This is a genomic window from Micromonospora sp. NPDC005413 (assembly GCF_040606435.1).
Lineage (GTDB): Bacteria > Actinomycetota > Actinomycetes > Mycobacteriales > Micromonosporaceae > Micromonospora.
On the sequence record NZ_JBEXEV010000020.1, the window covers coordinates 1 to 56,818 of the forward strand.

The 56,818-nt window shown below is 72.1% G+C and carries 53 protein-coding genes and 1 riboswitch (1 of these 54 cut by a window edge); of the genes, 11 read left to right on the forward strand and 42 right to left on the reverse strand.

The genetic code is table 11. The features are described 5' to 3' along the window. Window positions 1-547 precede the first annotated feature (547 nt). The gene (gene tyrS, locus ABZS37_RS20510; RefSeq protein ID WP_355171256.1) at window positions 548-1,840 is read right to left on the reverse strand and encodes a tyrosine--tRNA ligase; all 1,293 of its coding nucleotides are present in this window, start codon (window positions 1,838-1,840) and stop codon (window positions 548-550) included. 107 nt (window positions 1,841-1,947) lie between these two features. Here tyrS and ABZS37_RS20515 point away from each other — a divergent pair, with 107 nt between their 5' ends. After that, on the forward strand, window positions 1,948-2,331 hold the full coding sequence (locus tag ABZS37_RS20515) for a PaaI family thioesterase (RefSeq protein ID WP_355171258.1): 384 nt from the start codon (window positions 1,948-1,950) through the stop codon (window positions 2,329-2,331). 18 nt (window positions 2,332-2,349) lie between these two features. Here ABZS37_RS20515 and ABZS37_RS20520 read toward each other — a convergent pair whose 3' ends face one another. From ABZS37_RS20520 to ABZS37_RS20530, 3 genes are all read right to left on the reverse strand, one after another. Continuing rightward, the gene (locus ABZS37_RS20520) at window positions 2,350-3,693 is read right to left on the reverse strand and encodes a hemolysin family protein (RefSeq protein ID WP_355171121.1); all 1,344 of its coding nucleotides are present in this window, start codon (window positions 3,691-3,693) and stop codon (window positions 2,350-2,352) included. Window positions 3,694-3,819: 126 nt separating this feature from the next. After that, window positions 3,820-4,461, reverse strand: a complete 642-nt coding sequence (locus ABZS37_RS20525) for a hypothetical protein (protein ID WP_355171123.1) — start codon at window positions 4,459-4,461, stop codon at window positions 3,820-3,822. A 9-nt stretch (window positions 4,462-4,470) separates the two neighbouring features. Continuing rightward, entirely contained in the window at window positions 4,471-4,971 is a 501-nt protein-coding gene (locus ABZS37_RS20530; protein WP_355171125.1) for a GNAT family N-acetyltransferase, read from the reverse strand. A 225-nt stretch (window positions 4,972-5,196) separates the two neighbouring features. Between ABZS37_RS20530 and ABZS37_RS20535 the strand changes: the two genes are divergently transcribed. The 3 genes from ABZS37_RS20535 (at window position 5,197) to ABZS37_RS20545 (ending at window position 9,773) form a co-directional block, all read left to right on the forward strand. After that, the gene (locus ABZS37_RS20535; protein WP_355171127.1) at window positions 5,197-7,767 is read left to right on the forward strand and encodes a cation-transporting P-type ATPase; all 2,571 of its coding nucleotides are present in this window, start codon (window positions 5,197-5,199) and stop codon (window positions 7,765-7,767) included. Between the two features lie 102 nt (window positions 7,768-7,869). Beyond that, window positions 7,870-8,760, forward strand: a complete 891-nt coding sequence (locus tag ABZS37_RS20540; RefSeq protein WP_355171129.1) for a universal stress protein — start codon at window positions 7,870-7,872, stop codon at window positions 8,758-8,760. A gap of 134 nt (window positions 8,761-8,894) precedes the next feature. After that, window positions 8,895-9,773, forward strand: coding sequence for a universal stress protein (locus ABZS37_RS20545; RefSeq protein WP_355171131.1), 879 nt, complete (start codon window positions 8,895-8,897; stop codon window positions 9,771-9,773). Here the strand turns inward: ABZS37_RS20545 and ABZS37_RS20550 are convergent. From ABZS37_RS20550 to ABZS37_RS20570, 5 genes are all read right to left on the reverse strand, one after another. Beyond that, complete coding sequence (locus ABZS37_RS20550) at window positions 9,766-10,401, reverse strand: FMN reductase (protein WP_355171132.1); 636 nt, start codon at window positions 10,399-10,401, stop codon at window positions 9,766-9,768. The two genes, ABZS37_RS20545 and ABZS37_RS20550, sit on opposite strands and share 8 nt — an antisense overlap. Then, window positions 10,398-11,537 (reverse strand): LLM class flavin-dependent oxidoreductase, encoded by a 1,140-nt coding sequence (locus ABZS37_RS20555; RefSeq protein ID WP_355171134.1) that lies wholly within the window; start codon window positions 11,535-11,537, stop codon window positions 10,398-10,400. Before ABZS37_RS20555 ends, ABZS37_RS20550 begins: the two co-directional genes overlap by 4 nt. 376 nt (window positions 11,538-11,913) lie before the next feature. Then, the gene (locus tag ABZS37_RS20560) at window positions 11,914-12,189 is read right to left on the reverse strand and encodes a ubiquitin-like small modifier protein 1 (protein ID WP_355171136.1); all 276 of its coding nucleotides are present in this window, start codon (window positions 12,187-12,189) and stop codon (window positions 11,914-11,916) included. A gap of 2 nt (window positions 12,190-12,191) precedes the next feature. Beyond that, window positions 12,192-13,277 (reverse strand): exo-alpha-sialidase, encoded by a 1,086-nt coding sequence (locus ABZS37_RS20565; protein ID WP_355171138.1) that lies wholly within the window; start codon window positions 13,275-13,277, stop codon window positions 12,192-12,194. 82 nt (window positions 13,278-13,359) lie between these two features. Next, on the reverse strand, window positions 13,360-14,001 hold the full coding sequence (locus tag ABZS37_RS20570; RefSeq protein WP_355171140.1) for a DNA-3-methyladenine glycosylase: 642 nt from the start codon (window positions 13,999-14,001) through the stop codon (window positions 13,360-13,362). Window positions 14,002-14,100: 99 nt separating this feature from the next. Here ABZS37_RS20570 and ABZS37_RS20575 point away from each other — a divergent pair, with 99 nt between their 5' ends. Both ABZS37_RS20575 and ABZS37_RS20580 read left to right on the forward strand, forming a co-directional pair. Next, entirely contained in the window at window positions 14,101-14,526 is a 426-nt protein-coding gene (locus ABZS37_RS20575) for a DNA-binding protein (RefSeq protein ID WP_355171142.1), read from the forward strand. 113 nt (window positions 14,527-14,639) lie between these two features. Beyond that, a complete protein-coding gene (locus tag ABZS37_RS20580; RefSeq protein ID WP_354993629.1) occupies window positions 14,640-14,993 on the forward strand; it encodes an MmcQ/YjbR family DNA-binding protein in 354 nt (117 codons plus the stop codon). 43 nt (window positions 14,994-15,036) lie between these two features. Here the strand turns inward: ABZS37_RS20580 and argH are convergent, their stop codons facing one another. The 20 genes from argH to ABZS37_RS20680 all read right to left on the reverse strand — a co-directional run bounded on the left by argH (window position 15,037) and on the right by ABZS37_RS20680 (window position 38,271). Continuing rightward, window positions 15,037-16,500 carry an argininosuccinate lyase gene (gene argH, locus ABZS37_RS20585; protein WP_355171260.1) on the reverse strand — a complete coding sequence of 488 codons (1,464 nt, stop codon included), beginning with the start codon at window positions 16,498-16,500 and terminating at the stop codon, window positions 15,037-15,039. Between the two features lie 8 nt (window positions 16,501-16,508). Then, window positions 16,509-17,720 carry an argininosuccinate synthase gene (locus ABZS37_RS20590; protein ID WP_355171144.1) on the reverse strand — a complete coding sequence of 404 codons (1,212 nt, stop codon included), beginning with the start codon at window positions 17,718-17,720 and terminating at the stop codon, window positions 16,509-16,511. After that, window positions 17,717-18,232: an arginine repressor gene (locus tag ABZS37_RS20595; protein ID WP_354993631.1), complete on the reverse strand. Its 516-nt coding sequence runs from the start codon at window positions 18,230-18,232 to the stop codon at window positions 17,717-17,719. Before ABZS37_RS20595 ends, ABZS37_RS20590 begins: the two co-directional genes overlap by 4 nt. Continuing rightward, on the reverse strand, window positions 18,229-19,167 hold the full coding sequence (gene argF / locus ABZS37_RS20600) for an ornithine carbamoyltransferase (RefSeq protein WP_355171146.1): 939 nt from the start codon (window positions 19,165-19,167) through the stop codon (window positions 18,229-18,231). The genes ABZS37_RS20595 and argF overlap by 4 nt, the downstream gene beginning before the upstream one ends. After that, the gene (locus ABZS37_RS20605) at window positions 19,164-20,405 is read right to left on the reverse strand and encodes an acetylornithine transaminase (protein ID WP_355171148.1); all 1,242 of its coding nucleotides are present in this window, start codon (window positions 20,403-20,405) and stop codon (window positions 19,164-19,166) included. Before ABZS37_RS20605 ends, argF begins: the two co-directional genes overlap by 4 nt. Next, a complete protein-coding gene (gene argB, locus ABZS37_RS20610) occupies window positions 20,402-21,289 on the reverse strand; it encodes an acetylglutamate kinase (RefSeq protein ID WP_355171150.1) in 888 nt (295 codons plus the stop codon). Before argB ends, ABZS37_RS20605 begins: the two co-directional genes overlap by 4 nt. 55 nt (window positions 21,290-21,344) lie before the next feature. After that, complete coding sequence (argJ, locus tag ABZS37_RS20615) at window positions 21,345-22,517, reverse strand: bifunctional glutamate N-acetyltransferase/amino-acid acetyltransferase ArgJ (protein ID WP_355171152.1); 1,173 nt, start codon at window positions 22,515-22,517, stop codon at window positions 21,345-21,347. Next, window positions 22,514-23,515, reverse strand: a complete 1,002-nt coding sequence (argC, locus tag ABZS37_RS20620; RefSeq protein ID WP_355171154.1) for an N-acetyl-gamma-glutamyl-phosphate reductase — start codon at window positions 23,513-23,515, stop codon at window positions 22,514-22,516. The genes argJ and argC overlap by 4 nt, the downstream gene beginning before the upstream one ends. Before the next feature lie 30 nt (window positions 23,516-23,545). Continuing rightward, entirely contained in the window at window positions 23,546-26,530 is a 2,985-nt protein-coding gene (locus ABZS37_RS20625; RefSeq protein ID WP_355171156.1) for a hypothetical protein, read from the reverse strand. Then, on the reverse strand, window positions 26,527-28,635 hold the full coding sequence (locus tag ABZS37_RS20630; protein WP_355171158.1) for an NB-ARC domain-containing protein: 2,109 nt from the start codon (window positions 28,633-28,635) through the stop codon (window positions 26,527-26,529). The genes ABZS37_RS20625 and ABZS37_RS20630 overlap by 4 nt, the downstream gene beginning before the upstream one ends. A gap of 16 nt (window positions 28,636-28,651) precedes the next feature. Continuing rightward, window positions 28,652-28,978 (reverse strand): hypothetical protein, encoded by a 327-nt coding sequence (locus ABZS37_RS20635; RefSeq protein ID WP_355171160.1) that lies wholly within the window; start codon window positions 28,976-28,978, stop codon window positions 28,652-28,654. Window positions 28,979-29,248: 270 nt separating this feature from the next. Further along, entirely contained in the window at window positions 29,249-31,795 is a 2,547-nt protein-coding gene (gene pheT, locus ABZS37_RS20640; protein WP_355171162.1) for a phenylalanine--tRNA ligase subunit beta, read from the reverse strand. 40 nt (window positions 31,796-31,835) lie between these two features. Then, a complete protein-coding gene (gene pheS / locus ABZS37_RS20645; protein WP_355171164.1) occupies window positions 31,836-32,903 on the reverse strand; it encodes a phenylalanine--tRNA ligase subunit alpha in 1,068 nt (355 codons plus the stop codon). Window positions 32,904-33,123: 220 nt separating this feature from the next. After that, window positions 33,124-33,921 (reverse strand): RNA methyltransferase, encoded by a 798-nt coding sequence (locus ABZS37_RS20650; RefSeq protein ID WP_355171262.1) that lies wholly within the window; start codon window positions 33,919-33,921, stop codon window positions 33,124-33,126. 83 nt (window positions 33,922-34,004) lie between these two features. Beyond that, complete coding sequence (gene rplT / locus ABZS37_RS20655) at window positions 34,005-34,397, reverse strand: 50S ribosomal protein L20 (RefSeq protein ID WP_088947486.1); 393 nt, start codon at window positions 34,395-34,397, stop codon at window positions 34,005-34,007. A gap of 32 nt (window positions 34,398-34,429) precedes the next feature. Further along, a complete protein-coding gene (gene rpmI, locus ABZS37_RS20660; RefSeq protein ID WP_007458415.1) occupies window positions 34,430-34,624 on the reverse strand; it encodes a 50S ribosomal protein L35 in 195 nt (64 codons plus the stop codon). A gap of 19 nt (window positions 34,625-34,643) precedes the next feature. Next, window positions 34,644-35,294: a translation initiation factor IF-3 gene (gene infC / locus ABZS37_RS20665; RefSeq protein WP_355171166.1), complete on the reverse strand. Its 651-nt coding sequence runs from the start codon at window positions 35,292-35,294 to the stop codon at window positions 34,644-34,646. 762 nt (window positions 35,295-36,056) lie between these two features. After that, window positions 36,057-36,530, reverse strand: a complete 474-nt coding sequence (locus tag ABZS37_RS20670; RefSeq protein ID WP_355171168.1) for a PH domain-containing protein — start codon at window positions 36,528-36,530, stop codon at window positions 36,057-36,059. A gap of 565 nt (window positions 36,531-37,095) precedes the next feature. Beyond that, entirely contained in the window at window positions 37,096-37,941 is an 846-nt protein-coding gene (hisG, locus tag ABZS37_RS20675) for an ATP phosphoribosyltransferase (protein ID WP_354993645.1), read from the reverse strand. 48 nt (window positions 37,942-37,989) lie between these two features. Then, the gene (locus tag ABZS37_RS20680; protein WP_355171264.1) at window positions 37,990-38,271 is read right to left on the reverse strand and encodes a phosphoribosyl-ATP diphosphatase; all 282 of its coding nucleotides are present in this window, start codon (window positions 38,269-38,271) and stop codon (window positions 37,990-37,992) included. Between the two features lie 115 nt (window positions 38,272-38,386). On the opposite strand from ABZS37_RS20680, the gene ABZS37_RS20685 reads away from it, so the two are divergent. The 3 genes from ABZS37_RS20685 to ABZS37_RS20695 are packed head-to-tail and all read left to right on the forward strand — an operon-like array spanning window position 38,387 to window position 40,838. Further along, window positions 38,387-39,250, forward strand: a complete 864-nt coding sequence (locus tag ABZS37_RS20685) for an ABC transporter substrate-binding protein (RefSeq protein ID WP_355171170.1) — start codon at window positions 38,387-38,389, stop codon at window positions 39,248-39,250. Continuing rightward, window positions 39,247-40,092, forward strand: a complete 846-nt coding sequence (locus ABZS37_RS20690) for an amino acid ABC transporter permease (RefSeq protein WP_355171172.1) — start codon at window positions 39,247-39,249, stop codon at window positions 40,090-40,092. Before ABZS37_RS20685 ends, ABZS37_RS20690 begins: the two co-directional genes overlap by 4 nt. 2 nt (window positions 40,093-40,094) lie before the next feature. Next, a complete protein-coding gene (locus tag ABZS37_RS20695) occupies window positions 40,095-40,838 on the forward strand; it encodes an amino acid ABC transporter ATP-binding protein (RefSeq protein WP_355171266.1) in 744 nt (247 codons plus the stop codon). A gap of 58 nt (window positions 40,839-40,896) precedes the next feature. Here ABZS37_RS20695 and ribH read toward each other — a convergent pair whose 3' ends face one another. The 7 genes from ribH to rpe form a co-directional block, all read right to left on the reverse strand. Beyond that, a complete protein-coding gene (gene ribH / locus ABZS37_RS20700; RefSeq protein WP_355171268.1) occupies window positions 40,897-41,394 on the reverse strand; it encodes a 6,7-dimethyl-8-ribityllumazine synthase in 498 nt (165 codons plus the stop codon). 2 nt (window positions 41,395-41,396) lie between these two features. Then, on the reverse strand, window positions 41,397-42,662 hold the full coding sequence (locus tag ABZS37_RS20705; RefSeq protein WP_355171174.1) for a bifunctional 3,4-dihydroxy-2-butanone-4-phosphate synthase/GTP cyclohydrolase II: 1,266 nt from the start codon (window positions 42,660-42,662) through the stop codon (window positions 41,397-41,399). Between the two features lie 151 nt (window positions 42,663-42,813). Then, window positions 42,814-43,500: a nicotinamide riboside transporter PnuC gene (gene pnuC, locus ABZS37_RS20710; RefSeq protein WP_355171176.1), complete on the reverse strand. Its 687-nt coding sequence runs from the start codon at window positions 43,498-43,500 to the stop codon at window positions 42,814-42,816. After that, complete coding sequence (locus ABZS37_RS20715) at window positions 43,500-44,144, reverse strand: riboflavin synthase (RefSeq protein ID WP_355171178.1); 645 nt, start codon at window positions 44,142-44,144, stop codon at window positions 43,500-43,502. Before ABZS37_RS20715 ends, pnuC begins: the two co-directional genes overlap by 1 nt. A 1-nt stretch (window position 44,145) precedes the next feature. Further along, the gene (gene ribD, locus ABZS37_RS20720) at window positions 44,146-45,207 is read right to left on the reverse strand and encodes a bifunctional diaminohydroxyphosphoribosylaminopyrimidine deaminase/5-amino-6-(5-phosphoribosylamino)uracil reductase RibD (RefSeq protein ID WP_355171180.1); all 1,062 of its coding nucleotides are present in this window, start codon (window positions 45,205-45,207) and stop codon (window positions 44,146-44,148) included. A 166-nt stretch (window positions 45,208-45,373) separates the two neighbouring features. Continuing rightward, window positions 45,374-45,544: riboswitch (FMN riboswitch) on the reverse strand. A 78-nt stretch (window positions 45,545-45,622) separates the two neighbouring features. Beyond that, the gene (locus ABZS37_RS20725) at window positions 45,623-46,696 is read right to left on the reverse strand and encodes a response regulator (protein WP_355171270.1); all 1,074 of its coding nucleotides are present in this window, start codon (window positions 46,694-46,696) and stop codon (window positions 45,623-45,625) included. After that, entirely contained in the window at window positions 46,581-47,261 is a 681-nt protein-coding gene (gene rpe / locus ABZS37_RS20730; RefSeq protein ID WP_355171182.1) for a ribulose-phosphate 3-epimerase, read from the reverse strand. The genes ABZS37_RS20725 and rpe overlap by 116 nt, the downstream gene beginning before the upstream one ends. Before the next feature lie 254 nt (window positions 47,262-47,515). On the opposite strand from rpe, the gene ABZS37_RS20735 reads away from it, so the two are divergent. Both ABZS37_RS20735 and ABZS37_RS20740 read left to right on the forward strand, forming a co-directional pair. Further along, complete coding sequence (locus ABZS37_RS20735; protein ID WP_355171184.1) at window positions 47,516-48,406, forward strand: septum formation family protein; 891 nt, start codon at window positions 47,516-47,518, stop codon at window positions 48,404-48,406. Window positions 48,407-48,489: 83 nt separating this feature from the next. Next, a complete protein-coding gene (locus ABZS37_RS20740) occupies window positions 48,490-49,380 on the forward strand; it encodes a septum formation family protein (protein WP_355171272.1) in 891 nt (296 codons plus the stop codon). Between the two features lie 48 nt (window positions 49,381-49,428). Here ABZS37_RS20740 and ABZS37_RS20745 read toward each other — a convergent pair whose 3' ends face one another. The 6 genes from ABZS37_RS20745 to ABZS37_RS20770 all read right to left on the reverse strand — a co-directional run. Further along, entirely contained in the window at window positions 49,429-50,907 is a 1,479-nt protein-coding gene (locus ABZS37_RS20745) for a transcription antitermination factor NusB (protein WP_355171274.1), read from the reverse strand. After that, on the reverse strand, window positions 50,862-51,788 hold the full coding sequence (gene fmt, locus ABZS37_RS20750) for a methionyl-tRNA formyltransferase (RefSeq protein WP_355171186.1): 927 nt from the start codon (window positions 51,786-51,788) through the stop codon (window positions 50,862-50,864). The genes ABZS37_RS20745 and fmt overlap by 46 nt, the downstream gene beginning before the upstream one ends. Before the next feature lie 5 nt (window positions 51,789-51,793). Beyond that, entirely contained in the window at window positions 51,794-52,351 is a 558-nt protein-coding gene (def, locus tag ABZS37_RS20755) for a peptide deformylase (RefSeq protein WP_354993655.1), read from the reverse strand. A 45-nt stretch (window positions 52,352-52,396) separates the two neighbouring features. Next, window positions 52,397-53,665, reverse strand: coding sequence for a cytochrome P450 (locus tag ABZS37_RS20760; protein WP_355171188.1), 1,269 nt, complete (start codon window positions 53,663-53,665; stop codon window positions 52,397-52,399). A gap of 134 nt (window positions 53,666-53,799) precedes the next feature. Then, on the reverse strand, window positions 53,800-54,780 hold the full coding sequence (locus ABZS37_RS20765; protein ID WP_355171190.1) for an AAA family ATPase: 981 nt from the start codon (window positions 54,778-54,780) through the stop codon (window positions 53,800-53,802). Between the two features lie 258 nt (window positions 54,781-55,038). After that, on the reverse strand, window positions 55,039-56,818 hold the 3' portion of the coding sequence (locus tag ABZS37_RS20770) for a primosomal protein N' (protein ID WP_355171192.1). The gene runs 140 nt beyond the window's last position; 1,780 of the gene's 1,920 nt are visible here — the last part of the coding sequence; its start codon lies off the right edge, out of view; its stop codon occupies window positions 55,039-55,041.

Here is a 56,818-nt window from a genome sequence, read left to right on the forward strand (position 1 = left end):
TAATTGGCACTGGCTTTTAAAGCACCCTGTTGAGTTCTCAAAGAACAACCACACACCGACCAAAGCCCCACCTCAGTGGAACCCCAACTCGGGGCTTTTCGTACCGCGTCCCTGGCCTCTACCAGCGCCAGGCACTTTTACTACGTTACCCGCTGGTTTCCGCCGTGTCAAACCGAAGTTTCGCGGTTCGTCATGCTTCATCCAGTCATGCGGGCACCATGTCTCGACCGGCTTGCGCCGCTCTCGTCACGGATTCGGCAGGCCGGCCGTCGCGGTTTCCCGCGACCCGCCCGGTGCCCTGCCGGTTGGTAACCTTACCCGGTCGGTTTCGCCGCACCAAATCCGCCTCGCGGCGTTTCTGGCGGCACCTCCCGGTCCGTGATCGGTGGGCATGCCCGCCCGACCCCGAGGCCGTTGACCTGCGCTCCGGCCGTTTGGGCTTTCGCCTGTTTCGTCCGTTCCGCGCTGGCAGAGAGAAAGTTACGCGTCCGGCGGGATGATCGTCAACTCCGCCGGACGCGTCCCCCGTCACATCGTCGACGGACGGCTATTCCCCCAGCTCAACGCCCGCGAACGAGCGCTTGCCGCGCCGCAGCACCAGGTATCGCCCGTGCAGCAGCTCGGCCGGCGACACCCCGGCGTCCACTTCGGTCACCCTGTTGTTGTTGACGTAGGCGCCACCCTCGGCGATCACCCGGCGGGCCTCCTTGAGGCCACTGACCAGCCCGGAATCCCGGAGCAGACCCGCCACATCCGGCAATTCGCCGGAGAGGCGCACCAGACCGGCTTCGGTCAGCGCCGCGCGCAGTGTCTCCGGGGCCAGGTCGTCCAGCGACCCCCGCCCGAAGAGCGCCTGGCTGGCGGCGATCGCCTGTCGGGTTTCCTCGGGGCCGTGCACCAGGCTGGTCAGCTCCTCGGCGAGCGCCCGCTGCGCCAAGCGGGCCGCCGGCCGCTCGGCGGTCGCCTTCGCCAGCTCCTCCAACTCGTCGCGCGTGCGGAAGCTGAAGTAGCGCAGGTAGCGGTCGACCTCCCGGTCATCCACGTTGACCCAGAACTGGTAGAACGCGTACGGGCTGGTCAACGCCGGGTCGAGCCAGACAGCGCCGCCTTCGGTCTTGCCGAACTTCGTGCCGTCGGCCTTGGTGACGAGCGGCGTGGTGAACGCCTGCACCGGCCCCGCGCCACGTCGACGGACGTAGTCGACGCCGGCGGTGATGTTGCCCCACTGGTCGGACCCGCCGAACTGAAGCTGGCAGCCGTAGCGGCGGTGCAGCTCGAAGAAGTCGTTGGCCTGCAGCAGCTGGTAGCTGAACTCGGTGAAGCTGATGCCCGTCTCGAGCCGGGCCCGCACCACCTCCCGCGCGAGCATCTTGTTGACCGGGAAGTGCTTGCCCACGTCGCGGAGGAACTCGACGACCGACATCTCGCCGGTCCAGTCCAGGTTGTTGACCAACTGCGCCGCGTTCTCGCCCGTGTACGAGACGAAGGGCGCTAGCTGGTCACGGATCCCCGCGACCCAGCCGGCGATCACCTCGGGCGGGTTGAGCGTCCGCTCGGCGCTCTCCTTCGGGTCACCGATCTGGCCGGTCGCCCCGCCGACCAGCAGCAACGGGCGATGGCCGGCGAGTTGCAGCCGGCGGGCCGTGATGACCTGCATGAGCGAGCCGACGTGCAGGCTCGGCGCGGTGGGGTCGAAGCCCACGTAGAAGGTGGCGGCACCCCCACCGTCGAGCAGCTCGCGCAGCTCGTCGAGGCCGGTCGAGTCCTGGATCAGGCCACGCCAGAGCAGATCGTCGGTCAGGGAGGCCCGCCCGGGGGGCGGGAGGCTGCTGTCGGTCACGGTCACCGATTCTCCCCCATCACCGGCACCGACCCGTACCGGGTTTCGCGCAACCCGCCCCGGTTACGCTTGCGCCCTTGTTGATCGAGGAGGGGTTCGCCGTGGAGATGCCCGACATGACAGGTGGGTTCGTCGCCCTGCTCGGCCTGAAGTTCGAGGAGGCGAGCGCCGACCGGGTGGTCATCAGCTGGCAGGTTCGACCAGAGCTGCACCAGCCGTTTGGCATCCAGCACGGCGGGGTGTACTGCTCGGTCGTGGAGACCGCGGCCAGCGTCGGCGGATCGCTGTGGCTGGCCGACCGGGGCACGGTCGTCGGGGTGTCGAATCAGACCGACTTCCTGCGGGCAGTGCGCGATGGCGAGCTGCGGGCGGTCGGTACGCCGGTGCACCGGGGACGCAGCCAGCAGCTCTGGCAGGTGGAGATCACCGACGCCGATGAGCGGCTGGTCGCCCGTGGTCAGGTCCGGCTGCAGAACCTCTCCCGCGACTGAGCGGCCGCTCCCGGCAGGTCAGCTGCGGGCCTCATCCAGCACCGGCTCGGTGTCCGCGTCGGTATCAGCGTCGGCGCTGACGGCGTCTTCGTCGGGAACCCGGCTGAGCCGTACCTCGGAGATGGCCCGGTGGTCGACGTTGGCCACCACCAGCACCCAGCCGTCCAGGGTGATGTCCTCCCCGGCGACGGTGGGGATGTGCCCAAGGTGGGTCAGGACCAGCCCGGCGACCGTGGTGTAGTCACCGGCCGGCCGCGACGGCAGCTCAACGCCGACGTTCGGTAGGTCGTGCACCGGGAAGGTGCCGGGCAGCAGAAGCGCGCCGTCCGGTTCGCGGCGCACCGAGTATCCGTCCCGGTCGGTCTCGTCGTAGATCTCCCCGACGATTTCCTCCAGGATGTCCTCCAGCGTCACGATGCCGTCGACGGCGCCGCGCTCGTCCACGACCAGGGCGATGTGTTGGCGCTCGGCCTTGAACTGGCGCAGCGCGTCCACCACGGGCAGTGAGTCGGGCAGCAGCATCGGCGGTCGGGCGATGTCGTCGACCGGGCGGTCGTCGGGCACCCCCACCAGATCACGCAGGTGGATCACCCCGGCGGTGTCGTCCAGGCCGCCGTGGCGCACCACCGGCGCACGGGAGTGCCCGGTGGCGGCCAGCACCAGCCGCGCGGCCTCCGCGGTGGTCCCGCTGTCGAGCGTGAAGACCTGCAACCGGGGTACGAGGACAGCCCGCAACCGTCGGTCGGCGATCTCCACGGCGCCAGCGATGATGGTGCGCTGTTCCTTGGTGAAGCCGTGGTTGCCGGCGACGATGTCGCGTAGCTCGTCCGGGCCGATCTCCTCCGGCTCGTGCTTCGGGTTGAGCCCGAACAGGCGGACCACCAGGTCGCTGGTGGCGCCGAGCGCCCACACGGCCGGGCGGGTGAAGGTGGCGAGCAGATCGAGCGGGCGGGCCACCAGCAGCGCCCAGCGCTCGGCGGACTGCATGGCGATCCGCTTGGGTGCCAGCTCGCCGAAGACCAGGGTGACGAAGGTCAGCGCGAGCGTGACCACCACGATCGCCACCGTCTCGGCGGCGTTTCCGAACATCCCGAGCAGCGGTACGAGTGGCTTGGCCAGCGAGACCGCCGCCGCGGCGGAGGCCAGGAAGCCGGCCAGGGTGATGCCGATCTGAATGGTGGCCAGGAAGCGGTTCGGGTCCTTGGCCAGCCGGGCCAGCACCTGCCCCGCCCGGCTGGTGCGCTCCAACCGCTGGATCTGGCTGTCCCGCAGCGACACCAACGCCATCTCGCTACCGGCGAAGAGCGCGTTGATCACGACCAGGATTCCGACCAGGGCCAGTTGGCTCCCGTAGCTCTGCACGCCCGGTTCGCTCCCTCGTGGTGGTGGCACCGGCCGGTACGCGCGGCGCCCGCCGGTCGGTGAGCCCGCCCGGCGTAGGCGTGTCTGTGCCCCGTCCGGCGCCGGCTGAATCCTGCCCCGGCGACGCTACGCCGAATCGGTCACCGGTGACGCCGGCAGATCGAGGACGTACGAGTCGCCCTCCGGGCGGAAGCCGAGCCGGTGGTAGTAGGGGGCGACCATCCGGGGCGGGCTGACCACCCGGTGGAAGCCCCGTTCGGTGAACAGGTGGCTGCGCCGGTAGACGAACTCGCCCGGGGTGAAGTCACGGAACTTCGGAGTCACGTAGTCCAGGTCGATCTGGGCGACTCCACGCGCCTCGGCGTGCGACAACACCACCCCGACCACCTCGTCGGCGGTGACCACCAGGAACGCGGAGCGTTCCGAAGCCTCCGGGTCCCAGCGGAAGTCGGGATTGAACCGGGCGATGTCCGCGGCATGCACCCGCAGCGTGTGCGCGAGGAACTGATCGTCGACGCCGACCTCCACCACCTGGTAGGTCTGCTCGTCGTGGCGGGTGGCGAGCATCCCACGCAGGTACCAGATGTTGATCACCGCGAGGACGATGTTGAGCCCGACCATGGGCCAGACCTCGATCGCGGTGTTGTAGCCGATCAGCACGACGCAGCCGACGAGATTGAGCGCGCGCAGCCTCAGGACGCGCGACTGCAGCAGCGACCAGACCAGCACCGCGGAGCCGGCCCAGCCGACCAGATCCAACCAATTCACTCCGCGAGACTAGTGCCCACCCAGGTCAGAACCATCGGCGGGCAGCTCCAGCAGCCACTCCTCGACGTCTTCGCCACGGCCGTTGGCGTACCCCGAGTCTTCACCGACCACCACGAAGCCGCACTTGCGGAGCACCGCGAGGGAGGCGGCGTTGTCCTTGGCGGCACGGGCGTGCACCGGCCGGGGCAGCTCACGCAGCAGGGCGGCCAGGGCCGCCGTGGCGTGGCCCCGGCCCCAGCGGGCCGGGTCGATCCAGTAGCTGACCTCGGTGCGGTCACCGTCCGGGAAGGCAGTGACGTGGCCGACCACCTCGCCGTCGACCTCGACGGTGCGGACCAGGTTCGCCGGTTCGGTGAGCACCCGGGCCCAGTGCCGGGCGAACTCACGGTGGTCGGACGGGTCCTTGGCGCCGAACGCGGCCATCCGGTTGGCCTCCGGATCCTGCTGGTGGAGGAAGAACTCCACGAGATCGTCCTCGCGAACCGGACGCAGCAGCACATCGGAGGTCATCCGACGAGGGTACGCGGGGCCTCCGACGCTGCCGGCGCCCTCCGACGTGCTCGTCGTCGCGTCACTGGTCCTGCCGCGGTCCGGCTCCTTCCCGGGCGGCAGATATGAGGGCCGTTGGTCCCGTGCCAGGCGGGCGCAACGCCCCTGCCGGGCGGGCGCCCACGGCGCGAGAGTGCTTGGGGATGGCGTGCCTGCGACACGCCGCGCGAGGTAGGGGAGCTCACGGTGGCGAAGACCGGCGGACAGGGCCGGACTCTGGAGGGCACCGTCGAGGTGCCCGTCCCGGTCGGGCTCGACGCGGCAGAGGCCGCCGCCCGGCTGCGGGCGAACGGACCCAACACCGTGGCGCCGCCACCGCGCCGGCATGTCGCCGTACGGGTCCTGCACCAGCTCACCGACCCGCTGGTGGCGTTGCTGGTCGCCGCGGCCGTGGTCACCACCGTGCTCGGCGACTACCCGGACACCGCAGTGATCGTCCTGGTGGTGCTGGTGAACACGATCATCGGCGTGGTGCAGGAGGTCCGCGCCGACCGCGCCATCGCGGCATTAGGCCAACTCGCCGCCCCCGCCGCCCGGGTGATCCGTGACGGCCGGGATCTGGCGGTGCCCGCCGCCGAGCTCGTCCACGGCGATCTGGTCCGGATCGAGGCCGGCGACATCGTGCCGGCCGACCTGCTGCTGGTCGAGGCGAACCGGCTGCAACTGGATGAATCCGCGTTGAGCGGAGAGTCGGTGCCGGTGGGACGGACCGTCGGCCAGGAGGCGCTTGCCGGGACGGTGGTCACCACCGGACGCGCGGACGGCACCGTGCTCCGGACGGGACCGGCGAGCGCGCTGGGCCGGATCAGCGCGCTGGTGGCGGGCACCCGGCCCACCGCCACACCGTTGCAGCGCCGGCTCTCCGCCCTGGGCCGCACGCTCGGGCTGGTCGCGGTCGCGCTGTCCGGGCTGGTGTTCGCGATCGGGGTGATCAGCGGCCGACCGGTGGCGGACATGGCCATCACTGCGGTGAGCCTGGTCGTCGCGGCGGTGCCCGAGTCACTGCCGGCGGTGGTGACCCTGGCCCTGGCGCTCGGCGCACGACGGATGGCCGCCGCGCACGCCATCCCGCGCCGGCTGCACGCGGTGGAGACACTCGGCTCGGTGACCGTGATCGCCTCCGACAAGACCGGCACCCTCACCGAAGGGCGCATGGCGGTGCAGCAGGTGGTCACCACCGACGGGGCGCGATACGGGGTCTCCGGCAGCGGATACGCCCCGCACGGCGGAGTGCACCAGGATGGCGCTGCGGTGGCCGTACCGGAGGAACTCCGCCGGCTGGCGCGGGCCGGGCTGCTCTGCAATGACGCGGCCCTGGCGCCTCCGGACGACGAACGATCCGACTGGGGCGCCGTGGGCGACCCCCTCGAAGCGGCGCTCGTCGCCTTCGCCGCCCGGTGCGGCCTCGATCCGCAGCCCACCCGCGGCGCCTGGCCGCGCGTCGCCGAGCACCCCTTCGACCAGACCCAGCGTCGGATGGTCACCGTGCACCGCTCCTGCGACCAGCGCTACCTCGTGGTCTGCAAGGGCGCCCCGGAGAGCGTCCTCGGCGCACCCCTGCTCGACGCCACCGACGGCGAGATCGCCGCGCTGACCCGCACCGCCCACCAACTCGCCGGGGAAGGGCTGCGGGTGCTCGCCGTCGCCGCCGCCCTGGTGGACACGCTGCCGGACCTCGCCGCGCCGACCGGGTTGCGCCCGCTCGGGCTGGTCGCCGTCGGTGACCCGCTGCGCGCGGGCGCCCCCGGGATCGCCGACAGCCTCGACACCGCCGGGGTACGACTGCTGTTGATCACCGGGGACCACCCGGCCACCGCCGCCGCGATCGGCGCCCAGCTCGGCCTGTGGCGCGAGGGCGACCCCCTCGCTCGCGGCGACGACGAGTCGGCGACGGCGCACCCGGACACCCGGGTCTTCGCCCGCACCCAGCCGGAACAGAAGCTCGACATCATCGCCGACCTGCAGTCCCGCGGGCACGTGGTCGCGATGACCGGCGACGGGGTCAACGACGCGCCCGCGCTGCGCCGCGCCGACATCGGGGTGGCCATGGGCGGCGGCACCGAGGTCGCCCGGCAGGCAGCCGACCTGGTGCTGGTCGACGACGACCTCTCCACCGTGGCCACCGCCATCGGCGAGGGCCGCCGCATCTACGACAACATCCGCCGGTTCCTGCGGTACGCGCTGTCCGGCGGGGTGGCGGAGATCCTGGTGATGCTGATCGGCCCGCTGTTCGGGTTGGCCGTGCCGCTGTTGCCCGCCCAGATCCTCTGGGTCAACCTGCTGACCCACGGGGTGCCCGGGGTGGCACTCGGCGCCGAGCCGGCCGAACCCGGGACGCTGCGCCGAGCGCCCCGCTCGCCGCAGGAGTCGGTGCTCGGCGCCGGGCTGGGTCGGGACGTCCTGCTCACCGGCGCGCTGATCGCCGCCGTTGTGCTCGGCGCCGGGCTGTTCGCCGCCCACCGGGACCTGCCCTGGCAGTCGGTGGTCTTCGTGGTGCTCGGGCTGGCCCAGCTCGGCGTGGCGCTGGCGGTCCGGGCACCCCGGCCGGCGGGCGCCCGACGCGGCAACCCGGGCCTCCTCATCGCGGTCGCGGTGTCGGCGCTCCTTCAGGTCGCCGGGGTGCTACTCGCCCCGCTGCGGGAACTGCTCGGCACCGACCCGCTGACACCGACCGTACTGCTGGCCTGCGCGGCGGTCAGCGCCCTGCCCGGGCTGGCGCTGCGGCTGACCCGTCGCCCGGCCGACACCGCGAGCTGACGCGACACGGTGACGGGACCAATGACCCCCGGTCCCTTGCCGTCCGCCTCTGACCGGCCGGCCGGCACGGTACGAGGATGAGAACGGACGAAGGAGGACGTGATGACCATCAGACCCGGCGCACCCGTGGTGGTAGCTGTGGACGGTTCGGCATCGGCGCTGGAGGCGGTGCGGATCGCCGCCCGGGAGGCCGTGACGCGAGGCCGCCCACTGCGGGTGGTGCACGCGTTCATCTGGCCGCTCTACGACGTGTCGCTCGCGCCGGCACCGGGCGCTCCCCTGCACGCCGGTCTTCGCCACCGGGCCGACCAGTTGGTCGCCGAGGCGGTGACCGAGGCCGGCAAGGTCGCGCCCGAACTCGCCGTCACCAGCGCAGTGCTCGACGGCGCGGCCACGCCGGTACTGCTGGCCGAATCCCGGGACGCGGTGCTGCTGGTGCTCGGCAGCCGAGGCCTGGGCGGCTTCGGTGGGCTGCTGATCGGCTCGGTGGCGGTGCAGGTCTCCGCCCACGCCGACTGCCCGGTGCTGGTCGTCAAGGGTGAGGGCCGCGCCGACGGGCCGGTCCTGGTCGGGGTCGACGGCTCGGACCTGTCCACCGAGGCGCTGAAGTTCGCCTTCGAGGAAGCCTCGTTGCGCGGCACCGATCTAATGGCCGTGCACGCCTGGATCATCCCGGCCGCGCCGAGCGACCTCCTACCGGTGGCGTACGACGTGCAGGCGCTCGTCGCCGACGAGGAGCGGGTGCTCGCCGAGGCCCTCGCCGGTTGGTCCGAGCGGTACCCCGACGTGCCCGTACGGCACCGCGTGGCGTACGGCGCGCCGGCGCGGATGCTGGTGGAGGAGTCGGCCACGGCGCAGCTCACCGTGGTCGGGGCGCGCGGCCGAGGAGCGCTGGCCGGCATGCTGCTCGGCTCGGTGAGCCACGCGGTGCTGCACCACTCGCAGAGCCCGGTGGCGATCGTCCGGCGTCGCCGCGAAGACCGGAAAGACTGACACTGTTCCCCCGTCCGCGCCGGCCGCTCCCCGACCGGCGCGGACCGGCGTTCGGTTGGTTCCGTGCCGGCGAGTTCGGCGGCGGGGCGGGGGGTGCACCGCCGACAATGAGCTGACCGATCCTGGGAGAGCCGATGAATCGACCTGTCGTGGTGGGTGTGGACGGGTCGCCGTCCAGCCTCATCGCCGCGGAGCACGCCGCCCGCGCCGCCCTGCTCCGATCCCGGCCGCTACACCTGGTGCACGGCTACCTGCACCCGCTCGGCTACGGCGTGCCGCTCAACCCGTACGACATCGGGGTTCCGGCGCCCTCCGAGGAAGCGCAGAAGATGTTGGAGCGCACCGCGGCCGACCTGGCCGACCGCTGGCCCGGCCTGGTTGTCGAGGTACGCCAGGTCGCTGGCGGTCCCGGCATCACCCTGATCGAGGAGTCCCGCCGGGCCGACCTGGTCGTGGTGGGCACCCGAGGGCTGGGCGGGTTCGCCGGGCTGTTGCTCGGCTCGGTGGGCGCGCAGGTGGCCGCCCACGCGCACTGCCCGGTGCTGGTGGTCCGCCCGGGTGAGCAGGCGACCCCGACGGACGCCCCGGTGCTGGTCGGCGTGGACGGGTCCGAGTCGTCCCGGCTCGCCGCGGGCTACGGCGCCGACGAGGCAGCGCTGCGGGATGTGCCGCTCGTGCTGGTGCACGTCGGCCCGCCCGACGAGGGCCGGCCGGTGCCGGAGGAGCCCGAGGAGTCGCAGGCCGCGTACCAGGCCGAGGCGGTCCGGCTGCTGGCCGACGCCTCCGCCGCGGTCCGCGCCGAGCACCCCGACCTGGTCGTGCGCGAGCATCCGGTCCGTGCGGCCGGCGCGGCCGAGGGGCTCATCGAGGCCAGCGGCACCGCGTCGCTGCTGGTCGTGGGCACCCGGGGCCGTGCCGGATTCGCCGGAATGCTGCTCGGCTCGGTCAGCCAGGCGGCGATCCAGCACGCGCGCTGCCCGGTGCTGGTCGCCCACCCCTCCCCGGTCAGCTGACCGGGGAGTCGTCACCCCGGCCGAGCATCTGGAGGAAGTCGGTGGTGAGGGCGAACGGATCGGCGGGGCCGCTGGCCGGTGGCCGACGCTCGACCTGGTCGGCCAACTCCCCAGCCGCGCGCAGGATCCGACCGCGCAACGCTCCGTCGGCGGTGCCATCGGACCAGTCCTCCGGGGCGGCGAAGACCGCGGTGGGGACCACCACCGCCCGCAGGTAGCTGAACATCGGGCGGACGGCGTGCTCCAGTGCCAGCGAGTGCCGGGCGGTGCCGCCGGTGGCCCCGATCAGCACCGACCGGTCGACCAGCGACCCGGCGTCCAGCACGTCGAAGAAGGACTTGAACAGCCCGTTGAACGAGGCGCTGAAGATCGGGGTGACGGCGATGATGCCGTCCGCTCCGGTCACCGCGTCGATGGCCTTGCGCAGCGCTGCCGGCGGGAACCCGGTCAGCATGTTGTTCACCACGTCGTGGGCGTGCTCCCGCAGGTCGACGACGTGCAGCTCCACCTCGGAGCCGCGCCGGACCAACTCGTCGCGGGTCGCCGCGGCGAGCTGGTCGGCGAGCAGCCGAGTCGACGAGGGCTGACTCAGCCCCGCGGAGACCACGGCCAGGGTGCGACGGGTCATCGGGTCACCTCCGGTGCCTTGCCCGTCACGTCGTCGACGGCGTGGACGGTGCTGTCCTTGGCGCCGCCGGCCGCGGCGACCAGCGAGGCGTGGGTCGGCGCCTCCGGGACGTGCGCCGGGCGCAACGCGGCGAACTCCTTGCGCAGCACCGGCACGACCTCCTCGCCGAGCAGGTCGAGCTGCTCCAGCACGGTCTTCAGCGGCAACCCGGCGTGGTCCATCAGGAACAGCTGCCGCTGGTAGTCACCGACGTACTCACGGAAGCCCAGCGTGCGGTCGATGACCTGCTGCGGGCTGCCCACGGTCAGCGGGGTCTCCCGGGTGAACTCCTCCATCGACGGCCCGTGCCCGTAGACCGGGGCGTTGTCGAAGTACGGACGGAACTCCTTGACCGCGTCCTGCGAGTTGCGCCGCATGAACACCTGCCCGCCGAGGCCGACGATGGCCTGGTCAGCGGTGCCGTGGCCGTAGTGCGCGTACCGCTCGCGGTAGAGACTGATCATCCGCTCGGTGTGCTCCTTCGGCCAGAAGATGTGGTTGGCGAAGAAGCCGTCCCCGTAGTACGCGGCCTGCTCGGCGATCTCCGGGCTGCGGATCGAGCCGTGCCAGACGAACGGGGGCACCCCGTCGAGCGGGCGCGGCGTCGAGGTGAACGACTGCAGCGGCGTGCGGTAGCGACCCTTCCAGTCGACCACGTCCTCGCGCCACAGCCGGCGCAGCAGGTCGTAGTTCTCGATCGCGAGGGGAATGCCGGCGCGGATGTCCTTGCCGAACCACGGGTAGACCGGCCCGGTGTTGCCGCGGCCCATCATCAGGTCCACCCGGCCGTCGGACAGGTGCTGGAGCATCGCGTAGTCCTCGGCGATCTTCACCGGGTCGTTGGTGGTGATCAGCGTGGTCGCGGTGGACAGCAGCAGCCGCTCGGTGCGCGCCGCGATGTGGCCGAGCATGGTGGTCGGTGACGAGGGAACGAACGGCGGGTTGTGGTGCTCACCGGCGGCGAAGACGTCCAGACCGACCTCTTCGGCCTTGAGCGCGATGGCGACCATCGCCTTGATCCGCTCATGCTCGGTCGGCTCCCGACCGGTGGTCGGGTCGACCGTGACGTCGCCGACGGTGAAGACTCCGAACTGCATGACCAGCTCCTCGCGTGTCGAACCGGATTCCTCCGTGGTACCCGGACGCAGCTCACAACTTATTTGACGAGTCAACTATTCCGTCGGCGGGACGGCTGGCAGTGGCAGCGATCACTCCGGAAACGGACGCTGGGGGCAACCGACCCCGCGATCCGGAGGCCAAACCGGACGAGGCGCTCGATAGCGCGGCGCTCGGCCGGGCTCGGCGGCCTGGCCGCAGTCTGCTGGCCACCGTCGTCATCACGGCAGGAGATCGACTCCAGGTCCGCGACGTGGGGGCATCTGGTCGCCAGGACACCACCACGTCGCCGATATGGAGTGGCACGCACGGCGAGCGGCCCAGGTAGACCGCGAGCACGCGAGTGGCGCGGGCGGCTCAGCCGCCCGCGACCGAGGGCAACACCTGCACCTCCGCGCCGTCGCCGACCGGGGTGGCCAGACCGCCGGAGTGCCGGCAATCTTCCCCGTCGACGAAAACGTTGACGTAACGGCGCAGCTCACCTCGTTCGTCGCGGATCCGCCGGGCCAGCCGCGGATGATCGGCGGCCAACTCGTCGAGGACCGCCCGGAGCGTCCCGGCGGCGGTGACGCTCAGCCGACTGGCGCCGCCGGCCTCACCGCGCAGCGGACCGGGCAGCAGCACGGTGACCATGCTCAGACCGCCGCGGCCCGGACGCAGAGCACGTCGGGAAGGTGCGCCGCCACCAACGACCAGGAGTCGCCCTCGTCGCGGCTGGCGTAGACCGAGCCGGAGCGGGTGCCGAAGTAGACCCCACCGGGGGTGGCGTCATCTGCGCACATCGCGTCGCGCAGCACCGCCGGGTAGAACGGCCCCTCGGGCAGCCCCACCGACAGCGGCTCCCACTTGCCGCCGGCGTCGGCGGAACGGAACACCCGGCAGCGGTGGTCGGTCGGAAACCGCTCGCTGTCGGCCACCAACGGGAAGGTCCACACCATGCCGCTGCGCCCCGGGTGGGCCACCATCGGGAAGCCGAAATCGCTGGGCAGCCCGTCGGCGATCGAGGACCAGGTGCGACCGTCGTCGTCGGAGCGGTAGACGCCGTGGTGATTCTGCGCGTACAGCCGTTCGGGGTTGCCGGCGTCCCGAGCCACCTTGTGCACGCACTGCCCGAACTCCGGCCACTCGTCGGGCATGAAGTAGGCGCGGATGCCGGTGTTGCCCGGTGCCCAGCTCGCCCCCGCGTCCTCCGAGCGGTAGACGCCGCCGGTGGACATGGCGACCAGCAGCCGGGCCGGGTCACGCGGGTGGGGCAGCACGGTGTGCACGGCCTGACCGCCGAAGCCGGCCTCCCACTCGGGGCGGTGCGGGTGGTCCCAGAGGGAACGGACCAGCTCGAAGCTGCGGCCGCCGTCGGTGGACCGGAACAGCGCCGAGGGCTCGGTGCCGGCCCAGACCACGTCCGGCTCGTCGGGGCCGGCGGGCGTCAGCTGCCAGACCCGCCCGAGGGAGACGCCGGTGTCGGCCGGAAAGGCGACCGGTGCCTGGTCGGGCTCGTCCCAGGAGGCACCGAGGTCATCGCTGGTGGCGACGCTGGGCCCGAAGTGTGAGCTGGTCACCCCGGCGAGCAACCGCGGGGTGGGGCGGCGCGTGTCGACCGCGACCGCGTAGACACCCGTCATCGGGAAGTGCGGGCCGGTGATCTCCCAGTTGCGCCGGTCGTCGCCGCTGGTGGCGAGAAACAAACCCTTGGCCGTGCCGATCGCGAGCAGCGTTGCCATGACGTCCTCCGAACCGTCGGTGAGCAGGTGCGGTGATTATGGCCACACCCCCCGACACATTCGTCGGACACACGTCGGCGGGTCAGCGCCGGGTGCGGGGCACGTGTCGCCGATACGCACTGACCGTCGGGTCGCCGTCGAGCCAGAACCGCCACGGCAGATCGTGCGCGCCGGTCACACCGACCCGCGGACCGGCGACCACCGCCTCCGGCGGCACCGGCCGCGTCGGCGGACGCAACCGGACCGGCCCGTCGCCCAACAGGTATCCCCCGTACGCGGAGCGGTCGATGCCGAGCGTGGCGCAGAGCCGCGCCGGCCCGCGGGCCAGGTCCACGTCCCGGCGCACGGCCGGTCGGCGGTCGCGCGCGACGTCCAGGCCGTTCACCACCTCCCCGGCGCGTACGAGCACCGCGGCAGCCTCCCCCTCCACCCCGGTGACCACGTTCATGCACCAATGCATCCCGTAGGTGAAGTAGACGTAGGCGTGCCCGGCCGGCCCGAACATCACCGCGTTGCGTGGCGTGCGCCCCCGGTGGGCGTGCGAGGCCGGGTCACCGGCCGTGCCGGCGTACGCCTCGACCTCGGTGATCCGGACCGTGACGCCGCCGGCGTGCAGCTCGCAGCCCAGCAGCCCGCGCGCGGCCGGCAGCAGCGGACCGGCGAGCAGGTCCGCCAGCGCCGCCAGGTCGGCGTCAGCGGCGCGGTCACCAGGCAACAGATCCATGACCCGACGGTACCCAGCCGAACCGCGAACCCCACGCGCCGACACCAATTTGTTGAACGTTCTGTTGACAATATTCCGTTGAGGGTGTGTGCTCGGGACATGATGACGGACGACCCGTTCACCGCGCCCCACCCGGCCCACGCCCGCGCCCACCGCACCCACGAGGCACTGCAGCGGATCAGCGAGCGGCACGCCCGCACCGACACCCAGCGCGGGCGCTGGGCCCACCCGTACGTGCTGGACCCGTGGGAGGCGGTGGCCCTGGTCACCGCGTTGGCCGCGGGCGGAGCCGAACGGGAGCCGGCGGAGGAGCCGGTCGACGCCGCCGACCTCACCGCCGCGCTGACCCTGCTGCCACACGTCCGCGCAGAGCTGGACGCCCTGGAGGCCGGGCTGTTGACGCTGGCCCGCGACCGTGGGCTGACCTGGCAGGCGATCGCGTACGGGCTGGGCCTGGGCAGCGCGCAGGCGGCCCGGCAGCGCTATGAGCGGGTCGCCGCCCGCTCGGCCGAGCAGACCGACTGACCGACACCCGGCTGACCGACACCCGGCTGACCGACACCCGGCGACCGGACGGGCGGACCGGCGCACAGTGTGCCGACGGGCGGGCACACTGTGCGCACGACGAGGAGGCACCCATGGAGCGCACGGAGATGCTGACGTACTGCCTGGCCAAGCCGGGAGCGTGGCTGGACCGGCCGTGGGAGGGCGACGAGGTGGTGAAGGTCGGCAGCCGGATCTTCGCGTTCCTCGGCAGCGGCGAAGGAAAGCCGACGGTCGGCATCAAGTGCGGGCCGACCCGGGAGGTTGCCGACGAGTGGCTGCACCGGCACCCCGACGACGCCCGGGTGATGGCCTACATCGGTCGGTCCGGGTGGAACACGCTGCGCCTGGACGGCGGGATCGACGACGAGGAGCTGACCGAGGCGGTCGACGCGTCGTACGACATGGTGGTGGCCAAGCTCCCGAAACGGGAGCGCCCGGCGGCCTGAACCGGCCGTGGCGCCGACGGCCTGCGCCGACGCCACGGCGAGGTCAGCGCGGTACGACTCGCTCGGCGGCCCACTCCCGCCAGCCAACCAGCTGGTCCGCCGCAGCGGCGAGCTGGTCGGCGACCGGGCCGGGGCCGGTGGAACCGGGGGTGGTCCGGGCCGCGAGGGCCGAACGGACCGAGAGCACATCGCGCACCGACGGGTCGAGGTGCGTGCTGACCGCGGCGAGATCCTCGTCGGAGACCTCCTCCAGCTCGCACTCCCGGGCCGCGCAGAGAGCCACCAGCCGGCCGGTGATCTCGTGCGCGTCACGGAACGGCACGTTGCGCCGGACCAGCCAGTCGGCAACCTCGGTGGCCAGGGAGAAGCCGACCGGGGCGGCGGCGACGAGGCGGTCCACCCGGACCGTCATCGTGGAGATCATTCCCGCCAGGGCCGGGAGCAGCAGCTCCAGGGTGTCGACCGCGTCGAAGGCCGGCTCCTTGTCCTCCTGCATGTCCCGGTCGTAGGTCATCGGCAGACCCTTGAGCATGGTCAGCACGGTCACCAGGCCGCCGACCAGCCGGCCGGACTTGCCCCGGGCCAGCTCGGCGATGTCCGCGTTCTTCTTCTGCGGCATGATCGACGAGCCGGTGGCGAACGAGTCGTCCAGCTCCACCCAGCCGAACTCGTGCGACGTCCAGAGCACGACCTCCTCGCCCAGGCGGGACAGGTGCACCCCGATCAGGGCGGTGGTGAAGAGGAACTCGGCGACGAAGTCCCGGTCGGCGACCGCGTCCATCGAGTTGGCGAACGACGTACGGAACCCCAGCTCCTTCGCCACGGCCACGGGGTTCAGTGGCAGCCCGGAGCCAGCCAGCGCGCCCGCGCCGAGCGGGCTGATCGCCGCCCGGTGGTCCCAGTCGCGCATCCGCTCCAGGTCGCGCAGCAGCGGCTGCACGTGAGCGAGCAACCAGTGCCCGAACGTGACCGGCTGGGCGTGCTGGAGGTGGGTCATGCCGGGCGCGGCGGTGTCGATGTGCCGCTCGGCCTGCTCGACCAGCGCCTCGGCCAGCTCGACGAGCCGGCTTGCCACGCCCCGGGCGTGGTCCCGCAGGTAGAGCCGCAGGTCCGTGGCGACCTGGTCGTTGCGGGACCGGCCGGCGCGCAGCTTGCCGCCGAGGCTGCCGAGGCGCTCCAGCAGCCCGCGCTCCAGCGCGGTGTGCACGTCCTCGTCGTCGATGGTGGGGCGGAACGACCCGGAGGCGCAGGCGGCCTCCAGGTCGTCCAGGGCGGCCAGGATCCGGCCCAGCTCCTCGGGGTCGAGCAGGCCGGCACCGGCGAGGACCCGGGCGTGCGCCCGGGAACCAGCGATGTCGTACGGGGCCAGGCGCCAGTCGAACTGCACGCTCACCGACAGTCGGGCGAGCGCCTCGGCGGGGCCGCCGGCGAAACGGCCACCCCAGAGGCTGGTCCGGTTGGTGGCGGCACTGTTCTCGGTGAGGCTCTTGTCGTCCACGCCGCCCATTGTGGGGGTCACCGTCCCGACCCGCCCAGCCGGGCGTCGCGCGCGGCGGCCATCCCGCTCGGCAGGCCCCACAACTGCACGAAGCCCTTCGCCAGGGACTGGTCGAAGGTGTCGCCGGTGTCGTAGGTGGCCATCCCGAAGTCGTAGAGGCTCGCCTCGGAGCGCCGGCCGGTGACGGTGGCCCGGCCGCCGTGCAGGGTCATCCGCACCTCGCCGCTCACGTGCCGCTGCGCGTCGTCGATGAACGCGTCCAGCGAGTCCTTCAGCGGCGAGAACCACAGGCCGTCGTAGACGAGCTCGCCCCAGCGCTGGTCAACGCTCTTCTTGAACCGGGCCAGGTCCCGCTCCACGGTCACCGCCTCCAGCTCCTGGTGGGCGGTGATCAGCGCGATCGCGCCGGGAGCCTCGTACACCTCGCGGCTCTTGATGCCCACGAGGCGGTCCTCGACCATGTCGAGCCGGCCCACGCCCTGGGCGCCGGCGCGCCGGTTCAGCTCCAGGATCGCCTGGTACGGGGTGACCGTCTCACCGTCGATCGCCACCGGCACGCCGCCGTCGAAGGTGATCACGACCTCGTCGGCGTCGCGGTCCTGCGCCGGGTCGGCAGTGTACGAGTAGAGGTCCTCGATGGGGGCGTTCCAGATGTCCTCCAGGAAGCCGGTCTCCACCGCGCGACCCCACAGGTTCTGGTCGATGGAGTACGGAGACTTGGCCGACACGTCGATCGGCAGCCCCTTCTCCTCCGCGAAGGCGATCGCCTTGTCCCGGGTCCAGGCGAAGTCCCGGGCCGGCGCGACGATCTTCAGGTCGGGGGCGAGCGCGTTCAGGCCCACCTCGAACCGAACCTGGTCGTTTCCCTTGCCGGTGCAGCCGTGCGACACGATCGTGCCGCCGTGCTTACGGGCCGCGGTCACCAGGTGCTTGACGATCAACGGCCGGGACAGCGCCGACACCAACGGGTAGCGGTCCATGTAGAGGGCGTTGGCCCGGATGGCCGGCAGGCAGTAGTCGGCGGCGAACTCGTCGCGCGCGTCGACCACCTCGGATTCGGTGGCGCCGCAGTCCAGGGCACGCTGCCGGATCGCGTCGAGGTCCTCGCCGCCCTGCCCGACGTCGACCGCCACCGCGATCACCTCGGCGCCGGTCTGCTCGGCCAGGTATGGAATGGCGACGGAGGTGTCCAACCCTCCCGAGTACGCGAGGACGACCCGCTCGGTCATGATGTGGTGTTCCCTTCAACGGTGTCTTCCCGGCGGGCCCAGCCGGCGAGCTTCTCACCGAGTGCGGCCCCGCCGACGGCCTCGCGGGCCACGACGAGGATGGTGTCGTCGCCAGCGATGGTGCCGACGATCTCGGGCAGGCCCGCTCGGTCCAACGCGCTGGCCAGGTACTGGGCTGCGCCCGGCGGGGTACGCAGCACGGCGATGTTGCCGCTGGAGTCGACCCCGTTGAGCAGCTCGTGCAGCAGTCGCACCAGTCGGGCCGGTGCGGCCTCCGCGTCGCGCAGCGGCCGTTGGCCGTCCTCGGGGATCAGGTAGACGGCCGGGCCGTCGCCGCCGCGTACCTTGACCGCACCCAGCTCCTCCAGATCCCTGGAGAGGGTGGCCTGGGTGACGCCGACGCCGTCGGAGGCGAGCAGGTCGGCCAGCTCGGTCTGCGACCGGATCGCCTTGTCGCGGATCAGCTCCACGATCCGGGCGTGCCGGGCCGCGCGGGTCAACGGCGCCGTCATCGGGAGCCCTCGATCGCGGTGCCCAGCAGGAACGTCAGCAGCGCCTTCTGCACGTGCAACCGGTTCTCCGCCTGGTCGAAGACCGCGCTCTGCGGGCCGTCGAGCACCTCGTCGGTGATCTCCTCGCCACGGTGTGCGGGCAGGCAGTGCAACACGATCGCGTCCGGTGCGGCCTGGCCGAGCAGCTCCTTGTTGACCTGGTACGGCAGGAACGGGGTGATCCGGTCCAGCCCGTCGGCCTCCTGGCCCATCGACGTCCAGGTGTCGGTGGCCAGCACGTCGGCGTCGCGTACCGCCTGGGCCGGGTCGGTCAGGACCCGCACCGACCCGCCGGTGCCGACGGCGATCTTGGCCGCCTGGTCCACCACGGCCGGATCCGGTGCGAACCCGGCCGGCCCGGCGATCCGGACGTGCATCCCGGCCATCGCCCCGGCCAGCAGGTACGACTGCGCCATGTTGTTCGCGCCGTCCCCCACGTACGTCAGGGTGCGGCCAGCCGTGCCGCCGCACCGCTCACGCACGGTCAGCAGGTCGGCCAGCAGCTGGCACGGGTGGAAGCCGTCGGTGAGCGCGTTGATCACCGGCACGCTGGCGCCCGCCGCCACCTCGGCGATCCGGTCGTCACCGTGGGTACGCAGCACGATGGCCGCGACGTAGCGGGACAGCACGCGCCCGGCGTCGGCCAGCGACTCACCCCGGCCGAAGTGGGTGACCTGCGTGTCCACGACCAGGGGGTGCCCGCCCAGCTCGGCGATCCCGGCGTCGAAGGAGATCCTGGTCCGCAGGCTCTGCTTGTCGAAGAGCACCGCCACCGAGCGGGGGCCGGCCAGCGGTCGGTGGCCGAACCGGTCCGCCTTCATCCGCGCCGCCAGGTCGAGGACCGTGGACTGCTCGGCGGGCGAGAGGTCGTCGTCGCGCAGGAGATGCCGGGTCATGGAGTCGTTCCCGTCGTGGTGGTGGTCGTGGCGGGCAGCGTGGACGACCCGCGTTCCGCTCCGGCGGCTGCCGGGGCCGTCGCGTCGAGGGCGGCGGGCAGCGCGGCGAGGAAGGCGTCCACCTGGGCGGCGGTGAGGATCAGTGGCGGGGCCAGCCGGACCACACCCGGCTGCACCGGGTTGACCAGGAAGCCGGCCTCCCGCAGAGCCTCGGCGAGCACCGACGCCACCGGCGCGGTGAGCGCCACGCCGAGCAGCAACCCGGTGCCGCGTACCCCGGCGATCAGGGGATGGCCCAGCGCCTCGACGCCCCGACGCAGCCGCTCACCGACCCGCTTGACGTTGTCGAGCAGGCCCTCGTTGGCGATGGTCGCCACCACGGCGAGCGCCGCCGCGCAGCTGACCGGGTTGCCGCCGAAGGTGGTGCCGTGCGAGCCGGGGGTGAGCAGGTCCGCGGCGCGGCCGAAGGCCAGCGTGGCACCGATGGGCAGCCCGCCACCCAGCCCCTTGGCCAGGGTGATCACGTCCGGTTCCACGCCCTCGGCCTGGTGCGCGAACCAGTGCCCGGTGCGCCCGATGCCGGTCTGCACCTCGTCCATAACCAGCAACGCCCCGTGCCGGGCGGTGATCCGCCGCGCTGCGGCGAGGTAGCCGGCCGGCGGGACGACCACCCCGTTCTCGCCCTGGATCGGCTCCAGGATCACCATGGCGGTGGCGTCGGTGACGGCCGCGTCGAGGGCGGCGACATCGCCGTACTCGACGTGGGTCACCTCGCCGGGAAGCGGCCGGAACGGATCGGCCTTCGCCGGCTGGCCGGTCAGCGCGAGGGCACCCATGGTGCGGCCGTGGAAACCGCCGTTGGTGGCCACCACGTGGCTGCGACCGGTACGCCGGGAGAGCTTGAACGCCGCCTCGTTCGCCTCCGCGCCGGAGTTGGCGAAGAAGACCCGGCCGGACCGGCCGGCGAGCGCCAACAGCAGCTCGGCCAGGGCGACCGGCGGCTCGGCGACATAGAGGTTGGAGACGTGCCCGAGGGTGGCAACCTGCTTCGACACCGCGGCCACCACGGCCGGGTGGGCGTGGCCGAGGGCGTTCACCGCGATGCCACCCACCAGGTCGAGGTACTCCCGCCCGGCGTCGTCGACCACGACGGCACCGGCACCGGAGACCAGCGCCATCGGCGGCGTCCCGTAGTTGTCCATCATGGATTGTGTCCAGCGCTGCGCCAACGTACTCATGACGGAGTGACCATCGTTCCGAACCCTTCCGAGGTGAACACCTCAAGCAACGTGGAGTGCGCCACCCGACCGTCGACGACGTGCGCGGCGGGCACTCCCCCACGCACCGCCCGCAGGCAGGCCTCCATCTTCGGCACCATCCCCGACTCCAGACTGGGCAGCAGCTTGGCCAGATCGTCCGCGACGATCTCGGAGACAAGGCTGGTGGTGTCCGGCCAGTCGGCGTACAGGCCGGCCACGTCGGTGAGCACGACCAGCTTGCGGGCCTGCAACGCGATGGCCAGCGCCGCGGCGGCGGTGTCCGCGTTGAGGTTGTGCAACACCCCGTCCACGTCCGGCGCCACCGTGGAGATCACCGGGATCCGACCGGCCTCGATCAGGTCCGTCACCGCGGACACGTCGACCGACTCGACGTCCCCGACCTGGCCCACGTCGACCGGCAGCCCGTCCACGTACGCCGGGCGGCGCACCGCGGTGAACAGCCGGGCGTCCTCGCCAGAGAGGCCCACGGCGAACGGACCGTGCGAGTTGATCAGCCCGACCAGCTCGCGACCCACCTGCCCGACCAGCACCATCCGGACAACGTCCATCGCCTCGGCGGTGGTCACCCGCAGGCCACCCCGGAACTCGCTGGCGATGCCGAGCCGGCCCAGCATGGCGGAGATCTGCGGGCCGCCGCCGTGCACCACCACGGGCCTGAGGCCGGCGTACCGCAGGAAGACCATGTCGGCCGCGAACGCCCGCTGCAACTCGGGATCGGTCATGGCGTTGCCGCCGTACTTGACCACGACCGTCGAGCCGGAGAAACGCGCCAGCCAGGGCAGCGCCTCGATCAGCGTCTCCGCCTTGACCTGCGCGCGGGTGAGGTCGGTGCTGAGACTCACCGCGCCAGCCTTCCGTTCGCGACTGCGGGACTCCGCTGCGCTGCGTTCCTCGCGCTCACGACGAGTACGCCGAGTTCTCGTGCACGTACGCGTGGGACAGGTCGTTGGTCCAGATCGTCGCGGCCGACGTACCGGCGTGCAGGTCGATTCGGATGGTCACGTCCCGCCCGGTCAGGTCGACCTTCGAGCGGTCCTCGGCGGCGGCACCGCCCCGGCACACCCACACCCCGTTTACCGCCACGTCCACCTCGTCCGGCTCGAACGCGGCAGCAGTGGTGCCGACGGCGGCGAGGATCCGCCCCCAGTTGGGGTCGTTGCCGAACAGCGCGGTCTTGACCAGGTTGTTGCGGGCCACCGAGCGGCCCACCTCGACCGCGTCGTCCTCGTTCGCGGCGCCGACCACGTCGATGGCGATCTGCTTGGTGGCGCCCTCGGCGTCGGCCACCAACTGCTGGGCCAGGTCGTGGCAGGCCGCGGTCACGGCAGCGGCCAGCTCGGCCGGAGTCGGCTCGATGCCGCTCGCGCCGCTGGCCAGCAGCAGCACGGTGTCATTGGTGGACATGCAGCCGTCGGAGTCGACCCGGTCGAAGGTGACCTGGGTCGCCGCCCGCAGCGCCTCGTCCAGCGTTGCCGGCCCGGCCACCGCATCGGTGGTCAGCACGCAGAGCATGGTGGCCATCCCCGGCGCGAGCATCCCGGCGCCCTTGGCCATGCCGCCGACCGTCCAGCCGCTACCCCGGGCCACCGTGGTCTTCGGCCGGGTGTCCGTGGTCATGATCGCCTCGGCGGCGGCCGGGCCGCCGTCACGGGACAGCCCCCGGATCGCCGAGCGGACGCCCGGCAGCAGCTTCGGCATCGGCAGCCGCTCACCGATCAACCCGGTGGAGCAGACCGCCACATCACCGGCACCGAGGATGAGCCGTGGGCTGACCGAGGTCAGCACGGCGGCGGTGTGCTCGGCGGTGGCGTGCGTGTCCTGGAAGCCGGCCGGGCCGGTGCAGGCGTTGGCGCCACCGGAGTTGAGCACCACGGCGCGGACCACACCGCCCTGCACGACCCGTTGGCTCCAGAGCACCGGCGCGGCCTTGACCCGGTTGGTGGTGAAGACACCGGCGACACCGGCGTCCGGGCCGTCGTTGACCACCAGGGCGACGTCCGCGCCACCGCTGGTCTTGAGCCCGGCGGCCACGCCGGCCGCCCGGAAACCCCGTGGGGTGGTGACGCTCAAGGGGTGACTCCCCAGATCGACAGGCCCGTCGTCTCGGGCAGACCGAACATCAGGTTGGCGTTCTGCACGGCCTGACCGGCTGCGCCCTTACCCAGGTTGTCCAGCGCGCTGAGCACGATCAGACGACCCGAGTCGACGTCGACGGTGGCCTGCAGGTGGCAGGAGTTCGAGCCGAGGGTGGCGGCGGTGTGCGGCCAGCGGCCCTCCGGCAGCACATGCACGAACGGCGCGTCCGCGTACGCCTGCGCCAGCACCTGCTGCGGGTCGACGCCGCGCGCCGGCACCGCGGTGACCGTGGCCAGGATGCCGCGGGGCATCGGCGCCAGAACCGGGGTGAACGACAGGCCGGTCGCGCCGGTGGCCTGCTTGATCTCCGGTACGTGCTGGTGGGTGCCGACCCGGTACGGCGACAGGTCCCCCAGCACCTCGCTGGCCAGCAGGTGCGGCTTCGCCGCCCGTCCAGCGCCGGAGGTGCCGGACGCGGCGACCACCACCACGTCGGCGGGGATGGCCGCGCCGTCGGCGATCAGCGGCGCGAGCGCCAGGGTGATCGCGGCGGCGTAGCAGCCGGTGTTCGCCACCCGGGTGGACCCGGAGATCAGCTCCCGCTGGCCGGGCAGCTCGGGTAGGCCGTAGGTCCACTGCCCGGCGTGCGTGCCGCCGTAGTACTGCGCCCAGGCGTACGGGTCGGCCAGCCGGTGGTCCGCGCCCAGGTCGACGATCCGCACCTCGGCCGGGAGGTGGGCCGCGAGGGCCGCCGACTCGCCGTGTGGCAGGGCCAGGAAGACCAGGTCCGCGTCGGCCAGGGTCGTCGGCTCGGTTGCGCCGAGCACCAGGTCGAGCCCGGTGAGCTGCGGGTGCACCACGTCGACGCGGTGCCCGGCCTGGCTGTGGGCGGTGGCGGCGACCAGGTCGAACTCCGGGTGCCCAGCGACCAGGCGCAGCAGCTCGCCCCCGGCGTAGCCGCTCGCCCCGGCGACCGCGACTCGGATCCCCATACTCACCTCCGCATGACTATGCAACGAAGGCTAGCAGCAGGAGGTGCCGACTGCAATTTTATGTGAAGCACTGCATGAACGTACACCCGGCTGCGACTCCGGATGGCGGTCGAAGAAGTACGGCAGCCAGCGCTGACAGAACGCGCCGAACGGTCGGACGGCCGGGCAGACCCGCCTGCTCAGACCGGACAGGGACACTGTTTCCGGCAGGTCGGTCTGGTGGAAGAGACCGATCGTGACGCTGAAGACGCCACGTTGCACCGCGGCGCGGACGCCGTCGGCCAGGATGTCCGCGTCCAGCTCGTCGACGGCGGCCTCCCGCCTGATCAACTCACCGGCCACGGCCGGCAACACGTTGTTGCAGATGACCGTGATCAGTTTCGGGTTCGGCGCGAGGTCGATGACGGACGACGAGTAGCCCGACCGGTTGACGAAGGCCTCGGTGAAGGGCATAAGGATCTGTGCCGTGCCCCAGTCGTCGGCCAGGTCCGATGCCGATCGCGACACCTCGGAGACCAGGTACAGATGGGTGGCGAGGATGGCGTAGCGGACACGCGGGTTCCGGGCCAGCAGCTGGGCGATCCGGAACTCCTCAGCGCTGAAGCAGAGGCGGGCGAGCATGTACACGCGGGCCAGCTCCCGCGCCTCGGTGGTCGTCAACGACACCTCGGGCGACCCCTCGCCCGGCGCGGGGATGCCCGGCGACGACCGGCGCGAGCCCCGGTTCTCCTCACCGGCGGAGATCGAATCGTGGAACGTCGAGAGGATGCGGCCCGCCGGCAGCGGTGCAGCGTCCGGGCCACCCTGGCATCTCCGGACGAGGTCCGGCCAGTGTGCCGCCAACCGGCTCATGACGTCCCGGCATGCCTCCGCGTGGGACTGGCCCCGCAGAAGCGCGAGCCGCTCGATACTGCGCAGCAGGTGATCGGCCAGCGAGCCCGGGGTGGTCTCCTCGCGCAGGCGGGCTACTGCGGCCGGCAGGCTCCTGCCCGTCGTCACCCCGAAGTAGCCGTCCAGGGTGTCGAGGTCCGCCGCGCCGAAGTGCACCGCCACCGGCTTCGCGGCCACGACCCGCTTCCAGTAGTACGCGCTGAGCACGGCGGGATCCGCCAGGAGCGGTCCGAGGTCGCCCGACTCCGGCGAGGGGTTCCCCGACGGCAGCACCCGCCGCACCAGTGCGCGAACGACGTCGTCGTTGCGCGCGGTCACCTCGGCGGAAACGGCCTCAAACCAGATCTCGGACGCGAGCTTGGCGGTCTGTCTCTCTTCGTTCACCGACTCGAGATAGGTGTCGAGCTTCGCCTTCTCCGGGTACGCCGGGCGGCGCTCGCTCAGCGACGGGGCCGCGAGCCGGGCGTACATCCCGAACAGCCTGGCCGTGATCTCGCGGCCAGGCCCGCCCAGGTCGAAGAGGTCGTCGGCCAGCGCCGAGCCGAGGGCACCGAAGACATACCCGGTGGCCAGCGACGCGCTGTCCGCTATGTCGCTGGCCACCCGACAGAGATCGACGATGAAGCGCCGCAGGGACAGCGCGGCGGCGTGCCCGTCGGTCGATCCCCAGACCGGACCAGCGGGCCGGGACGCGACCGCCGTCGACATGAGCCGTTCCAGAGCGACAAGCGCGGAGTGCAGTTCCTCGGCGAGTTCGCTGACCGGCTGGTGCGGGGGTGCGACCGCCGCTCGGAGGACCCTGTCCAGGTCCTGCTGCGCGACGATGTCCCGAATGTGCTCGGGCGTCATCTCCCGGATCACGATCCGCGCCCGCTTGCGCACCTCCTCCCGCAGGTCGACGTAGAGCGGCATGTTGAGGGCGCCCTGCAGGTCGTACTGCATCCGGAGGACGAGTCGCTGCACGACGGGCGCGTCATCGTCGGCGGCCGCAGCCAGGGTGGCGCGGCGAAGTCGGTCGAGTGAGACGCCCGCGCTCAGCCGCTCGTACCAAGCGCGAAGCCCCTCGTCGCGCAGGAGATGGCGGTCGGGGTCGACCACGAAGCCGGGCCGGGACGCGGCCGCCCTGAGCGCCGCGACGATTCGGGGCATCTCGCCAGCGAGCAGCTCCAGGAAGGGACGCCCGTCTCCGGTGGCCAACAGGAACCGGTCGAGAGCCGACCCGGGGATGTCGCCGGCGCCCAGAAAACCGGTGCCCTCGTCGGTGCGGTGAAACGCCGCCATGATCGCACTCCGTGGCCCGCCGGCGGAGGTGCGGTACCGGTGGTGGACCAGCCGGCTCGCGGCGAAGATCGTGTGGCACGGAGCGGCGATGTCCTGGAGATGGACGACTCGCGGCAGGCCGTCGTCGAAGAAGCGGGCCTGGGCGGCGAGCGCCTCGTCCACCCGGTCCCGAGTGGGGAAGATGCAGCTGTCCTCGTCGCTCCACACGTCACCGTCATCGTTGACGAAGCACTGCCGCAGGAGCCGATTCGTACGGGGCAGGTAGGTGAGCCCCTGCCCGGAGGGCCCTCGGCCGCTGCCCATCGTCCACGTGACGATCACCTTGAACTCGTCCATGAAGGGGCTGTTGTCGACGTGCAGGGTGTTGTCCCGCGCCACGACGTCGATCGGCTGCGTGTCCTTCGCCCGCAGGTCAATGATCTTCACCGGCCCACCAAGGGCGTACGCGACAAGCGCGACAAGCAACGGATGAGCGAAAGCCTCCCGGAACTCGGGGTTGTCGACCAGGGAACCCGCGTCCGCGACGTTCAGGTAGTTGTGCAGCGAGCCACGGCTGCCTCTGGTGTCGATGGATGAGTCGTACGCCCGCCGCGCGCGGTCGAAACGCTCGGGCGGGACGAGCCCGGCGAAGCTGAGCGCACCCTCGGCCGCGAGGTTTCCACTCAGGGACGCGAAGGCGTTCCGGAGGACCGTGCCGTCTGCCTCCGTCCGGCAGGCACGGTCGATGATCGCTTCCATCTCCCGTCGGAACCTCGTGCCGTCCCGTTCCCGCCGGAGTTGCCGATACGACGCGGGGCTGGCCACCTCGTCCGCCGGGACGAGCGGAGCGTACCGAGGACTCATGGCGCCGGGGTCCCGACCACCCGCGTCGACTGGGTGAGATCCGGGTAGTGCTCGAGGCGGGCCAACGCCCGTCGGACCTCTTCCACGGCGCTCGCGTCTCCGGCCTGACCGTACGCCTCTTCAAGCTGGCCCAGGATCGTGCGGACGGAACGAAAGTTCCCGAGGGACTCCTCGACCCGCCAGGCACGCTCCAGCCAGGTGCAGCCCTCCTTGAGATCCCCCGACCTCAGGCCGGCGGCGCCGAGGAGGCGCAAGGCCAGAGCCCGGCCGTAGTCGTTGCTCCGCTCCTCGCACATCGCAAGGCTGCGCAGGCCGAGCGCTTTGGCCCACGAGTAGTGGCCTGCCTCGGTCAGGGCTCGGGCCGCGTCGTACAGCCCGCGGGCCTCGCGGACCACATTGTTGCTGCTGCGAGATTCCCGCGCCGCCCGTAGCCCCCAGCGAAGCGCGTCCCGGCGGTCACCTGATCGGAGGGCGAGTTCCGCCATGGCGTGTTGCGACGACGCCTGGCCAGAGTGGTCGCCGGCCGCCGCGTCCAGAGCCATGGAGGCGCGAAGCTGCTCCTTCGCCGGCTCCAGCTGACCGACGTCCGCGAGGGCCCGGCCCAGGGCGCGTCGGGACAGAGCCTCCATCGCCGGGTCACCGGCAACCGCCGCCGCGACGGCCTCCCGCTGGATGGACAGCGTTCTCGTGACGTCCTGACGCCAGTAGAGGAACGTGTTGACGGACCAGGCGAACCGAGTGACGAAAGCGAAGTCGTCGCCAGCCCCGGCGTTCTCGATGAGGTAGGTCATCGACGGGGTGATCGACTCGAACCAGGAGAGGGCCTGCGCCACGGTGAAGCTGACCGACTCAATGATCGTCAGCAGCTCCTGGTCCAGGGTCAACGGGCTTCGGTGGGGATCGATGGCCCGATCGGCGGCATAGCTCAACGCCAGGTAGACGGCCCGGATGCGGCGCGCGGTCCGCTCCTGCTCGGCGTGGTCGAGCACCTGCGCGAGCGTCTCCGCGAGATAGGCCTTCATGATGTCGTGGAAGCGGTAACGGCCGGGGCTGATCTCGTCGATGAGCGACGCCAGGCACAGAGCTTGAAGACTACGGTCGCAGTCACGCCTGGGCTGGTCGAGGACGAGGCACAACACCGCTACGGTGCATTCGTTGCTGGGCAGCATGGACGCGACGTAGAGGACCTTCGTCGTCGCGTCGTCGAGGTCGTCGAGTGACCAGGAGATGACTCGCCCGACCTCGATGCCCAGGCCGGCGTCATCGAGGAAGCGAAGCGGGCTCTGCTCCTCCTCGATTCCCCTCGCGGCGTCGCTGATCGTCCAGCTGGTCTGAATAGCGAGCTTCGCCGAGACGATCGCCAACGCCAACGGATGCCCCTCCAGAAGCTGCACGATGCGCTTGGCGGAGGCCTTCTCCCGCTCGACGCGGACGAAACCGACACGTTCGGCGATGAGTTCCACCCCCTCGTCGAGGGTCAGCAGCGGAAGCTTGAGGACCCTGGCGTCGTGACGAACACTCATCTCGGGGATCGCACGGCGGCTGGTGACCACCAGCACCGACCCGAAGCCGGGCACGAGTTCCCGGACCTGCTCGTACGAGCCCACGTTGTCCACGATGACGAGGCACCGCCGACCCGCGGTGACGGCGCGAAAGATGCTGCCCCACTCCGCCTCGTTGTCGGGAAGGTCGGACCGGTTGATCCCCAGGGTGGCCAGGAAACTGCGCAGGGCGTCCCGAGCCTCGATGCGGGGCGTGCCGGAGTACGCGCACATGTCGACGAAGAACTGCCCGTCGGGGTATTCGGCGATGCGCGAACTGGCCCAGGCGAGGGCGAGTGTGGTCTTCCCCGAGCCGGCCAGACCCCACAACATGCAGCAGCGCGAGCCCGGCGTCGTCATCGCCTCGTCCATCTCGTGCAGCAGGTGGTGTCTGCCGACGATCCTTCCGATGCCTCCCGGGAGCATGTGTGGCGGCTCGGGCGCGCGCGCCGCCGCTCGCGGCTGCTCGACGTAGATCGCTCCGGACGAGCCGACCTGGAGAACCTGGTGCGCCAACAGGCCCTCGGCCACGTTGTGCGACGAGCTTTCGGAGGTGGGCCCCATGTCGGTCACCTTCCGGTTACATCGTGATGTCGCCGACGCGCTGGGCCTGCACCAGCTTGCCCACGTTGCTCGAGGCGACCACGTTCGTGCTGCCGATCGACGTCGACCCCTGCCGGAGCTCCCGCAGGAACTCCGGATCCTCGGCCGCATACCTGAGGAGAAGCGCGCCGAGTCTCGCCGTGTTGTCCGCCGAGGCGTCGCCCTGCGCGACCCGATCCAGGGACTCCAGCATCTCCCCCGACTCGTCCTTGTGGACGAACCGCCGCCGGATCAGGTCGACGAGTGCCGCCCCGGACCCCTCAGCGATCTTGACGAGCACCCCGGAGACGATCGCCTCGATCATGCGCTGCTCCTTGCGTGGAGGGCGGGCAATTGGTGACGACGCTCACCTTTGCGAGACAAGGCTACCGGAAGCACGGCACCGACGGCGGAGCCTGATGCCGAGCCACCGCGGCCTGACCAGGGGTGGCATCCCTGGGCGGGAAGGCCAATGCGGCCTGTCGGATGCCCGACACGGCAGGCACGGCAGCTGCGAAACGACGTCGGCCCCCGTACCCAGACCGGGTACGGGGGCCGACGCACCCGCTCCGGGTACCGAGGCCGTCGTGCGACGTCAGGCGCCGCGCAGGGTGGCGCCGACACGCTCCGCCGCGACGGCGACCGCCGCGTCCCGCGCCGCAACCGCCTCCTCGACGGTGAGCGTCCGGTCCGGTGCCCGGAAGGTGAGCTTGTACGCCAACGACCGGCGGCCGGCACCGAGCTGAGCACCCGAGTAGACGTCGAACAGCCGCACGTCCTCCAGCAGCTCGCCGGCGCCCGCCTCCAGCGCCCGGCGCACCTGCTCCGCCGGCACCGAGTCGTCCACCACCAGGGCCACGTCGATCAGCGCCGGCGGGAAACCGGAGACCGTCGGCGCGGGCGTCACCGGAGCCGCCGGCAGCGCGTCCAGATCCAGTTCCATCGCGCAGGTACGACGGGGCAGCTCCAATGCCGCCACCACCACCGGATGCAGCTCACCGGCATGCCCGACGACCGCGCCGTCGACCCGCAGCTCGGCGCAGCGGCCGGGGTGCCACGGGGCGTACTCGGCGGCCCGCACCTCGACCCACTCGTCGGGGATCCCGGCGGCGGCCAGCACGTCACGGGCCGCCTCGATCGCGTCCGCCCAGCCGGCCGGTCGACCCGCGCCCCACCAGCCGGCCGGGTCCAGGTCGCCGGTCAGCACGACCGCGACGTGCACCGGCTGCGCCGGCACCACCGCGTCGGCGGCCGCGAATTCCGCGTCGGTGGGGCGCCGGTCCACGCCCATCGCCGGCGGGCTGCCGGCGCCGACGCGGGGGTGGAAGACCGCCCCGATCTCGTAGAGGGCGAGGTCGCGGTGACCCCGGCCGAGGTTGCGCTTGAGGATGCCGAGCAGCGGGCCGAGCAGCGTGGTGCGCAGCAACGGCTCCTCCTCGGACAACGGGTTGGCCAGCCGCACCGCGGGCCGGCGCGGGTCGTCGGCCGGGAGGCCGAGCAGGTCGGCCAACTCCGGCGACACGAACGGGTGCGCGAGCACCTCCACGTACCCCCGCTCCGCCAGCGACCCGGCGACCGCCCGACGCCGACGCTGGCGTGGGGTCAGACCGCGGCCGGGAGGCGCGGTCGGCAGCACCGACGGCACCCGGTCGTACCCGTCAAGGCGGACCACCTCCTCGACCAGGTCGGCCGGATCGGTCAGGTCGGGCCGCCAGGTCGGCGGCGTGACGCTCAGCGCCGTCGCGGCGCCGCTGGCCACGCCGACCGCGCCCGGGTCCTCGGACAACCGGTCCGCGCCCTGCGCGACCGTGCAGCCGACCCGCTCCAGCAGGGCGACGACCCGCGCCGGCGGGTACTCGACCCCGACCCGCCGGGTGGGCAGGTCCGCCGGAAGGCTGATCGGGGTACGTGGCCGGACGTGGTCGATGTCGAGGATCTCCACGCTCGGGGTGCCACCGCCGTGCTCGGTGAGCAGCCGAACGGCACGCTCCAGCGCCACCAACGCGACGGCCGGGTCGACGCCCCGCTCCCAGCGCTTCGCGGCCTCGCTGAACAGCTTGTGCCGGCGGGCCGTCCGCCCGACCATCGCCGGGTCCCAGTGCGCCGCCTCGAAGAGCACGTTGGTGGTGCCGGCGACGACCTCGCTGGTCTCGCCGCCCATCACCGCCGCGAGGGAGATCGGGCCCGTGTCGTCGCAGATGACCATGTCCTCGGCGGCGAGCACCCGGTTGACGCCGTCCAGGGTGGTCAGCTTCTCCCCCGGCTCGGCGCGGCGGACCACCAGCGGTCCGGCGATCCGGTCGGCGTCGAAGGCGTGCATCGGCTGGCCCAGCTCCAGCATCACGTAGTTGGTGATGTCGACCGGCAGCGAGATGCTGCGGATGCCGGCGGTGACGAGCCGCTGCTGCATCCAGGACGGCGTGGGGGCGTTCGGGTCGACACCGCGGACCAGGCGGGCGGTGAACCGGTCACAACCGACCGTGTCGCGAACCTCCACCGGGTACGCCGGCGTCTCGGTGCCGCTCGGTGCGGGTGCCAGGGCCGGGTCGCGCAGCGGGACGTCGAACGCGTGCGACAGCTCCCGGGCCAGGCCGCGCAGGCTCAGCGCGTACCCCCGGTCGGGGGTGATCTCCAGATCGAGCACGACGTCGTCGAGGCCCACCACCGGGCGCGCGTCGTCGCCCGGCTTGGCCGTCACGTCCGGCCCCAGCACGATGATGCCGGAGTGGTCGTCGCCCAGGCCCAGCTCCTTCGCCGAGCAGATCATGCCCGCGGAGTTGTGCCCGTACGTCTTGCGGGCGCCGATGGCGAAGCCGCCGGGCAGCACACCACCGGGCAGGATCACCACCACCCGGTCACCCGGGGCGAAGTTGCGCGCCCCACAGACGATCTCCTGCGGCTCGCCGGTGCCGTTGGCGTCACCCACGTCCACCCGGCAGAACCGGATCGGCTTCTTGAAGCCGGTGAGCTCCTCGATCTCGCGCACCTCACCGACAACGAGTTGGCCGGTGACGGTCTCGGCCAGGTCCACCGCGGACTCGACCTCGATACCGAGGTCGACCAGGGCCTGCTCCAGGTCACCGGTGGCCAGGCCGGCGGGAAGGTCGACGTACTCCCGCAGCCAACTGACAGAAACTCGCATGACTTCAGACCACCGTTCCCGTGTCTCGTACCCGCATCGCCTACGCCCCGGTCCCGAGCGCGCGGCTGAACCGCACGTCGCCCTCGAAGAGATGGCGGATGTCGCTGACCCCGTGCCGGACCATCAGGGTCCGGTCGATGCCCATACCGAAGGCGAATCCGGAGTAGACCTCCGGGTCGACGCCGCAGGCGCGCAGCACCCGCGGGTTGACCATCCCGCAGCCGCCCCACTCGACCCACTGCGGGCCGTCGCGGTGCTCCGGGAACCACACGTCGAACTCCGCCGACGGCTCCGTGAACGGGAAGTAGTGCGGCCGCCACCGGGTCTTCGCCTCCGGGCCGAACATCGCGCGGGCGAAGTGGTCGAGCGTGCCCCGCAGATGCGCCATCGTGATGCCCTTGTCGACCACCAGGCCCTCGGCCTGGTGGAACACCGGGCTGTGGGTGGCGTCGATCTCGTCGGTGCGGTAGACGCGGCCGGGCACGATCACGTAGATCGGCGGCTTGCGGCTGAGCATCGTGCGGGTCTGCACGGTCGAGGTGTGCGTGCGTAGCACAAGGCCGGAACCCTCCGGCGCGATGTGGAAGGTGTCCATCAGCCCACGCGCCGGGTGGTCGGCGGGGATGTTCAACGCGTCGAAGTTGACCCACTCCAGGTCGACCTCGGGCCCTTCGGCCACCTCGTAGCCCATCCCGACGAAGAGGTCACTGATCGACTCCATCAGGGTGCTCAACGGGTGCCGGGCACCACGCGGACGCCGGTCGTACGGCAGGGTGACGTCCACCCGCTCCTCGACCAGCACCCGCTCGGCCTGCTCGCGCTCCACCACCTCGGCGCGGTCGGCGTACGCGGTCTCGATCGCCCGGCGGGCCTCGTTGACCCGCTTGCCGGCGTCGGACTTCGCGGCCGGCGGCAACGCGCCGATCTCCCGGCGGGCCAGCGAGACCGGTGACCGGTCACCGAGGTGCACCGGGCGCAGCGCGGTCAGCGCGTCCGGGTCGGTCGCCGCGGTGAACGCCTTCGTGGCGTCCGCGACAGCCTCGTCCAGGGCGGCGGGGTCGAGCAGGGCGACCTGCTTCGGGTCGTACGGATCGTTGCGGTAGCTCATGGCGTACGGGCACTCCCTCACGGCGGCGCCAGCCCTCAACGGGGCGGCTAAGCGAGTCTACGGACGCGCGGCTGCGCCGCAGCCCGCCGGTAGGAGTTGTGCAGGGAGCAGGTCAGGCCCGCCGCCCGCCGACACCGGCGGGCTGGCTAAACGAACGCCGTGGCGCGTTCATGGACGGACGCTCTCCTCTGTATGTCAGTCGCGCCGGGCGTCGTGACCCTCAGCGCTGTGCTCTCGCTGAAGCGTACAGGCAGACCGCCGCTGCGGCAGCCAGGTTGAGGCTCTCCGCGCGCCCGTACAACGGCACCCGCACCCGGGCGTCGGCCGCGGCCGTCAGCTCCTCGGGCAACCCGTGCGCCTCGGAGCCGAACAACCACGCGGTGGGCCCGACGAGCCGACCGTAGTCGGTCAGGTCGTCCAGGTCACTGTCGCCGTACCCCGTGGTGGCGAAGATCGACAGGCCGGCGGCGCGCAGCGCGTCGACCACCGCGACCGGGTCGGGGGCGCGGACCACGTCGAGGTGGAAGAGGCTGCCGGCGGAGGCGCGTACACACTTGCCGTTGTATGGGTCGACGGCGTCGCCGGCGAAGACCACCGCGCCCGCCCCGGCCGCGTCGGCGGTGCGCAGCACCGTGCCGGCGTTGCCCGGGTCGCGGATCTCGGCGAGCACCGCCACCAGGCGCGGCCCATTGGCCAGGGCCTGCTCCAGCGACACGTCCAGGTGCCTGCAGACAGCGACCAGCCCCTGCGGGGCGACGGTCTCGGCCAACGCGGCCAACCCGTCGTCGGTCACCTCCGAGACCGGCACATCGGCGCGAGCCGCCGCGGCGGGCAGCTCCGGGTGCCGGTCGAGGGCGGCGGGCGTACCGAACAGCTCAGTGACCACCCCCGGCCGTGCGAGGGCCTCGCGGACCGCCTGCGGGCCCTCGGCCAGGAACAGGCCGGTGGCGTCGCGGTCCCGGCGGCGCTGCAACCGGCGGGCGGCGACAACCCTTGGGGTACGCGGGGTGAAAGCCATCATGGGTGGTCCTCCGACACGATTGAGGCGCCCCCCGGACGGCGGTGCCGACACGGGAGACGCCTCGTTCTGGTGCGTGGGGATCAGGCGGCCTGAGCCGCCGCGCCGCCGGTGCCCTCGGCCGTGACCGCGGCCCGGGCCAGCTCGACGATCGCCGCGAAGGAAGCGGCGTCGTTGACAGCCATGTCGGCCAGGATCTTGCGGTCTACCTCGATGCCGGCCAGACGCATGCCCTGGATCAGGCGGTTGTAGGTCATCCCGTTCGCCCGGGCGCCCGCGTTGATCCGCTGGATCCACAGCTGCCGGAAGTCGCCCTTGCGGTCACGACGGTCCCGGTAGGCGTACTGCATCGAGTGCAGCACCTGCTCCTTGGCCTTGCGGTACAGCCGGGAGCGCTGACCGCGGTAACCACTCGCGGACTCCAGCAGGGTACGACGCTTCTTCTGGGCGTTCACAGCCCGCTTGACGCGTGCCATCTCAACTCCTTATTACGTAAAGGTGGCGCGCGTCAGCGGCCGAGCAGCTTCTTGATGCGCTTGACGTCGGCCTTGGCCAGCACGACCGTGCCGGTCAGCCGGCGGGTCTGGGTGGAGGGCTTCTTCTCCAGGTTGTGGCGGAGGCCGGCCTGCTGGGCAACGATCTTGCCCTTGCCGGTCACCTTGACCCGCTTACCCATACCCGTGTGGCTCTTCATCTTCGGCATGTGGAACGTCTCTCCCCTGTTACTCGCCGCTGGTGTCGGCGGCGAGGCCGGTGTCACCGGCTGCTGCGGTCTCGCCGACCGCCGCGGTCTCATCGGCTTCCGGAGCGTCGGACTCGTCCGCTGCCCGGTCCCGAGGTGCACCGCGGGACGCCGTAGCGGCGACCGCGGAGGCCTTCACGGCCCGATGCGGAGCGAGAACCATGATCATGTTTCGACCGTCCTGCTTCGGAGCGGCCTCGACGTATCCCAGTTCCGTGATCTCGGATTCGAGCCGGCGCAGGAGCCGGTAACCCAGCTCCGGGCGGCTCTGCTCGCGACCGCGGAACATGATCGTCACCTTGACCTTGTCGCCCGCCTTGAGGAACCGCACCACGTGACCCTTTTTGGTCTCGTAGTCGTGCGGGTCGATCTTCGGCCGAAGCTTCATTTCCTTGATGACGGTCTGCTGCTGGTTACGCCGCGCTTCGCGCGCCTTCAGTGCGCTCTCATACTTGAACTTGCCGAAGTCCATGAGCTTGCACACCGGCGGGCGCGCCATCGGCGCAACCTCGACCAGGTCCAGATCGACGTCCGCAGCCAGCTGAAGGGCGCGCTCCAGCGGGACGATGCCCACCTGCTCACCCTCTGGGCCGACCAGTCGGACCTCACGTGCCCGGATCTGCTCGTTCACGCGTGGTTCGACGCTGATGGGGCCTCCTCGAGTCGATTCTGCTCTCTTGCCGACCCTGCGGCTCCCAGGTGGGAACCGACCCGAAAAGCAGAAGGCCCCGGCGCATGCCAGGGCCCGCTCGACCGGCCAGCACGATCAAATGATCGCGCATCCGGCGCCGGGACATGCCCGGAACCGGGGACCGGACCCGGCCACCGTAGCGGCGACTCGGGTGGGAGCAGGCGCTCCGCTTTCAAGGCTGTCTGCTCGCACGCGGAGACAGCACTGGTCGACTCGACAACACTACACCGGCGCCCTCGCCGCCCCCAAACCGGCACACCCCCGCCCCTGCCGGGTTCCCCGGGCCGGGGGTCCGCCCTCCGACCCCCGACCTCCGGCGGCCGGCGGCCGGCGGCCGGCGGCCGGCGGCCGTCCAAGATCCGCACAGTTTCCCCGAAATTGCTGTATCAGCGCGCTCGGAGGCAGCAGTTTCGGGGATGTTGCGTGGATCTTGGCCGCCGGTGTGTAGCGGATCGCGCCAGCGCAGGCGGGTAAGGCGCGGGGCGGCGGGTCGTGAGGCCAGGCCGGTGAGCGGCCAGGCCGCTCAACTGACACGGCAAGCCGGCTCAGTAGCACGGACAGACCGGCTCAACTGGCACGGCCGGACCGTGCTGGGCGGGTGGGCGCAGCGCGGGACGGGGGTGGGCGCAGCGCGGGACGGGTGGGCGCAGCGCGGGACGGGTGGGCGCAGCGCGGGACGGGTGGGCGCAGCGCGGGACGGGGTTAGCGGCCGATGGCGCGCTCGGCCAGGCGGGCCTGGTGCTCCTGGTGCAGTCGCCGCAGCGCGCGGACCCCTTCGACGGCCAACTCCTTGTCGGCCGCCTGCAGGGCGATCATCGGCAGCAGGTCGTCGTCGTGCAGTTCCAGGGTGGCCCAGGGCGCGCCCCGGTCGAAGCGGATGCCGCGGACGACCTCCCAGGGCAGCTCGTACGAGCTGATGACGTTGCGCACCCGGACACCGCGCGCATCAGCCTCGACCCGGGGGCGGGTGAACATCAGGAAGCCCAGTGCACCGAAGACGCCCAGGCCGATCATGGCGATCTGGTCACCGCGCTGGAAGCTGCCGTAGCCGTCGCCGGTCGGCCCACTCAACGAGGTGGCAACCAGAGCGAACACCACCACCAGCGTGATCGCCGCGGACCAGCAGACCATCCGGATGCGGCGGGGCTTCAAGCGGATCAGCTCGGTTTCACTCACCCCACCAGTCTGCCACCCGCACCCGCCCATCGAACGCACCACCCGCCGAGCCACCACTCAGCGCGGCCGCGCCAAGCACGACACCTCCACGCGCCACGCCACGCACGACCCGCCGCCACGCCACGCGACCCACCGCCACGCCAGGCACCGCCAGGCACCGCCAGGCATCGCCACGCACCGCGACCCACCGCCACGCCAGGCACCGCCAGGCATCGCCACGCACCGCGACCCACCGCCACGCCAGGCACCGCCACGCACCGCGACCCACCGCTACGCCACGCGCCGCCACGCGCCGCCACGCGCCGCCACGCGCAAGATCGTGCTCGATCCAGGATGTAGTGGCCTCCAGCCCCGACCGAGGCCACTACATCCTGGATCGAGCGTGATCATCGGGCGGCTCGGCCTCAGGGCAGGCCGCGCGGACGGAAGATCCACTCCAGGTCGCCGACCTGGGGGTCTCACGCGGGGCGGACACCCCCAGGTCGGCGATCCTGAGTCGATCAAGCGGACCGACGGCCCACGCGGGCGGAGGCGGGCGAGGCCGGGCGGAGGCGGTGAGAGGCGGTCAGAGGCGGCAGGCGTGGATGTTGGTGACCAGGATGGCGCGGGCGCCCAGCTCGTACAGCTCGTCCATGATGCGGTGGACATCGTCGCGGAGCACCATCGCCTGCACCGCCACCCAGCCCTCGCGGTGCAGCGGCGACACGGTGGGCGACTCGATGCCCGGGGTGAGCCCGCTGGCCCGGTCCAGCAGACCGGCCGGCACGTCGTAGGCGAGCATCACGTAGCGGCGGGCCACCAGCACACCGTGCAGGCGACGGAGCAACTGCTCAGCCTGCGGGAGCGCGGGCGCGCCGGCCCGGCGGACCAGCACCGCCGACGAGCGCAGCAGCGGCTCACCGAAGACCACCAGGCCCGCCTGGCGCAGGGTGGCGCCGGTCTCCACCACGTCCGCGATGACGTCGGCGACGCCGAGGCGTACGGCGTTCTCGACCGCGCCGTCGAGGCGGATCACGTCGGCCTTGACGCCGGCCTCGCCGAGGTGCCGCTCGACCAGCCCCGGGTACGCGGTGGCGATGCGGTGCCCGCCCAGGTCCTGCACGGAGGCGATGTCGTCGGGGCGGGCGGCGAAGCGGAAGGTGGCCTGGCCGAAGGTCAGGTCGACGACCTCCTCGGCGGGCGCGGCCGAGTCGATCAGCAGGTCCCGGCCGGTGATCCCGAGGTCGAGGTCACCGGAGCCGACGTAGGTGGCGATGTCCTTGGGGCGGAGGTAGAAGAATTCGACGTCGTTGGCCTCGTCCCGGCAGACGAGGTCCTTGGGGTCGGTGCGCTGGCGGTAGCCCGCCTCGCGCAGCATCTGGGCGGCCGGCTCGGCCAGGGTGCCCTTGTTGGGAATGGCGACACGCAGCATGACGGAGTGCTCCTTCGATCCGGATGGCGATCAACGGGTTGGGGGCACTCACAGATGTCGGTAGACGTCCTTGAGCTCGAGACCGCTGGCGAGCATCAGCACCTGGACCTGGTAGAGCAGTTGGGAGATCTCCTCGGCGGTGCGCTCCGGCCCCTCGTGCTCGGCGGCCATCCACGACTCGGCCGCCTCCTCGACGACCTTCTTGCCGATGAAGTGCACCCCCTTGTCCAGGGCGGCGACGGTGCCCGAGCCCGGGGTGCCGGCGGCGGCCTTGGCCTGCAGCTCGGCGAACAACTCCTCGAACGTCTTCACGGAACAGGATTCTTCCAGCCGGCCGACCGACGCCCCGCGTCCGGGTCCGCCGGAACCCAGCAAGCGGACAATTTCCTATCAGCATGGTGGGACAATCTTCGATCGATGCCCATGGAGCTCTACGCTGTCCGCCATGGCCAGCAGCTCACGTCTCCTCGCGCTCACCCTCGCCGGTGCCGTCGTCGTAGCCACCGCCGGATGCGCGCCACAGGACGAGGAACCGACCCCCACCGTCACCGCATCGCCGTCCTGCGCCAAGGACAGTCTGCCCACTCGTACGCCGGGCAAGCTCACCATCGCCACCGATCAGCCCGCATACGAGCCGTGGTTCTCGAAGGACAAGCCGGACAACGGTGAGGGCTTCGAATCCGCCGTCGCGTACGCGGTGGCCGAGAAGCTCGGCTACGCCCGCGCCGATGTCACCTGGGCCCGGGTCAAGTTCGACACCGCGATCGCGCCCGGACCCAAAGACTTCGACTTCGACATCAACCAGTTCTCCATCACCGAGGAGCGCAAGCAGGCGGTCGACTTCTCCGCGCCGTACTACCTCGTACGGCAGACGGTCATCGCGTTGAAGTCCTCGAAGATCGCCGGCCGGACGTCGTTGGCCGATCTCCGTGACGCCCGGCTCGGCGCCCAGGTCGGCACCACCAGCTACCAGGCGATCACCGACGTGATCAAGCCGACTGCCAAGCCGCAGGTCTACAACAGCAACGACGACGCCAAGAAGGCCCTGCAGAACGGGCAGCTGGACGGTCTCGTGGTGGACCTGCCGACCGCCTTCTACATCACCGGCGCGGAGATCACCGACGCGATGATCGTCGGGCAGGTGCCGCGGGTCGGCACGCCCGAGGCGTTCGGGTTGCTGCTCGACAAGAACTCGCCGTTGACCTCCTGCGTGACCGGCGCGGTCGGTCAGCTCAGTGAGGCGGGCATGCTGACCCAGTTGGAGCAGAAGTGGCTCGCGCAGGTGGCGGGGGCGGCCGAGCTGCGGTGACCCTTCTGGATCACGTTCCCTCCGAGGCACAGCTGCGGCGCTCGGCGTACCGGCGTCGGCAGACCGTCTACAGCGTGCTGGTCGCGGCCTCGTCCACGGCGGCGCTCGGCACGCTGCTGGTCATCGCGGTGACGGGTGCACCCGGCTGGGACCGCGTCCGGCAGTCGTTCCTGGACCCGGAGATCGCCCGGGACGCGCTGCCGGCGGTGCTGAGCGGGCTCTGGCTCAACGTACGTCTGCTGGTCTGCTGTGCGGCCGGCGCGCTGGTGTTCGGGCTGGTGATCGCGGTGCTGCGGACGCTGCGTGGCCCCATCTTCTTCCCGGTCCGGGCACTGGCCGCCGGCTACACCTACACCTTCCGGGGCCTGCCGCTGATCATCGTGCTCTACCTGCTCACCCTCGGCGTGCCCGGGCTGCGTCTGCAGGGCATGCCGCCGGTGCTGGTGCTCGGTGGGCTCGCGTTGGTCCTCACCTACGGCGGCTACCTCGCCGAGGTGTTCCGGGCCGGGATCGAGTCGGTGCATCCCAGCCAACTCGCCGCGGCCCGCTCGCTGGGCCTGACCTACCGGCAGACGATGCGGCACGTGGTCCTGCCACAGGCCGTCCGTCGGGTGGCGCCACCCCTGCTCAACGACGTGGTGGCGTTGCAGAAGGACGTCGGGCTGGTCTCGCTCGCCGGGCCGATCGACGCGGTCCGCGCCGCCCAGATCGCCACCGCCCAGTCGTTCAACTACACGCCGTACGTCGTGGCGGGGGTGCTCTTCGTGCTGCTCGCGATCCCGCTGATCGCGGTCACCGACTGGGTGACGCTGCGGGCGGCCCGCCGACAGTCGGGAGGATGACCATGGCACTGCTGCGCTGCCGGGGCCTGCGCAAGGAGTTCGCCGGCCACGTCGTGCTCGACCAGCTCGATCTGACCGTCGCCGAGCACCGGGTGGTGGCCCTGATCGGTGCGTCCGGGTCCGGCAAGTCCACCCTGCTGCGGTGTGTGAACCTGCTGGAGGAACTCGACGACGGCACCATCGAGCTGGACGGGGAGGACATCTCCGATCCCCGCGTGGACCCGGACCGGGTTCGTCGGCGGATCGGCATGGTGTTCCAGGCGTACAACCTCTTCCCGCACCTGAGCGTGTTGGAGAACATCACCCTCGCGCCGCGCCGCGTACACCGGCGGGCACGGGCGGAGGCGGAGGCGCAGGCCCGGGAGCTGCTCGACCGGGTGGGGCTTGGCGCCAAGGCGGACGCCTACCCGGACCGGCTCTCGGGCGGGCAGCAGCAGCGGGTGGCGATCGTCCGGGCGCTGGCGAACTCACCTCGACTGATGCTGCTTGACGAGGTGACCTCCGCGCTGGACCCGGAACTCGTCGGCGAGGTGCTGACGATGATCCGGGACCTGAAGGCCGACGGTATGACCATGGTGCTGGCCACCCACGAGATGGGCTTCGCCCGGGAGGTCGCCGACGAGGTCTGCTTCCTCGACGCGGGGCGGGTCATCGAGAGCGGCCCGCCCGAGCAGGTGCTCGGCGAGCCGACCCAGCCTCGCACCCGGCAGTTCCTCCACCGGATCATCGAGGCCGGTCGCCTCTGAACACCGGTCGGCTCTGAACACCGGTCGGCTCTGAAGACCGGTCGCCTCGGAAGACCGGTCAGCCGCCGAAGCCGACCCGCTGCCCGTTGGTGGCCAGCGTACGGACGGCCAGCGCGGCGTCGAGCGCGGCGACGGTGGCCGACCAGCCCTTGTCCTCCGCCGAGCCGGGCAGACCGGCCCGGTCCCGGGCCTGCTCGATGGTCTCCACGGTCAGCACCCCGTGCGCCACCGGCTTGCCCTCGTCCAGCGCCACCCGGGTCAGCCCGTCGGTGACCGAGCGGCAGACGTAGTCGAAGTGGGCGGTGGCACCGCGGACCACCACGCCGAGGGCGACAACCACGTCGCAGCGGCGCGCGAGGGCCTGGGCGACCACCGGCAACTCGACCGAGCCGGCGACCCGGGCCACCACGGCCCGCGCCCCGCACGCCTCGGCGGCAGCCACCGCGCGCTCCAGCATGTGGTCGGTCAGCTCACCGTGCCAACGGGCGGCCACCACCCCGACGGTCATCCCGGCCGCGTCCACCGCGTCGACGCCCGGCTCCCCGAAACCCGCCATCGTCATGCTCCGATCTCGTCGTTGGCGACCGGACGCCCCATCGGAGCCTCGGTCACCTCGTCCAACTCGTCCAGCAGGTGACCCATCCGGTCCCGCTTGGTGCGCAGGTAGCGCAGGTTCTCCGGGTGCGCGCCGGCCGGCAGCCCCTCCCGGCCGGTGATGGTCAGGCCGTAGCCCTCCAGCCCGGCCCGCTTCGCCGGGTTGTTGGTCAGCAGCCGCATCGAACGCACGCCCAGGTCGTACAGGATCTGCGCGCCGGTGCCGTAGTCGCGGGCGTCGGCCGGCAGGCCCAGGTCGAGGTTGGCGTCGACGGTGTCGCGGCCCAGATCCTGCAACTGGTACGCCTGCAGCTTGTGCAGCAGCCCGATGCCGCGCCCCTCGTGGCCGCGTACGTAGAGCACGACGCCCCGGCCCTCCTTCGCGACCCGGGCCAGCGCGGCGTCCAACTGCGGTCCGCAGTCGCAGCGCAGTGAGCCGAACACGTCCCCGGTCAGGCACTCGGAGTGCACCCGGACCAGCACGTCCTGGCCGTCGCCGAGGTCGCCCAGCACCATCGCGATGTGCTCGGCCGGGTCGTGCTCGGCGCGGTAGCCGAGCGCCCGGAACACCCCGTGCCGCGTCGGCATGCGGGCGTCGGCGACCAGCTCGACCTGCTTCTCGGTACGTCGCCGGTAGGCGATCAGGTCGGCGATGGTGATCAGCGTGAGGCCGTGCTCGGCGCAGAACTTCTCCAGGTCCGGCAACCGCATCATGGTGCCGTCGTCGTTGATCAGCTCGCACAGCACACCCGCCGGGCGCAACCCGGCCAGCCGGGTCAGGTCCACCGACGCCTCGGTGTGCCCCGGCCGGCGCAGCACCCCGCCCTCGCGGGCCCGCAGCGGCACCACGTGCCCGGGCCGGGCCAGGTCGGTCGGGTCGGTGGCGGCGTCGGCGAGCAGCCGGATGGTGTGGGCACGGTCGGCCGCGGAGATGCCGGTGCTGATCCCCTCCCGGGCGTCCACCGTCACCGTGTACGCGGTGCCGCGCCGGTCCTGGTTGGTGTGGTGCATCGGCGGCAGGTCGAGCCGGTCGGCCTCGCTCTCGGTCAACGGCACGCAGACGTACCCGGAGGTGTAGCGCACCATGAACGCCAGCAGCTCCGGCGTGGCCAGCTCGGCCGCGAAGATCAGGTCGCCCTCGTTCTCCCGGTCCGCGTCGTCGACCACGACAACCGGCCGACCGGCCGCGATCTCCGCAACCGCCTGCTCGATATCCGCAAAGCTGCTCATGCCGCCACTCCGCTTCGCCGAACGGTCCGAGCCCTGGCCGGGTCGGTCTGTCCCGGCACGACCATGCGACCTCGGCCGGGGATCGGACTGTGAGCAGTGGCGTCATGAGGCACCATGGCGCTGGACCTGATGATTCGCTCGCTGCGCTCGCTCATGCGACGGCCTCCGTGTAGATGGGGCGTACAGGGGTCGGCCTGGTGGCGCGCGAGGTGCGCCACCAGGCGGCGAAGCCCCAGGCGCAGAGGGCGCCGTAGATGAGGTACATGACCGCCGACGGGTAGAACCCGCCGCGCAGCAGCAGCGGCACGCCGACCGCGTCCACGGCGATCCAGAGCAGCCAGAACTCCACCCAGCCGCGGGCCATGCCGTACGTGGCCAACAGGCTGCCGGTGAGGATCCAGGCGTCGGGCAGCGGACCCCACGAGCCCAGCGCGGCGAGCACCGGGTACGCCGCGGCGGTGCCGACCACGGCGGCCAGCAGCATCACCAGTCGCTCCCGCCCGGTGGCCCAGCGTGGGACGACCGCCGCCTGCCCGGCGTCGGCGCGACGGTTTCGCTGCCAGCGCCACCAGCCGTAGACGCTGACCGCGAAGAAGAACACCTGTCGGCCGGCCTGCCCGTACAGGTCGTGTTCCTGCGGGGTGGTGAACACCCCGCCGAGGAAGACGGTGAGGAGCAGCGCGTTACCGATCATGCCGACCGGCCACGCCCAGACCAGCCGGCGCAGCCCGAGCAGCGCGGAGACCAGCCCGAACCCGTTGCCGACGATCTCCCGGACCAGCACCGGCGAGCCGGCCACCTGCACCTGGGCGTCCAGCAGCCAGCCGAGCGGGCCCATCAGGCAACCCCGTCCGTGCTGGAGGCCATCCCGTGAGCGTCGGTGTCGGTGAGCCGGGCGCCGAGCAGCCGCTCGACGTACTTGGCCACCACGTCGACCTCCAGGTTGACCGGGTCGCCGACACCCTTCGCGCCGAGCGTGGTCAGCTTGAGCGTGGTCGGGATCAGCCCGACGGCGAACTGGTCCGTGCCCACCTCGGCCACGGTCAGTGAGACGCCGTCGATGGTGATCGAGCCCTTCTCCACCACGTACCGGGCCAGGGCGGCGGGCAGCCGGAACCGGACGGTCTCCCACTGCTCGGCCGGCTCCCGGGAGATCAGCTCGCCGACCCCGTCCACGTGCCCCTGCACCAGGTGCCCGCCGAGTCGACTGCCCAGTGCGGCGGCCCGCTCCAGGTTGACCGGGTCGCCGGGGCGCAGCGCGCCCAGCGCGGAGCGGCGCAGCGTCTCCCCCATCACGTCGGCGGTGAAGGTTCCGTCGGCGACCTCCACGACGGTCAGGCACACGCCGTTGACCGCGATGGAGTCGCCGTGCCGGGCGTCGGAGGTGACCAGCGGGCCGCGTACGGCGACCAGCGCCGAATCGCCCGCCGTGGGCGTCACCTGGACGATCTCGCCCAGCTCCTCGACAATGCCGGTGAACATGTCAGCCCTCCCTTTTGCGGGGCAAAGCGGTGATCCGGAGATCCGGACCGATCTGCGTAACGTCGACGAACTCCAGATCGATGGCCTCGGCGATGGTGTTCACTCCCGCGTCGACCAGGGCGGTCGGGCCGGCGCCGAGCAGCCGGGGCGCGACGTACCCGACGATCTTGTCGACCAGGCCGGCTTCCAGGAACGCGCCGGCCAGCCGGGGGCCGCCCTCCAGCAGCACCGCGCGGATCCCGCGCTCGTGCAGCGCCGCGAGCAGCGCCGGCAGGTCGACCCGGCCGTCCGGGCCGGCGCCGACCTCGTCGGTGGTCGCGATCCACGTGCGTGCGGCGCCGTCGCGGACCCGGGCGTCAGCCGGGGTACGCCCCGAGCTGTCCACCACGACCCGCAGCGGCTGCCGGATGGCCAGGCTGCCGTCGCGCAGGTTGCGGGCGGTCAGCCGGGGATCGTCGGCGAGCACGGTGCCCACCCCGGCGAGCACCGCGTCGACCGTGCCGCGCAGCGCGTGCACGTCGATCCGGGCCGCCTCCGAGGTGATCCACATGCTGGTGCCGTCCGCCGCGGCGGAGCGCCCGTCGAGCGTGGCGGCGTACTTCCAGATCACGTACGGCCAGCCCCGGCGCATCGAGGTCAGCCACGCGACGTTGCCGGCCTCGGCCTCGTCACCGCGTACCCCCAGATCAACTCGGACCCCGGCGGCGCGCAAGGTGGCGGCGCCGCCGGAAGCGACCGGGTTGGGGTCGGGTACGGCGATGACCACACGGCCCACCCCGGCCTGGACGAGCGCGGAACTGCAGGGGCCGGTGCGACCGGTGTGATTGCAGGGTTCCAGAGTGACGATCGCGGTGCCGCCCTTGGCCCGCTGCCCGGCCTGAGCCAGGGCGACGATCTCGGCGTGCGGCCCGCCTGCGTACGCGTGGAAGCCCTCACCCACGACCTGGCCGTCGTCGTCGAGCAGCACGCAACCGACCACCGGGTTGGGGCTGGTGGTGCCGAGCCCGCGCGCCGCCAACTCGATCGCACGCCGCATCGCCTCGTCGACGGAGACGCTGGCCATCGCGCTGCCCCTGCCCTCTCACTCGCCGTCCGCGCGCGGGCGGTCAGGGAGGCTGCGGCCATGGGGCCGCGGGCAGGCGGAGGCGGATTCCGGGAACGGCACAGCCGCCCCCGGGGGGTCGGCACGGCACGCTGAAGCCAGCGGCCGGCTCGGACCCGTCCGTCCCGCGCGCTGTCTCCCATCCGGACTTTCTGGGCGCGGACGAACCGCCCCCAACCGTCGGCCCCGGATTTTCACCAGGTCCACCGGGCGGCAGAGCCGTCCGGGTCGCGGGCTGACCACGGTTGGACCGTGGATCACCGCCGGTTCGGAATTTCACCGAGTCCCGCCAGCGCGTGGTGGGTACAACGGAAGTCTTACACGCCGATCCGGGTGCGCCGCCACCTGGGCGAGCTACTTCACAGCGGTATCACGCTCAGGTGACGCCGCGACGCCGGTCCACCGCCACGTACGAGCCCGGCTGACTCTTGGCCACGGTCTTCATCTCCGAGGCCACCGCGATCGCCTCGAGGGGGTCGGTGAACCGCTTCCCAGCGTCGGAGAGGGACACCCCGATGGAGAGTGTGACCAGGGCGGCGCGACGGATGTTGCCGCGCCGGTCCTTCAGCTCGACGAAGCCGCGCTCCCGGTCGGTCGCGTCGTAGAGCGTGTCGGCGACCTTCTCGAAGTCGACCACCGCTGCGGACGTCAGCGGGCGGACCTGGTCCGGGGCGCAGACGATCACGAAGTCGTCACCGCCGACGTGGCCGAGGAAGGCCGGTGGCAGCCCCACCGCCACCACGGCCCGGTGCAGGCTGCGGGCCAGCGCCGAGATGAAGTCGTCGCCACGGACGAAACCGTAGCGGTCGTTGACGCTCTTGAACCGGTCGATGTCGATGTAGCCGACCGCGTAGTCCACGCCGTGCCGGACCCGGTCGCTGATCTCCCGACGGATCCGGCTGTTGCCGGGCAGCCCGGTCAGCGGGGAGACCTCCCGGAACTCCTTGTTGCGCCGCAGCGTGGACGAGACCCGGGCCACCAGCTCGGCGGTGTCGAACGGCTTGACCAGGTAGTCGTCGGCGCCGGCGCTGAGCCCGTGCACCTTGTCGACGGTCATGCCCTTGGCCGTCAACATGATCACCGGCAGGGCGGAGGTCATCGGGTCGGCGCGCAGCCGCCGGGTCAGCTCCAGCCCGTCGATCCGGGGCATCATGAGGTCGACCACCGCCAGGTCCGGCCGCTGGCGCTCGATGACCTCGAGGGCCTCCTGGCCGTCGCTGGCGTGGATCACCTCGAACCCGTGCAGCCGCAGGTTGAACTCGACGAAACGAGCGATGTCCTCGTCGTCGTCGACGACGAGGATGATGTCCTTACGGTCGCCGTCGGGTTCCACCTCAGGCCCCGGGAGCCGCGCGTTCCGCCAGTGCCCGCAGGTGGCGTACCGCCTCCGCCGGGTCGGCGGCGCCGTAGACGGCGGTGCCGGCCACGAACGCGTCGGCGCCCGCGGCAGCCGCCTGCTCGATGGTGTCGGCGGCGATCCCGCCATCCACCTCGATGCGCAACTCCAGGTGCCCGGCCGATACGTGCCGGCGGGCGGTGCGCACCTTGTCCAGCAACTGCGGGACGAACCGTTGCCCACCGAAACCGGCCTTGATCGTCATGATCAGCAGGGTGTCGAAGCTGGGCAGCAGGTCCAGGTACGGCTCGATCGGAGTGTCCCGGTCGATGGCCAGGCCAGCCTTCGCACCGGCCGAACGCAAATCCTTGGCCAGCGCCACCGGGTCGTCGGACGCCTCCGCGTGGAAGGTGACGTTGTACGCCCCGGCGTCGGCGTAACCGGGGGCCCACCGGCGCGGATCCTCGATCATCAGATGCACGTCGAACGGCATCGCGGTGACAGCCCGCAGGCTCTGCACCACGGGCAGTCCAATGGTCAGGTTCGGCACGAAGTGGTTGTCCATCACATCGACGTGCAACCAGTCCGCGGCGTCCTCGACGGCACGGACTTCTTCGGCGAGGCGGGCAAAATCGGCGGCCAGGATGCTTGGCGCGACGATCGGCGGCGGTACGGTCACGGGGCCAGTGTACGAACGTGGTCACCCGCCCCCCGCATCGCGGCACCAACGGGGACGCGCTGTGATCCATCAGTGACCACTGGTGCAGAATTGGTCACTCCGGACCGTGAAATCCGGACGAACAGACATCAGCGGCTGGCCGATCGACGGAAACGCGACGACACTCCAACGGGGACGGTGCCTAGGCCGCACGCCCCGCCGGGTTCTCGCCGCGGGGCGCGGCGACCGGCCGCCAGCTCCCGGAAGGGCGGACGATGCGACGGTGGATTCCAGCGCTGGTGCTGGCCGGCGTCACGACGATGCTGCTGGCCGGCTGCGGGCCCGCGCGGGGCGCGGACGGCGATCTCACCGACGACTGGCCGGCGCTGCGGGCCCCGAAGCCGTTCGCCCCCGCCACCGACACGTGTCTGCCCCGGATCACCTCCGTCGTGCAGGCCAGCACGTACGAGACGGTGGACTGCGCGCGTAACCACCTGGCCGAGGCCATCCACGTCGGCACCTTCGTCGGGCCCGACGCACTGTCCGAGACCCGGCCCGAACCCGGGTCGTCGGCGCTGCGCACGGCCCGCGCCGAGTGCGACCAACGGTCCCGGGAGGTGCTCGGTGGCGACTGGCACACGGCCCGACTCACCCTGTCCCTCGCGCTGCCCTCCGTGCCGGCCTGGGCCGGCGGCGCGCGCTGGTTTCGCTGCGACCTCAGCGAGACCGGCAGCATCGACAACACCCGCCCGGTGAACCGCACCGGCAGCCTGCGCGGCGCGTTGATCGGCGACACCCCGCTGACGCACCGCTGCTTCGACCCGAAGCTGATCGGCGACAACCTCAACTACATGGCGCCGGTGCTCTGCACGGAGCCGCACCGCGCCGAGTTCGTGGGCGTCTACGAGGAGCGCGACGTGACCTGGGCGGAGTTCACCCGCTCCGCCGACCAGGCACACAAACGCTGCATGGCGTTGATCGCCGAGTACGCGGCCGTGCCGAACAACAGCGACCTGCCGTACCGGGCCGGGTCCATCTACTACCCACCGTCGCAACGGGAGTGGGAGGAGGGTGATCGTGGAGTGCGCTGTTTCCTGTGGAGCGACGACCGCAAACTCACCCGCTCGATGCGCGGCGCCGGGCCAGAGGGACTACCCGCGATCTGAGCATCGGTGCCGTATGCTGCTGCGCCGTGGCGCTACCGACCGGCTGGGTCCGGCTGGAGGCCACCAGCGGCGGGAGGTCGGGGATGCGACGGTGGTTGGCGGCGTTCGCCGGAGGTACGGCCCTGGCCCTGGCGCTGGCCGGGTGCGGCGTACCCGCCGGAGTCGACCGTGATCTCGTCGACGACTGGCCGGCGCCCGTCGCGGCGCAGCAGTTCGTTCCCGCCGCCGACGTCTGCCACCAGACCTCCCAGCAGGTCGGCTTCCTGTCCGGCTACAACCCGACGGCGTGCACCGAGTCGCACCGGGTGGAGACCGTGCACGTCGGCACGCTCACCGGCCCGGGTGCCGAGCGCGACAGGCCCCCGCAGCTCGGCTCGGTGGGTATGCGTACCGCGCAGGCAGCGTGCGACAAGGAGGTCAACAAGGCGGTCGGCGCCGACTGGCGTTCCGGGCGGCTCGGCCTGACGGTCGTGCTGCCGTCGCCGCCGGCCTGGGCGGGCGGGGCCCGCTGGTACCGCTGCGACGTCACCGAGATCGCCAGCATCGACGACACGGCGGTCGACCTGCGCACCGGCAGCCTCCGGGGTGCGCTGACCGGCGCCTCGCCGCTGGCGTACCGCTGCTTCGAACCGAAGCTGATCAAGGACGACATCGACGAGATGGTGCCGGTCTCCTGCACCGCGAAGCACCACGCCGAGTTCGTCGGGGTCTGGCAGGCCCCGGACATCAGCTACGACGAGTTCTCCCGCACCATCAAGCGGACCCACCGGGCCTGCCAGACGATGATCGCCAAGTACGCCAAGGTGCCGGACAACTCCCAGCTTGAGTTCCGCGCCGGGACGATCTACTACCAGCCGTACGAGGATGAGTGGAAGAACGGCAACCGTGGCGTGCAGTGCTTCCTCTGGATCAGCGACCGCAACCTGACGCGCTCGATGAAGAACGTCGGCACCAAGGGCCTCCCGGTCACCTGAGCGCCTGCGAATCCGGCCGGTCGGGTGACCGGCCGGATGCGTGTCACATCAGCCTCGACGCAGGACGGCGAGGAACATGGCGTCGGTGCCGTGGCGATGCGGCCAGAGCTGCACGGTGGGCCCGTCGCCCAGACCGGGCATGCCGGCCGGCAGCAGCGGCCGGGCGTCGACGAAGTCCACCGGCACCCCGCTACGACGAGCCGCCTCGGTCACCGTCACGTGCGTCTCGACCGTGTGCGGCGAGCAGGTGACATAGGCGACCACGCCACCCGGGCGGACCGCCCGCAGCGCCGCGCCGAGCAACTCCCGTTGCAGCCGGGTCAACGGCGGCAGGTCCGACGGTTGGCGGCGCCAGCGCGACTCCGGCCGACGCCGCAACGAGCCCAGCCCGGTGCACGGGGCGTCCACCAGCACCCGGTCGAAGTGCTGCTCGGGCAGCTTCGGGTCGGCGCCTACCTCACGGCCGTCCATGGCCAGCACGGCCACCGGCAGGCCCCGGGTCGCCAGGGAAACCAGCCGGGCCCGGTGCTCGGCCACCTCCACCGCGGTCACCCGCGCACCACGCTGCGCGGCCAGCGCGCCGAGCAACCCGGCCTTGCCGCCCGGGCCGGCGCACAGGTCAAGCCAACGCCCGTCCGGGCCGTCCAACGGCGCGTCGGCGAGTGCGGCGGCCACCAACTGGGAGCCCTCGTCCTGGACGTGGGCACGGCCGTCGACCACCGCCGGCACGTCGCCCGGCGCACCGCCGGGCAGGTAGACGGTGTACGGCGAGAAGGCGCCGGGCGCCCCGCCGACCTGGTCGGCCAGCTCGATCGGGTCGATCAGCCCGGGCCGGGCACACAGGTGCACCGGCGGGCGCTCGTTGTCCTCGATCAGGAGGCGGGCCGTGTCACCCAGATCGCCGTCGAGCGCCTCGGAGAAGGCCCGCACGATCCACTGCGGATGGCTGTACGCCACCGAAAGGTGCCCGACCGGGTCGGTCTCCATCGGTGGGGCGAGCTTCGCCACCCAGGCGTCCGCGTCACGGGTGGACACCTCGCGCATCACGGCGTTGGCGAAGCCACTGGCACCGGGCGCGACCGAACGGACCAGGTCCACCGTCGACGAGACCGCGGCGTGCGCCGGCACCCGGGTGTGCAGCAGTTGGTACGCCCCGATCCGCAGCGCGTCGCGTACCGGCGGGTCGATCCGGGCCACGTCCCGGCCGGCCGCGTCGGTCAGGATCGCGTCCAGGGTGCCCAGGTGGCGCAGGGTGCCGTAGGTCAGCTCGGTGGCGAAGGCCGCGTCCCGGCCGAACAGCCCCTCCTCCCGCAGGATGATGGGCAGCACCAGGTTGGCGAACGCGTCGTCGCGGTGCACCGCCGCCACCGCCTCGTACGCCGCGCGGCGCGGTCGGTCCGTCGGTGGCCGGACCGGACGGCGGTCCCCGCCACGATTGGCCGACGGGCCGGAGCGCGTGGGGCGCGTCCCCTCGGGGGCCGTCACGCGAAGTCCTCGCCGGTGCCGACCCGGACGCCACGCGCCCAGTCGGTCGCGGCCATTGCCCGCTTGCCGGCGGCACGGACCTCGCCGAGGCGCACCGGCACGGTGGCCGTTCCGGCCAGCACTCGCGACTTCTCCACCAGCAACTCCCCCGGCTTCAACTCTGGGCCGTCGGGCACCGGCACGACCGGGCCGAGCTTCACCCGCTCACCCCGGAACATCGTCCAGGCGCCCGGGGCCGGGGTGCAGGCCCGGAGCCGGCGATCCACGGCGAAGGCCGGGTCACTCCAGCGCACTCGGGCATCGTCCACGGTCAGCTTCGGCGCCAGCGACACCCCGTCGACGGGCTGTGGCTCGGCCCGGGCGGTGCCGTCGGCGATCGCGTCGAGCACCGCCACCAGCAGCCCGGCACCGGAATCGGCGAGCCGCTCCAGCAGGTCACCGGAGGTGTCGGCGGCGCGGATCTCGTCGGTCAGGGTGCCGTAGACCGGGCCCGTGTCCAGGCCCTGCTCCAGTTGGAAGACACTGGCCCCGGTCAGCTCGTCACCGTGCAGCACCGCGTGCTGCACGGGCGCGGCGCCCCGCCACGCGGGCAGCAGGGAGAAGTGCAGGTTGATCCAGCCGTACCGGGGGATCTCCAGGGCCGCCGGCGGCACCAACGCGCCGTAGGCGACCACCGGCACGCAGTCCGGCTCAAGCTCGCGCAGCCGGTCGAGGAACTCCGGGTCGCGGGGGCGGGCCGGCGTGAGCACCTCGACGCCGTGCTCGTCGGCCCACTCGCCGACCGGGGAGCGGGACAGACCACGTCCGCGCCCGGCGGGCGCGTCGGGCCGGGTGACCACGGCGACCAGCTCGTGCCGGGAGGCGGCGACGGCGGCCAGGGCGGGAACGGCGACGGCCGGCGTACCGGCGAAGATCACGCGCATTCGGGTCACCGCCCCAGACCGAAGGGGTCGCTGATGTGCGGGCTCAGCTTGACCGTCGGCGGGGCTGCCCCGTCGTACCACTCGGCCTGGCGGATCGCCTTCATGGCTTCCTTGCGCCCCTCCGGATCCAGCCGGTCGAGGAAGAGCACCCCGTCGAGGTGGTCGGTCTCGTGCTGCACGCAGCGCGCCATCAGGCCGCTGCCGACGATCTGCACGGGATCGCCGAAGGCGCTGAAGCCCTTGGCGACGACGTTCTGCCGACGCTTGGTGTCGAAGTAGAGCCCGGGGATGGACAGGCAGCCCTCCGGGCCGTCCTGCTCCTCCTCGTCGGGAAACTCGAGCACCGGGTTGATCAGGTGCCCGAGCACGTCGTCGACGTCGAAGGCGAACACCCGCAGGCTCACACCGAGCTGCGGCGCGGCCAGGCCGGCGCCGTTCTGCTCACGCATCGTGTCGGTAAGGTCGGCGACGAGCCGACGCAGCTCGGCGTCGAAGTCGACCACCGGATCGGCCGGCGTGCGCAGCACCGGATCCCCAAACAGACGGATGGGCTGGACGGTCACGCGGGATGGCTCCTTCATGGGTGGGACGAGCGGTGCCGTACCAGTCTACGGAGTGCCCGGCTGCGCGCCGGCCGGCGTACCTCGATCGACCACCGCCGGTGTGCCCAGCGTCACCGGAATGCTCTCGTAACCACGCAGGGTGAGCCGGGTGCGGTGCCGGGGGGCCTTGGCCAGGGCCAGCTCGGGCAGGCGGCGCAGCAGCATCGGAAAGGCCAGCTGCGCCTCCAGGCGGGCCAGACCGGCGCCGAGGCAGTAGTGCGGGCCGGCACCGAAGGAGAGCGGGTGCGCCTGCTCACGGGTCGGGTCGAAGCGCTGCGGGTCAGGGAACCGTCGGGGGTCCCGGTTGGCCGCGCCGAGCAGCAGCAACATGGTGCTGCCGGCCGGCAGGTCGAGCCCGCCGCAGCGCACCGGCGCGGTGCTGGTCCGGGTGGTCAACTGCACCGGGGAGTCGTAGCGCAGCAGCTCCTCGACGTACGTCGGGGCGAGGTCGGGATCGGCGCGCAGCGTGGCGGCGGCCTCGGGGTGACCCAGCAGCACGACAAGGCCGTTGCCGAGCAGGTTGGTGGTGGTCTCGAAGCCGGCGACCAGCAGCACCACCAGGTTGGCCAGCAACTCGGCGCCGGTGAGCCGCTCACCGTCGGCGTCGTGCACCTGGACCAGCGCGGTGGTCAGGTCGTCGGCGGGCTTCCGGCGCCGGGCGACGACCAGCTCGACGAAGTAGTCCCTCAGCTCGGTGGCGCCCGCGTCGGCGACGGCCAACTCCTCGGGGGTGATCTCCGGCTCCAGCACCCCGGTCATGTCACCAGCCCAGCGGCGAAACAGCGGCCGGTCCGCCGCCGGCACGCCGAGCAGTGCGCAGATCACGCCCACCGGCAACGGGTACGCGAAGTCGGCCAGCACGTCGACCGGCGCGCCGCTCCCGGCCCGGGCCACCATCGTGTCGAGCAGCTCCTCGGCCTGGGCGCGCACCACGTCACGCATGCCGGCGACCCGACGCGGGCTGAACGCGCCGGAGGCGAGCCGACGCATCCGGCTGTGATCGGGCGGGTTGGTCCGCAGCATGGAGCGGGCGATCGACGACACCGCCGGGCTCTCGCGCCAGTTCGGCCAGACCTGGTCTCGCAGCGCGTCGTCCAGCACCCCGAGGCGGGGGTCGCGCAGCAGCTCGTCGATTTCCGGATAACCGGTCACCACGTACAGGCCCGGCATGGCCTGCACCACTGGCCCGTGCGCGCGCAGTCGCTCGTACGTCGGGTACGGGTCGATACGCCCCTGCGGCGACATGAGCAGTGTGAGCGCCTCGGCAGCGTCCATGGCTGGCCTCCCCGTCGATGCGTCGGAGGCTCCATCATCCCGGTGCCGGCCGTTCCCGGCAGCCCCCGCGACGGGGGAAGTCGGCGCGGGCCGGGTCCCGCGCCGGGCTCAGCCCGGCGCGGGGAACGAACCCGTCAGGCGCCGACGCCCGGGTCCCCGGCGAGCACCGCGTCGCCGCGGAGCAGCGCGGGCTCGGGCAGCGGCAGCTCGATCTTGTGAGCCGCCTCCCAGTCGTAGACCAGGCCGGGGCGCACCTGGGCGGCGAAGTAGTCGATCGCGGTCATCCCACCCACCACCGGCTCGTCGACCTCGGCGACCAGGTGGGCGGGGACCAGGGTGAAGCCGTTCTGCAGGGCCGCGCTGAGCCGGCGGTGACCGTCGACGACGAAGAAGTACTCACCGGTGAACCCGATCTTCAGCGGCTCCAGCGCCTCATCACCGGCCTCGGCCACGTCGCCGACGAAATCGGTGTCCCACAGACCCCGCAGGGTGGCGATGTCGTCGGTCGGGTAGACCCGGGCCGGATCCAGCAGCAGCAGCGGCCCGTCCCGCAGCACCTCGGCGCCGAGGGTGCCCTCGTACGCGGCGATGATGTGCTCGATCACCTCGGTGGCGGAGGCCCGGGTGGTGTCGCAGATCAGGTCGTAGTTGCGCAGTCGGGCCTTGTCCACCCCGTAACGGATGATGAACCGGCTGCGCTCGCTCGCGCTGCGCTCACGGAGCTTGGCCTTCGCCTCCTCCAGCGAGGCGTAGCTCTCCGCCGGCCCGGAGGGGCGGGCAAGCACCCGGCGGGCCGCCTCGCCCGGCTCGGTGATCATGTGAATCTTGAGCGCGTCGGTGAAGAAGTGCCAGGCCAGCCGGGAATCCATGATCAGGGGCTCACCGGAGGCGGCGATGTCCCGTTGGAGCTGGTCGACGTAGCCGTCGACGGCCTGGTCGAGCTCGGCGTGCAGGTTGAGCTGCAGAGCGGTCATCTGCCGCTGCTGCGCCATCTCCCGGTAGAGGTCACCCACGCTGACCCGGCGCATCCCGAGCCGCTTGGCGATCTCCACCGACACGGTGCTCTTGCCGCTGCCGAGGTCGCCGTTGAAGACGATCGATTGTCGAACGGTCACGACTGGCCCACCTCTGATAACCGGCTGTTTGACATCATCGACATCGCGTCCGACCGCGGCGTTCCCGCCACCGTCGTGCCATCCTCCGGCGACTCCAGCTCGGCCCGCCCGTCTCACGCAGTGCCGTGACCTGGAGCCGTCGTACGCCCGGCATGACGGGCGATGCTACCACTCTGCCGCCAGCGCTTTGCCGGACGCGGTGTGCGAGGGCCACCCCTGCGGACCAGGTCCGTCGGGCGTCGGCACCAGCCGAAACCGTCAGAACAGGCTCAGCGGATCGACCTGGAGACGAACCGGATCGGCGGCCTTGCGGGCGGCCCGTGCCCCGGCGGCGGAGTGCAACGCCTCGGCAAGCGCGGCGGCCCGTGCCCGGGGCACCCGGACCAGCATCCGCTCCCGACCCTCCTCGGCCGGCACCGGCCCGAGCACCTCGGCGTCGTCAGGCAGCCGGGCCGCGGCGAGCAGGTCGGCCACCGCCTCTGCCAGGCCGGTGACGCTCGCCATGCGTACCGCCGGCGGAAAGCCCAGCTCCCGGCGCTCGGCCAGCTCCCGGCCGGCGAACCAGGCGGCGTCCCAGCGCAGCAGCGCCTGCACCGGGGCGAGCGCGCCGTCGGCGACCACCACCACCCGGCCGGCCGGTGCCGGGCGGGCCAGGGCCGCCGCGGCCAGCCAGCGGCGCAGCGCCTCCTCGCCGGCGCGCAGGTCGGCCCGGGTCAGCAGAGCCCACGAGTCGAGCAACAGCACCGCGCCGTAGCCGCCCTCGGCGACCGGCTCGGCACCGGGCGTGGCCACCACCAGGGCCGCGCCGCCGGGCACGTCGGTCAGCACCTCCTCGCGCCCCGAGGTCCGCACCGCCACGCCGGGGAACGCCCGACCCAGCTCCTCGGCGGTCCGCCGCGCGCCGGTCACCGCGGCCCGCAGCCGCCGCCCACCGCACTCTGGACAGGCGTACGCGGCGGCCACCCGAGCGCACCACCGGCAGGCCGGGGTGCCGCCGGCCGACGGCAGCGCGAGCGGGCCGGCGCAGTGCGCGCAGCGAGCCGGGGTGCGGCACTCGGCGCAGGAGATCGAGGGCAGGTAGCCACGCCGGGGCACCTGCACCAGCACCGGCAGGTCCTGCCGGATGGCGTCGCGGGCAGCCGTCCAGGCCAGGCTGGGCAGCCGGGCGGTGGCGGCCCCGGGGTCGCGGGCCAACTGCGGGTCGTCACCGGTCGGCGCGATGGCCGGGATCCGGGCCCGCACGGTCGCCCGGTCGGCGACCACCTCCCGGGCCCAACCGGTCTCCAGGAGCAGCTGCGTCTCGGCGGTGCGGGCGTACCCGCCGAGCAGCGCGCCTGCCTCGGCGAGCTGAGCGCGGGTGAGCAGCACGTCGCGGGCGTGCGGGTAGGGAGCGCGAGGCTCGGAGTGCAGGTCGTCGCCGTCGTCCCAGATGGCGACCAGGCCGAGGCGGTCCACCGGGGCGAACATCGCCGCTCGGGTGCCGATCACCACCGGCACCTCCCCGCGCCGGGCGGCGAGAAACGCCCGGTAGCGCCGGGCCGGCCCGAGCGCGGCGGTGAGGCTGACGTGTCGTCCCGGGCCGAGCACAGCGGTGAGCGCGGCGTCGAGGCGATCGAGGTCGCGGGCATCGGGCACCACGACCACCGCGCCGCGTCCTCCGGCGACGGTGGCGGCCACCGCGTCGGCGTAGCGGGCCGCCCAGTCCTCGCCGGGCAGCGCCGACCAGACTGCGCGGGGCGCCCGGCCGTCGGTGAGCGCGCGCAGCAGGGGCGGGCCGGTCGGGTAGTCCCGCCACCCGCGCGGGTCGACCGCCTCGACCTCGGCGGTCGCGACCGTCGGGGTCGGGTGCTCGTCGCGAGGCTCCTTCTCGACCCGCGCGTGCCGGGGTGGCACGGCGAGTCGGAGCACGTCGGCGAGGCTGCCCGCGTACCGGTCGGCGACCGCCCGGGCCAGCCGGGCGACCTCGGGCGCCAGCACCGGCTCCGGCGAGACGACCTTCTCCAGGTACGCGAGGCGGCCGGTGTGCCCGGAGTCGTCG

Bases quoted from the DNA above. Each gene is read 5' to 3' on its own strand.
- ABZS37_RS20515 (WP_355171258.1), top strand. From the start codon at position 1,948: ATGCCCGACATGACAGGTGGGTTCGTCGCCCTGCTCGGCCTGAAGTTC.
- ABZS37_RS20530 (WP_355171125.1), bottom strand. From the start codon at position 4,971: ATGACCTCCGATGTGCTGCTGCGTCCGGTTCGCGAGGACGATCTCGTG.
- ABZS37_RS20540 (WP_355171129.1), top strand. From the start codon at position 7,870: ATGACCATCAGACCCGGCGCACCCGTGGTGGTAGCTGTGGACGGTTCG.
- ABZS37_RS20545 (WP_355171131.1), top strand. From the start codon at position 8,895: ATGAATCGACCTGTCGTGGTGGGTGTGGACGGGTCGCCGTCCAGCCTC.
- ABZS37_RS20550 (WP_355171132.1), bottom strand. From the start codon at position 10,401: ATGACCCGTCGCACCCTGGCCGTGGTCTCCGCGGGGCTGAGTCAGCCC.
- ABZS37_RS20555 (WP_355171134.1), bottom strand. From the start codon at position 11,537: ATGCAGTTCGGAGTCTTCACCGTCGGCGACGTCACGGTCGACCCGACC.
- ABZS37_RS20560 (WP_355171136.1), bottom strand. From the start codon at position 12,189: ATGGTCACCGTGCTGCTGCCCGGTCCGCTGCGCGGTGAGGCCGGCGGC.
- ABZS37_RS20565 (WP_355171138.1), bottom strand. From the start codon at position 13,277: ATGGCAACGCTGCTCGCGATCGGCACGGCCAAGGGTTTGTTTCTCGCC.
- ABZS37_RS20570 (WP_355171140.1), bottom strand. From the start codon at position 14,001: ATGGATCTGTTGCCTGGTGACCGCGCCGCTGACGCCGACCTGGCGGCG.
- ABZS37_RS20575 (WP_355171142.1), top strand. From the start codon at position 14,101: ATGATGACGGACGACCCGTTCACCGCGCCCCACCCGGCCCACGCCCGC.
- ABZS37_RS20580 (WP_354993629.1), top strand. From the start codon at position 14,640: ATGGAGCGCACGGAGATGCTGACGTACTGCCTGGCCAAGCCGGGAGCG.
- argH (WP_355171260.1), bottom strand. From the start codon at position 16,500: ATGGGCGGCGTGGACGACAAGAGCCTCACCGAGAACAGTGCCGCCACC.
- ABZS37_RS20590 (WP_355171144.1), bottom strand. From the start codon at position 17,720: ATGACCGAGCGGGTCGTCCTCGCGTACTCGGGAGGGTTGGACACCTCC.
- ABZS37_RS20595 (WP_354993631.1), bottom strand. From the start codon at position 18,232: ATGACGGCGCCGTTGACCCGCGCGGCCCGGCACGCCCGGATCGTGGAG.
- argF (WP_355171146.1), bottom strand. From the start codon at position 19,167: ATGACCCGGCATCTCCTGCGCGACGACGACCTCTCGCCCGCCGAGCAG.
- ABZS37_RS20605 (WP_355171148.1), bottom strand. From the start codon at position 20,405: ATGAGTACGTTGGCGCAGCGCTGGACACAATCCATGATGGACAACTAC.
- argC (WP_355171154.1), bottom strand. From the start codon at position 23,515: ATGGGGATCCGAGTCGCGGTCGCCGGGGCGAGCGGCTACGCCGGGGGC.
- ABZS37_RS20625 (WP_355171156.1), bottom strand. From the start codon at position 26,530: ATGAGTCCTCGGTACGCTCCGCTCGTCCCGGCGGACGAGGTGGCCAGC.
- ABZS37_RS20630 (WP_355171158.1), bottom strand. From the start codon at position 28,635: ATGGGGCCCACCTCCGAAAGCTCGTCGCACAACGTGGCCGAGGGCCTG.
- ABZS37_RS20635 (WP_355171160.1), bottom strand. From the start codon at position 28,978: ATGATCGAGGCGATCGTCTCCGGGGTGCTCGTCAAGATCGCTGAGGGG.
- pheT (WP_355171162.1), bottom strand. From the start codon at position 31,795: ATGCGAGTTTCTGTCAGTTGGCTGCGGGAGTACGTCGACCTTCCCGCC.
- pheS (WP_355171164.1), bottom strand. From the start codon at position 32,903: ATGAGCTACCGCAACGATCCGTACGACCCGAAGCAGGTCGCCCTGCTC.
- ABZS37_RS20650 (WP_355171262.1), bottom strand. From the start codon at position 33,921: ATGGCTTTCACCCCGCGTACCCCAAGGGTTGTCGCCGCCCGCCGGTTG.
- rplT (WP_088947486.1), bottom strand. From the start codon at position 34,397: ATGGCACGCGTCAAGCGGGCTGTGAACGCCCAGAAGAAGCGTCGTACC.
- rpmI (WP_007458415.1), bottom strand. From the start codon at position 34,624: ATGCCGAAGATGAAGAGCCACACGGGTATGGGTAAGCGGGTCAAGGTG.
- hisG (WP_354993645.1), bottom strand. From the start codon at position 37,941: ATGCTGCGTGTCGCCATTCCCAACAAGGGCACCCTGGCCGAGCCGGCC.
- ABZS37_RS20685 (WP_355171170.1), top strand. From the start codon at position 38,387: ATGGCCAGCAGCTCACGTCTCCTCGCGCTCACCCTCGCCGGTGCCGTC.
- ABZS37_RS20695 (WP_355171266.1), top strand. From the start codon at position 40,095: ATGGCACTGCTGCGCTGCCGGGGCCTGCGCAAGGAGTTCGCCGGCCAC.
- ribH (WP_355171268.1), bottom strand. From the start codon at position 41,394: ATGGCGGGTTTCGGGGAGCCGGGCGTCGACGCGGTGGACGCGGCCGGG.
- ABZS37_RS20705 (WP_355171174.1), bottom strand. From the start codon at position 42,662: ATGAGCAGCTTTGCGGATATCGAGCAGGCGGTTGCGGAGATCGCGGCC.
- pnuC (WP_355171176.1), bottom strand. From the start codon at position 43,500: ATGGGCCCGCTCGGCTGGCTGCTGGACGCCCAGGTGCAGGTGGCCGGC.
- ABZS37_RS20715 (WP_355171178.1), bottom strand. From the start codon at position 44,144: ATGTTCACCGGCATTGTCGAGGAGCTGGGCGAGATCGTCCAGGTGACG.
- ribD (WP_355171180.1), bottom strand. From the start codon at position 45,207: ATGGCCAGCGTCTCCGTCGACGAGGCGATGCGGCGTGCGATCGAGTTG.
- ABZS37_RS20735 (WP_355171184.1), top strand. From the start codon at position 47,516: ATGCGACGGTGGATTCCAGCGCTGGTGCTGGCCGGCGTCACGACGATG.
- ABZS37_RS20740 (WP_355171272.1), top strand. From the start codon at position 48,490: ATGCGACGGTGGTTGGCGGCGTTCGCCGGAGGTACGGCCCTGGCCCTG.
- fmt (WP_355171186.1), bottom strand. From the start codon at position 51,788: ATGCGCGTGATCTTCGCCGGTACGCCGGCCGTCGCCGTTCCCGCCCTG.
- ABZS37_RS20760 (WP_355171188.1), bottom strand. From the start codon at position 53,665: ATGGACGCTGCCGAGGCGCTCACACTGCTCATGTCGCCGCAGGGGCGT.